Origin of the sequence: Cytobacillus stercorigallinarum, assembly GCF_014836495.1 — a bacterium.
Lineage (GTDB): Bacteria > Bacillota > Bacilli > Bacillales > Cytobacillaceae > Cytobacillus > Cytobacillus stercorigallinarum.
In genome coordinates, this window is the sequence record NZ_JACSQT010000002.1 from 634,388 (window position 1) to 676,052 (window position 41,665).

The 41,665-nt window shown below is 34.3% G+C and carries 41 protein-coding genes and 1 tRNA gene (1 of these 42 only partly in view); 20 read left to right on the forward strand and 22 right to left on the reverse strand.

Translation table 11 applies throughout. The features are described 5' to 3' along the window. Positions 1–446, forward strand: partial view of a YkyB family protein gene (locus H9655_RS07685; protein ID WP_191812560.1) — the 3' portion only. The gene continues 46 nt to the left of window position 1, outside the view; the window shows 446 of its 492 coding nt (coding positions 47–492); its start codon lies off the left edge, out of view; the stop codon is at positions 444–446. Positions 447–696: 250 nt separating this feature from the next. Here the strand turns inward: H9655_RS07685 and H9655_RS07690 are convergent, their stop codons facing one another. Then, a complete protein-coding gene (locus tag H9655_RS07690; RefSeq protein ID WP_191812561.1) occupies positions 697–1,590 on the reverse strand; it encodes a chemotaxis protein CheV in 894 nt (297 codons plus the stop codon). An 84-nt stretch (positions 1,591–1,674) separates the two neighbouring features. Continuing rightward, complete coding sequence (locus H9655_RS07695; RefSeq protein ID WP_191812563.1) at positions 1,675–2,997, reverse strand: MFS transporter; 1,323 nt, start codon at positions 2,995–2,997, stop codon at positions 1,675–1,677. A 301-nt stretch (positions 2,998–3,298) separates the two neighbouring features. On the opposite strand from H9655_RS07695, the gene H9655_RS07700 reads away from it, so the two are divergent. Beyond that, on the forward strand, positions 3,299–4,447 hold the full coding sequence (locus H9655_RS07700; protein WP_191812565.1) for an aminotransferase A: 1,149 nt from the start codon (positions 3,299–3,301) through the stop codon (positions 4,445–4,447). 52 nt (positions 4,448–4,499) lie between these two features. On the opposite strand, the gene H9655_RS07705 is transcribed toward H9655_RS07700, so the two are convergent. Continuing rightward, complete coding sequence (locus H9655_RS07705) at positions 4,500–5,375, reverse strand: NAD(P)-dependent oxidoreductase (RefSeq protein ID WP_191812567.1); 876 nt, start codon at positions 5,373–5,375, stop codon at positions 4,500–4,502. Positions 5,376–5,467: 92 nt separating this feature from the next. Continuing rightward, positions 5,468–5,917 carry a hypothetical protein gene (locus H9655_RS07710; protein WP_191812570.1) on the reverse strand — a complete coding sequence of 150 codons (450 nt, stop codon included), beginning with the start codon at positions 5,915–5,917 and terminating at the stop codon, positions 5,468–5,470. Positions 5,918–6,089: 172 nt separating this feature from the next. Here H9655_RS07710 and H9655_RS07715 point away from each other — a divergent pair, with 172 nt between their 5' ends. Beyond that, positions 6,090–7,157, forward strand: coding sequence for a YeeE/YedE family protein (locus tag H9655_RS07715; protein WP_191812572.1), 1,068 nt, complete (start codon positions 6,090–6,092; stop codon positions 7,155–7,157). Between the two features lie 12 nt (positions 7,158–7,169). Next, on the forward strand, positions 7,170–7,394 hold the full coding sequence (locus tag H9655_RS07720) for a sulfurtransferase TusA family protein (RefSeq protein ID WP_191812574.1): 225 nt from the start codon (positions 7,170–7,172) through the stop codon (positions 7,392–7,394). 295 nt (positions 7,395–7,689) lie between these two features. Here the strand turns inward: H9655_RS07720 and ptsP are convergent, their stop codons facing one another. The 3 genes from ptsP to H9655_RS07735 all read right to left on the reverse strand — a co-directional run bounded on the left by ptsP (position 7,690) and on the right by H9655_RS07735 (position 9,980). Next, positions 7,690–9,408: a phosphoenolpyruvate--protein phosphotransferase gene (ptsP, locus tag H9655_RS07725; RefSeq protein ID WP_225230476.1), complete on the reverse strand. Its 1,719-nt coding sequence runs from the start codon at positions 9,406–9,408 to the stop codon at positions 7,690–7,692. After that, positions 9,408–9,674, reverse strand: coding sequence for a phosphocarrier protein HPr (locus H9655_RS07730; RefSeq protein WP_191812576.1), 267 nt, complete (start codon positions 9,672–9,674; stop codon positions 9,408–9,410). Before H9655_RS07730 ends, ptsP begins: the two co-directional genes overlap by 1 nt. A 111-nt stretch (positions 9,675–9,785) precedes the next feature. After that, positions 9,786–9,980 (reverse strand): hypothetical protein, encoded by a 195-nt coding sequence (locus tag H9655_RS07735; RefSeq protein ID WP_191812578.1) that lies wholly within the window; start codon positions 9,978–9,980, stop codon positions 9,786–9,788. Positions 9,981–10,229: 249 nt separating this feature from the next. On the opposite strand from H9655_RS07735, the gene H9655_RS07740 reads away from it, so the two are divergent. The 3 genes from H9655_RS07740 to H9655_RS07750 all read left to right on the forward strand — a co-directional run bounded on the left by H9655_RS07740 (position 10,230) and on the right by H9655_RS07750 (position 12,166). Further along, a complete protein-coding gene (locus H9655_RS07740) occupies positions 10,230–10,412 on the forward strand; it encodes a YkvS family protein (protein ID WP_095369711.1) in 183 nt (60 codons plus the stop codon). A gap of 341 nt (positions 10,413–10,753) precedes the next feature. Further along, a complete protein-coding gene (locus tag H9655_RS07745; protein ID WP_191812580.1) occupies positions 10,754–11,365 on the forward strand; it encodes a CPBP family intramembrane glutamic endopeptidase in 612 nt (203 codons plus the stop codon). Positions 11,366–11,515: 150 nt separating this feature from the next. Next, positions 11,516–12,166, forward strand: coding sequence for a hypothetical protein (locus H9655_RS07750; protein ID WP_191812581.1), 651 nt, complete (start codon positions 11,516–11,518; stop codon positions 12,164–12,166). 17 nt (positions 12,167–12,183) lie between these two features. Here the strand turns inward: H9655_RS07750 and H9655_RS07755 are convergent, their stop codons facing one another. Beyond that, positions 12,184–13,227, reverse strand: coding sequence for a YkvI family membrane protein (locus tag H9655_RS07755; protein WP_225230477.1), 1,044 nt, complete (start codon positions 13,225–13,227; stop codon positions 12,184–12,186). Between the two features lie 185 nt (positions 13,228–13,412). Between H9655_RS07755 and H9655_RS07760 the strand changes: the two genes are divergently transcribed. Then, positions 13,413–15,557 (forward strand): ATP-dependent Clp protease ATP-binding subunit, encoded by a 2,145-nt coding sequence (locus H9655_RS07760; RefSeq protein WP_191812583.1) that lies wholly within the window; start codon positions 13,413–13,415, stop codon positions 15,555–15,557. 65 nt (positions 15,558–15,622) lie between these two features. On the opposite strand, the gene H9655_RS07765 is transcribed toward H9655_RS07760, so the two are convergent. Then, a complete protein-coding gene (locus H9655_RS07765; RefSeq protein WP_191812586.1) occupies positions 15,623–17,317 on the reverse strand; it encodes a M3 family oligoendopeptidase in 1,695 nt (564 codons plus the stop codon). A 228-nt stretch (positions 17,318–17,545) separates the two neighbouring features. After that, positions 17,546–17,980, reverse strand: a complete 435-nt coding sequence (locus tag H9655_RS07770) for a MarR family winged helix-turn-helix transcriptional regulator (RefSeq protein ID WP_191812588.1) — start codon at positions 17,978–17,980, stop codon at positions 17,546–17,548. Positions 17,981–18,117: 137 nt separating this feature from the next. Between H9655_RS07770 and H9655_RS07775 the strand changes: the two genes are divergently transcribed. The 3 genes from H9655_RS07775 (at position 18,118) to H9655_RS07785 (ending at position 22,051) form a co-directional block, all read left to right on the forward strand. Next, positions 18,118–19,614: an ATP-binding protein gene (locus H9655_RS07775; protein ID WP_191812590.1), complete on the forward strand. Its 1,497-nt coding sequence runs from the start codon at positions 18,118–18,120 to the stop codon at positions 19,612–19,614. Between the two features lie 327 nt (positions 19,615–19,941). Continuing rightward, positions 19,942–21,165 (forward strand): MFS transporter, encoded by a 1,224-nt coding sequence (locus tag H9655_RS07780; protein ID WP_191812591.1) that lies wholly within the window; start codon positions 19,942–19,944, stop codon positions 21,163–21,165. Positions 21,166–21,316: 151 nt separating this feature from the next. Further along, positions 21,317–22,051, forward strand: coding sequence for a ZIP family metal transporter (locus H9655_RS07785; protein ID WP_191812593.1), 735 nt, complete (start codon positions 21,317–21,319; stop codon positions 22,049–22,051). Positions 22,052–22,053: 2 nt separating this feature from the next. Here the strand turns inward: H9655_RS07785 and H9655_RS07790 are convergent, their stop codons facing one another. After that, on the reverse strand, positions 22,054–22,290 hold the full coding sequence (locus tag H9655_RS07790) for an aspartyl-phosphate phosphatase Spo0E family protein (protein WP_225230478.1): 237 nt from the start codon (positions 22,288–22,290) through the stop codon (positions 22,054–22,056). A 255-nt stretch (positions 22,291–22,545) separates the two neighbouring features. On the opposite strand from H9655_RS07790, the gene H9655_RS07795 reads away from it, so the two are divergent. Then, on the forward strand, positions 22,546–23,334 hold the full coding sequence (locus H9655_RS07795; protein ID WP_191812595.1) for a carbon-nitrogen family hydrolase: 789 nt from the start codon (positions 22,546–22,548) through the stop codon (positions 23,332–23,334). Positions 23,335–23,500: 166 nt separating this feature from the next. Here H9655_RS07795 and H9655_RS07800 read toward each other — a convergent pair whose 3' ends face one another. The 3 genes from H9655_RS07800 to H9655_RS07810 all read right to left on the reverse strand — a co-directional run bounded on the left by H9655_RS07800 (position 23,501) and on the right by H9655_RS07810 (position 27,560). Beyond that, a complete protein-coding gene (locus tag H9655_RS07800; protein ID WP_191812597.1) occupies positions 23,501–24,082 on the reverse strand; it encodes a DUF2087 domain-containing protein in 582 nt (193 codons plus the stop codon). A 120-nt stretch (positions 24,083–24,202) separates the two neighbouring features. Further along, a complete protein-coding gene (locus H9655_RS07805; protein WP_191812600.1) occupies positions 24,203–25,654 on the reverse strand; it encodes a PAS domain-containing sensor histidine kinase in 1,452 nt (483 codons plus the stop codon). A 127-nt stretch (positions 25,655–25,781) separates the two neighbouring features. Continuing rightward, positions 25,782–27,560: a methyl-accepting chemotaxis protein gene (locus tag H9655_RS07810; protein WP_191812602.1), complete on the reverse strand. Its 1,779-nt coding sequence runs from the start codon at positions 27,558–27,560 to the stop codon at positions 25,782–25,784. Between the two features lie 275 nt (positions 27,561–27,835). Between H9655_RS07810 and H9655_RS07815 the strand changes: the two genes are divergently transcribed. The 5 genes from H9655_RS07815 to H9655_RS07835 all read left to right on the forward strand — a co-directional run bounded on the left by H9655_RS07815 (position 27,836) and on the right by H9655_RS07835 (position 30,680). After that, the gene (locus H9655_RS07815; RefSeq protein WP_191812605.1) at positions 27,836–28,879 is read left to right on the forward strand and encodes an acyltransferase family protein; all 1,044 of its coding nucleotides are present in this window, start codon (positions 27,836–27,838) and stop codon (positions 28,877–28,879) included. Positions 28,880–29,064: 185 nt separating this feature from the next. Continuing rightward, positions 29,065–29,138, forward strand: a tRNA-Arg gene (locus H9655_RS07820). Between the two features lie 310 nt (positions 29,139–29,448). Next, positions 29,449–30,000, forward strand: coding sequence for a DUF3231 family protein (locus H9655_RS07825; protein WP_191812607.1), 552 nt, complete (start codon positions 29,449–29,451; stop codon positions 29,998–30,000). Between the two features lie 251 nt (positions 30,001–30,251). After that, on the forward strand, positions 30,252–30,446 hold the full coding sequence (locus tag H9655_RS07830) for a hypothetical protein (protein WP_191812609.1): 195 nt from the start codon (positions 30,252–30,254) through the stop codon (positions 30,444–30,446). A 69-nt stretch (positions 30,447–30,515) separates the two neighbouring features. Next, positions 30,516–30,680, forward strand: a complete 165-nt coding sequence (locus tag H9655_RS07835; RefSeq protein ID WP_191812611.1) for a hypothetical protein — start codon at positions 30,516–30,518, stop codon at positions 30,678–30,680. A gap of 73 nt (positions 30,681–30,753) precedes the next feature. On the opposite strand, the gene H9655_RS07840 is transcribed toward H9655_RS07835, so the two are convergent. Then, positions 30,754–30,948, reverse strand: a complete 195-nt coding sequence (locus tag H9655_RS07840) for a hypothetical protein (protein ID WP_191812612.1) — start codon at positions 30,946–30,948, stop codon at positions 30,754–30,756. Positions 30,949–31,179: 231 nt separating this feature from the next. Here H9655_RS07840 and H9655_RS07845 point away from each other — a divergent pair, with 231 nt between their 5' ends. Beyond that, positions 31,180–32,910 carry a B12-binding domain-containing radical SAM protein gene (locus H9655_RS07845; protein ID WP_191812614.1) on the forward strand — a complete coding sequence of 577 codons (1,731 nt, stop codon included), beginning with the start codon at positions 31,180–31,182 and terminating at the stop codon, positions 32,908–32,910. Positions 32,911–32,962: 52 nt separating this feature from the next. Here H9655_RS07845 and H9655_RS07850 read toward each other — a convergent pair whose 3' ends face one another. Together H9655_RS07850 and H9655_RS07855 are read right to left on the reverse strand one after the other, a co-directional pair. Further along, positions 32,963–33,100 carry a hypothetical protein gene (locus H9655_RS07850; protein WP_191812616.1) on the reverse strand — a complete coding sequence of 46 codons (138 nt, stop codon included), beginning with the start codon at positions 33,098–33,100 and terminating at the stop codon, positions 32,963–32,965. Then, positions 33,101–33,259, reverse strand: coding sequence for a hypothetical protein (locus tag H9655_RS07855; protein ID WP_191812708.1), 159 nt, complete (start codon positions 33,257–33,259; stop codon positions 33,101–33,103). A gap of 144 nt (positions 33,260–33,403) precedes the next feature. On the opposite strand from H9655_RS07855, the gene H9655_RS07860 reads away from it, so the two are divergent. After that, positions 33,404–33,742: a DUF3905 domain-containing protein gene (locus tag H9655_RS07860; RefSeq protein WP_191812618.1), complete on the forward strand. Its 339-nt coding sequence runs from the start codon at positions 33,404–33,406 to the stop codon at positions 33,740–33,742. A 43-nt stretch (positions 33,743–33,785) separates the two neighbouring features. Here H9655_RS07860 and H9655_RS07865 read toward each other — a convergent pair whose 3' ends face one another. Next, positions 33,786–35,150, reverse strand: coding sequence for a TrkH family potassium uptake protein (locus H9655_RS07865; RefSeq protein ID WP_191812620.1), 1,365 nt, complete (start codon positions 35,148–35,150; stop codon positions 33,786–33,788). A 198-nt stretch (positions 35,151–35,348) separates the two neighbouring features. Here H9655_RS07865 and H9655_RS07870 point away from each other — a divergent pair, with 198 nt between their 5' ends. Continuing rightward, the gene (locus H9655_RS07870; protein ID WP_095369732.1) at positions 35,349–35,546 is read left to right on the forward strand and encodes an alpha/beta-type small acid-soluble spore protein; all 198 of its coding nucleotides are present in this window, start codon (positions 35,349–35,351) and stop codon (positions 35,544–35,546) included. A 57-nt stretch (positions 35,547–35,603) separates the two neighbouring features. On the opposite strand, the gene H9655_RS07875 is transcribed toward H9655_RS07870, so the two are convergent. The 4 genes from H9655_RS07875 to H9655_RS07890 form a co-directional block, all read right to left on the reverse strand. Beyond that, the gene (locus tag H9655_RS07875) at positions 35,604–36,776 is read right to left on the reverse strand and encodes an anti-sigma factor domain-containing protein (RefSeq protein ID WP_191812622.1); all 1,173 of its coding nucleotides are present in this window, start codon (positions 36,774–36,776) and stop codon (positions 35,604–35,606) included. After that, a complete protein-coding gene (sigI, locus tag H9655_RS07880) occupies positions 36,773–37,528 on the reverse strand; it encodes an RNA polymerase sigma-I factor (RefSeq protein ID WP_191812624.1) in 756 nt (251 codons plus the stop codon). The genes H9655_RS07875 and sigI overlap by 4 nt, the downstream gene beginning before the upstream one ends. 369 nt (positions 37,529–37,897) lie before the next feature. Continuing rightward, a complete protein-coding gene (nhaC, locus tag H9655_RS07885) occupies positions 37,898–39,277 on the reverse strand; it encodes a Na+/H+ antiporter NhaC (protein ID WP_191812626.1) in 1,380 nt (459 codons plus the stop codon). A gap of 500 nt (positions 39,278–39,777) precedes the next feature. Next, the gene (locus H9655_RS07890) at positions 39,778–41,358 is read right to left on the reverse strand and encodes a peptide chain release factor 3 (RefSeq protein WP_225230479.1); all 1,581 of its coding nucleotides are present in this window, start codon (positions 41,356–41,358) and stop codon (positions 39,778–39,780) included. Positions 41,359–41,665: the final 307 nt, after the last annotated feature.

Genomic DNA, 41,665 nt, shown 5'->3' on the forward strand with positions numbered 1-41,665 from the left:
CTCAGTTAAAACCAACGGTAGAAAACCTCTCACAAGCAATCTTCACCGTTAACCGTCACGCCAAAACGGCTCCAAATCCGAAGTTTTTATATAAAGTGAAACATGATTCGCTACAAAAGCTTCTTAAGGAAGGTAAAGCAAAAAAGATTGGCCTACATTATTCACGAAACCCAAAAAATAGCCAACAACAATCAGACGTATTAATTAAATGTGGTGCCTACACCTTTCACTTACCACCTTCAAAAATGGATTTTACAGAATTGCCCCATTTAGGAAACCTGGACTCGTCAGTAAGAAATCCACGCTCCTCTATTTCTTTAAGCCAAGCCAAAAAGCTACTCATGACTTATACCGGTTTGAAAGAAGGTCATCATCATCCAAATAATCGTAAATCAAATAAATATGAAAAGCCTGTATTTAAAAAACTAGGGGAATCATACTTCTAAAATAGTACCTTACCTTTTTAAATGAAAAAGAAATGACTGAGCATTAGTTTATTCAAGCTTAAAAAGCAAAACAATAACAAAAACCCGAACCAATTTGAACTCCCCCGTAATTAGTCAGATTTCAACCTGTCTACCTATTGGAGAGCACATCAAAGTTCGGGTTTTATACTTGGGTAAATACTATTCTCCCAGTTTTTTGTGATGGATTCTGAGAACATGAAATGAATAACGTGCTGCTCTGATATTTTATTTACAATAACTCTAAGATGACATTTACAAGATTTTGTATATCCGGCTTACTTACTTGTGCATCAGCTCCGACCTTCTTTCCTTGATGTAAAAGGTCGTCAGTGATAAGCGATGAAAAAATAACTACGGGTGTGGATTGCCGTTTACTATCTTGCTTTATATATTTTGTAAGAAAGTGACCATTCATTAATGGCATTTCTATATCTGTAATGACAAGATCCACTTTATTTTCCTCAGATGCTAAATAGTTATAACATTCTTCTCCATTTTCAAAGAAAAGTAGCTCCTGAAATCCAGCCTTATTTAATGTTTCTTTTAATATACTGCGTAACATTGGGGAATCTTCAGCAATAACAATGCTCGCCTTCTGTTTATCTCCTGCTATATCCGCTTTTAAATCATCTTTAGAAAAACCAATATTTGGATTGATATTCGTCAGGATTTTTTCAAAATCAAGCATGAGAATCATATTTTCTGATTGTTTAACTACACCAAGTGTATAACTATCCTCATTATTATAAATATCATCTGGTTTTTCAATTTTATCCCATGACAGACGATGAATCTGCCTGATTTCATCTACATGAAAAATCACCTTTTGTTTATTAAACTCTACAATGAGAAAACTACTGTCATCTTTAACGATATTTGTATACAATTCTTGATTGGAAACCAATGCATTTCTCAAGCTTATAACGGGCAAAACTTCACCCCTTAGTTGCGTAATCCCTAAAATAAATGGATGGGCATGTGGAATAGGCGTAATCGCCAAAGGTGCAACAATTTCTTTGACCTTATAAACGTTCATTCCATAATGTTGATGATTTACCTTGAATTCGATTATTTCTAGTTCATTCATGCCACTTTCTACAACTGACTGTCTTTCTGAAATCATATCAACGTCTTCCTCTCAATCTTTTTCTTACTCTAAGCTTATATCGGCAAAAACCAATAAGTATAGATAAGAAGAAGTACATTTTTAGTTCTCTTCAGGCTTAATCCTATTTAAAAAGAATAATCCAATTAGCGTTAAGACGATTAAAGAGCCCATTCCAAACCTACTAGCTATACTACCGTAAGAAGCAAGCAGATACGTAATCGTTCCGAAAATAAACGGTCCAATAATAGATGAAACTTTGCCTGAAAACGCAAATAATCCAAAAAACTGGCCTCTTTTATCTTCTGGTGTAAGTTCGACAATATAAGTTCTTGATGTTACCCACATGGAGCCAAGAGCGATTCCAAACATACTACCAGCAATCCAGAACATCCATTCATTAAAAGCAAAAGTACCAATAATTAAAGCAATTAATAAGAGCAGACTTACATATTTAATTGCCCGATAAGCACCAACTGATTTGGTAATATAACCAAAAATAAAAGAACCAATAATACTTGATACAGTTGATACTAAATACAGTAGAATAAATTCACCTGCAGAAAAGCCAACAATGGTGCTCGCATAAGGCGCCATCATTGCAATTGTTGTTGCTAAGGCATCATTTAAGAAAAAGTAAGCAAGCATAAATGTGAAAATAACACGATGTGACTTTATTTCTTTAAAAGTTTTATAAATCTCTTTATACCCTGACAAGAAAGAAGCTTTGTTTTCAACCTGAACCTTTTTCGGTTTATCTTTTATAAAAAAGAATAATGGTAATGAAAATAATAAAAATAAAATGGCAGTTGGTATAAAAGCCTTATGGAAATCACTGTTTCCAACATATAAATATACAGTTAACCCCAATAATGTACCTAAATATCCGATCGCAACACCAAATCCAGATATGAGAGGAACATCTTCTTTTTTTCCTAAATCAGCTATCATCGTGTCATAAAAAACAAGACTCGAATGAAAGAAAAACTTCGCTATAATAAATGAGACTATTACGAGAGCCAGGTATAAAGGAATACCCATGATGGTACTAGTCAAATTCACCTCTGCAAATATGCCCATTAGGATAGTAAAGCTTACTGATAACAAAGTAAAAATAACGATATATCTTTTCTTTCTACCCGTTCGGTCAATGAGGACCCCAAACAATGGACTAAAAATCACTAATAAAAAACTGGCGATTGAATTGGCATAGGCAATAAAAGTATTCGCTAATTGTTCTTGCACTTCATTATTACCAATGATTTCCTGCATATAAAATGGCCAAAAAATGGTATTAATATTGGATGAAAAAATCGTATTCGCAAAATCATATAATGCCCATGAAATGATGGGTAAGGTTAAATATGCCTTCCACGATTGATTTCCTTTTTTCTTTTTTAATCCTCTTTCTATTTCCACTCTCATTCTCCCCTCTACATTTGCATTTTGAGATTCGGCAATTTTTTTCTTCCATCATACCATTTTTTAGAATTTATTTTAGCAATTTTTTGCAAAAGCCTTATTTATTAGCAATAAAAAGATTGTAAAAAATGCGACATAATAAAAAGGTTTATCCATGGGTAAAACTTTTGTACAATAAAAAGATAAAACCATGAATTCTCAAAAAGTCATTTAGTCATCTTTTTTCGTAAATGGTTGATCTAACTAAAGTACATATAAATATCATTGAAACGTTCTTCATTATTTTTAATTTGAGGTGAATCCATTGGAACATTTAGTTAATCCAAAAGTTAAATCCATTGAAATTTCGGGTATTAGAAAATTCTTTAATATGGTCTCAGATACAAAAGATATGATTTCTTTAACGATCGGACAACCTGATTTTTCTACACCCACACATGTAAAAGAAGCAGCTAAATCAGCGATTGATGAAGATTATACATCGTATACACATAATGCGGGTGATTTGAAATTAAGAGCAGCAGCAACTGATTTTGTCAAAGAAAAATATCAGCTGAATTATGATCCGTCAACTGAAGTAATTGTGACTTCAGGAGCTAGTGAAGCAATAGATATTACTCTAAGAACGATCTTAGATGAAAATTGCGAGGTTATACTTCCTGGTCCGGTATATCCCGGCTATGAGCCGATTATTCGCCTCTGCGGGGCAACTCCCGTTCATGCAGATATAACAAAAAATCAATTTAAAATGACCGCTAGCCTCATTCTTCCTCTTATCAATGAAAACACGAGAGCAATTATTTTACCTTACCCATCAAATCCAACTGGTGTCAGTTTATCTAAAGGTGAAATTGAAGAGATTGCTCATCTAGTTAGAGGAAAGGATATATTTATTATTGCCGATGAAATTTATAGTGAGTTAAGCTTTGATTCTCAACATTTCTCCATTGGATCGATATTAAAAGAACAAACCATTGTCATTAACGGATTATCAAAATCACACGCCATGACCGGATGGCGAATTGGACTATTATTTGCGCCAGAAAAAATAGCTAAGCATATCTTAAAAGTTCACCAATATAATGTCACTTGCGCCTCATCTATCTCGCAGATGGCTGCGCTACAAGCATTAACAAAAGGGATAGACGACGCTCTTCCAATGAAAGAAGAATACAAGAAAAGAAGGGATTACGTTTTTCAGCGACTAACAGAGATGAATCTTGAGGTGGTTAAACCGAACGGAGCGTTTTACTTTTTCGTTAAAATCCCATTGAAAAAAGTATCCTCATTTGATTTTTGTTTACAATTAGTGAAGCATTCAGGTGTCGCTGTCGTGCCAGGCAGTGCTTTCTCCTCTTACGGAGAAGGTTATTTTAGATTATCTTATGCTTATTCAATGGCTACATTGGAAGAAGGCTTAAATCGATTAGCTTCTTTTCTAGAAATACAATAAAAAAAGCTTTGTCGGCCTCTTCCTGCCGGCAAAGCTTTCTTTTTACAAAGTATTATCTTTCCCAATATTTATATAATGCCTGTGTTCCACTTTCCCCTTCTCCGTCTGTAGCTAATTTCTCATACATTTCTTTCGCTAAGCTTAGGCCAGGTGTTTCCATGCCCATTTTTTCCGCTTCATCTAAGGCAATGGTCATGTCTTTAATAAAGTGTTTTATATAAAAACCTGGAGAAAAATCACCAGAAATCATTCGTGGAACAAGATTAGAAAGTGACCAGCTTCCCGCTGCCCCACTAGTGATACTTCTCAAAACGTTCTCGCTATTTAATCCTGCCTTTTCAGCATAAATAATCGCTTCACAAACACCGATCATATTCGAGGCTATCGCTATTTGATTGGCCATTTTCGTATGTTGTCCCGCTCCAGCCACTCCTTGATAGACAATGTTTTCCCCCGTATATTGAAGTATAGGGAATATCGACTGATAGGCAGCTTCATCACCACCTACCATAATAGAAAGGGTGCCATTTTTAGCACCTATATCTCCACCTGAAACAGGCGCATCAATTGCATACATCTCTTTTTGTTTCGCCTTTTCTGCAATTTCTTTCGCAAGAGTAGGAGTTGACGTGGTCATATCGATTAAATAAGTATGTGGATTTGCATTTTCGATTAAACCATCTTCACCTAGATAGATGGATTTCACATCATCTGGATAACCTACCATAGTAATAACAATGTTTGCTTGTTTGGCTAATTCTTTAGGTGAATCAATCCAAGTAGCACCTTGAGATATTAAAGGAGCTGCTTTTTCTTTTGTGCGTGAAAAGAGAAGGACTGTATATCCTGCTTTAATCAAATGGAGCGCCATACTTTTCCCCATCACTCCTGTACCAATAAAACCAATCTTCGTCTCTTCTTTATTCATTCTCTCTCTCCTTCAAAATAAATATATTGATTATTCTATCATTTATATTTACTATTTGAAAGATATCGCTTTAAGAGTAGCGGTGTTACTCATCAAAGTTGTGAAGAAAAATGAGTTAAATAACCTTTCGCCACACTCTGCTCATTATTGATTATTTCGATAGAAACAGCTTGATTCTCAATCATATTTTCAATGTCAAAAACATGCAAATCTCTTTGCAATGGAATGGGTTCCATATAGATGAAGAGATCTTTCTTCCCTTCAGGTTCAATTACTTCTACTGCCTGTCCGTTTTCATTCCCATAAAAGATTTCATCTGCCCCTAAAGCTAAGGCTAATTCTTTATGATGGATATTGACTTTAATCATGTAAGATTCTTCTTCTAATAAAACTTTATCGTTTAATTGAAATCTAAATTGTAATTCATTTGTTTTTGTCAATAAAGCATCTGCGTGATGATTAATAATTGATTGCTGATCATTACTCGTACACCCACAAAGAAAAAAGACAAGGCATACGATAAATATTCGACGACTCACCATTTTTCTACTCCCCTTTCAGACACCATAAATCCAGTTATCGCCAAACTTAACAGTAATTATTCATATCTCAATTTTCAATTACTTATAAAACCCTTGACAATATTTCTGTCTATCATTTATCATCATAAATCGTAAAGGCTTATAAGTTTACTCGGAATTAGAGGGGATAAATATGATACAAATGTTAATAACTGGATTAATTTGCGGTGCGCTATTAGGCTTTGTTATGCAACGAGGGCGCTTCTGTTTAACAGGGGGCTTCCGTGATATGTTCATCGCAAAAGATAATCGTATGTTTTACGCCTTACTCATTGCCATTTGTGTGCAAAGTGTTGGCGTGTTTACACTTATTCAATTAGGAATCATTGATTTTACTGCAGGTAATTTTGCTTGGTTAGGTGTCATATTTGGTTCTTTTGTATTTGGTATTGGCATCGTATTAGCCGGCGGTTGTGCGACTGGTACTTGGTATCGAGCGGGAGAGGGTTTACTAGGTAGTTGGATTGCACTGTTCGCTTATATGTTAATGGCTGCGGTTATGAAAACGGGTGTACTCGCGCCTGTAAATACAGAAATAAGTTCAATTACTTTACCAGAGAACTCAATTGCTGCTACATTTGGTGTAAGCAACTGGATATTCATCGTCGCTTTATTACTTATAACTGGCGGTCTTGTTTATCGAGAGCTTAGAAAGCCTAAAATTGCGATACCATCTTTAAAACCTAAACGTACTGGTCTTAATCATTTATTGTTTGAAAAAAGATGGCATCCATTTGTCACTGCCATCCTTGTAGGGCTAATCGCTCTCCTTGCATGGCCACTAAGCGCTGCTACAGGTAGAATGTCTGGTTTAGGCATTACAACTCCATCTGCAAACATTCTACAATATTTAGTGATTGGTGATGCTGCATTTATTAACTGGGGAGTGTTTCTTGTATTAGGAATCTTCCTTGGATCATTTATCGCAGCCAAAGGCAGCAAGGAATTTCGTTTTAGAATGCCTGATAAAAAAACAGGTATAAACAGTTTTATTGGTGGATTATTGATGGGGTTTGGCGCTAGCCTTGCCGGTGGTTGTTCAATAGGTAATGGACTAGTAATGACATCAATGATGACATGGCAAGGCTGGATCGGTCTCTTATTTATTATTTTAGGTACCTGGACCGCTGCCTACTTTGTCTATGTTAGACCACAAAAAAGACGTGCTTCTCAAAGTACGCCATCACAACAAGCTATATAGGAGGAAACAAATATGCAAAAAACATTAGAAGTAATGGGTCAAGTTTGCCCATTTCCATTAGTAGAAGCAAAATCAGCCATTGAAACGATTCAATCAGGAGATGAACTGATTATTCAATTTGATTGTACACAAGCAACTGAAAGTCTCCCACGCTGGGCTGCAGAAGCAGGTCATAAAGTAACCAACTTTGAACAACTTGGAGATGCAGCTTGGTCAATCACAATTCAAAAGAAATAAATAAAATCGTTATAAGTTTTTAGCAATACTTTTGAAACCGAACAATTACTTTGTTCGGTTTTTTATATACCCTATACTCTTATTGAACGAGATAGAAAATTGACCTCACGTAAACACCCTCATACACCAGACAATAAGTCGCCTGTTCCTCCTAAATATCTGAGTTTAGAACAAAAAGAAAAGCTAGCCAATCGGCTAGCTAATAAGGGGAAAATGAGAATGATTTAGCTGACTTAAGGTTTTCTTAAGTGCATATTTAAAAATTACCCACATCAGTCAGTACATAAACCATTTTTTATAACTTTTTATAGAAAAAATTTTCAAGTGCCTCTTCAATTTCAACAGCATTCGGCAAATTAAGGAGCATATCTATTTTTTTCTCAATTTCTGACTTATTTAATTTACGTATATGTGCTCTTGTCTTAATAATGGCTGCTGAGTGTACAGAGAACTCATCTAAGCCCATTCCCACTAATAACGGGATTGCCACCTCATTACCCGCCATATCACCGCAAATACTGACTGATTTCCCTTCTTTATGGGCAGCATCAATGACATTTTTGATGAGTCGTAAAATTGCTGGGTGGTAAGGTTGATATAAATACGACACTTGCTCATTCGATCGATCGGCAGCCAATGTATATTGAATAAGATCATTCGTACCAATACTAATAAAATCTACTTCTTTTGCAAATGCCTCAATCATTAGTGCAGTAGCTGGAATTTCGACCATCATACCAAGCTCGATATGACCAATCTCTACTCCTTCTTCTTTTAGTTTCTCACATTCTTCTTTGAACATAAGTTTCCCTTGTCTAAACTCTTCAATAACAGCAACCATGGGAAACATAATCTTTAATGTTCCAAACGCACTGGCTCTTATTAATGCGCGTAACTGTGTCCGTAAAATGGATTGTTCACCTAAGCAGAAGCGTATTCCCCGTAGACCTAAAAAAGGGTTCATTTCTTTTGATAATTTTAAATATGGCAGTTCTTTATCGCCACCAATATCAATTGTTCGAACAACTACAGGTTTGCCCTCCAACGATTCTAGAACCGATTTATAAACTTGAAATTGTTCTTCCTCAGTCGGTAATTGCTTTTTTTCCATAAAAAGAAACTCTGTTCTAAATAAGCCGATTCCTTCTCCCCCGTGCTCGATTACTCCTTTTGCTTCCTCCATGCTACCGATGTTTCCAACAACAGAGAAATATTGCTTATCGAGTGAAATCGTTTTTTCTTTTGCTAACCAAGATAGCTCGGACAAATCTCTTAAAGTCTGTTCCTGTTTCTTTTCATATTCTTCAATCAATTCAGGCGTTGGATTAATATGAACGATACCAGTATAGCCATCGACTACAAGTACATCTCCGTTCTCGATATCTCCTAAGGCCGTTTTTGTACCCACGACAGAGGGAATATTAAGCGATTGGGCAATAAACGCAGCGTGAGAGGTTTTACCCCCCACATTTGTCACTGCCCCTCTCACTTTGCTGGGATTCAAAAGTGCTGCGTCTGATGGTGATAAATCTTCGGATACAATAATTACATTTTCCGCCACCATAGCTGGGTTTAAAACAGGTATTCCTAAAAGATGTGCCTGCAATCGATTGGCAACATCTTTAATGTCTGCTGCTCTTTCTTTTAAATACTCGTTTTCAGTTTGTAATAATAAATGAATATAGTGATCGGTTATTTCTTTCACAGCAAATTCTGCATTATACTGTTTCTTTATTATCCGATCAACCACTGGTTCAATTAATTCCGGATCCCTCAAAACAAGAAGATGTGCATCAAAAATTGTCGCATTTTCAATTCCTGCCTCGGTACTCGCATGCTCTTTAATTTGCTTTAATTCATCAACGGTTTTTTCGAGTGCTTCAAAAAAAGAGTTAACTTCTTTTGTACTATTTTCAACCTTTTCACACTCGATCTTCACATCAATTGGCTCAAAGCGAAAAGCTTTTGCAATAGCAATTCCTTCTGATGCAGGTATCCCTTGTAAGAAAGCCATTATTCCGCAAGACCTTCTTCTTTAAGCATTGTCGCAAGTTGATCAATGGCCGCTTCTTCATCATTACCATCAACAATTATCGTAATTTCCGCACCTTTGCCTGCTGCTAATGCCATTACACCCATAATCGATTTCAGATTTACTTTTCTCTCTTTATACTCTAATTGAATATCGGAAGTAAACCTGCTCGCTGTTTGTACCAATTGTGTAGCTGGTCTAGCATGAATCCCTGTTGGTGAAGTTACTATAAATTTTTTCTCTATCATTTTCATCGATCTCCTTTTTCATCACTCTTATATGTAATATAGATATCCATTAGAATAACATATTTTTTAGGATTCTTTTACTATATCACATGTATAAAAAACAAACCTTTTTTAACTTCTAGGTTCAGTTAAATATTGATAAATAACATCTCCCCCTCTTTGGGCAATTCCTCTAATATATTTAAAATCATCCCTATTAACAATGACTGAGCGAAACGTTAAAAAATCTTCTTTTTTTACATAGTACTCCGTGATCTCTTTATCCTTTAATTTGTTTATGATTTCTTCTATAGTTGATGCATCCATATTATTCACCTCTGCTTCCTTCCATTTTATAAAAAAAATGCATGCTTTTAAAGAGTATTAATCAGATTTAAGTGATACCTATTAACACAAGGTGACAACTATAGAGTACGGCAAAATAGGAAAATAAAGACCGGTCATCCATCAAGGTTTAGATTTTTCGTATTATTAATGTATATTCCTTTACGAATAATCAGTTTTAGTGCAAAATGGTTATTAACAAAAAATATGGAAAGAAAAGGAGCAATGTATGTGAAAAAAGCTGAAGTTGGAAACATAATTGAATTTAGAGATGGCTTGAGGGGCATCGTCGAAAAAGTAAATGAGAACTCCGTCATCGTTGACTTGAGCTATATGGAAAACTACAGAGATTTAGAATTAGAACACCGGACAGTAGTAAATCATAAAAATTATAAAATTGTCCAAGAAAATTAATAAGAAATAACCATATTTTTTTAAAACATTAAAGATAACTATAGATTGATCGACATTTCATTAAAAAGAAAAGTCCGAACAAAGTGAATTCTTTCATAAGAATTCAGATTTGTTTGGATTTTTTCATTTCTGCTACTCCTACACCAAAGAAAATCGCGATGGATAGACCACATTACATTAGACGGAATCGCTTTTTCTCTCTCTCTACTCTACATGGTCACCTTTTCTTTCCATTTGACATATATTCGTCATAAATAAAATCCTCTAATGATATAATCATATTTTTTTTACTGCTTTTTTGATAGAATAATGATTGGCTTGCATGAAAGGGGTTATATGAAATGCGTAAGAATTCACCTGACATTCGCTTAGTTGTCGGGATCGTCCTTGCACATGTACTAATGTATTTCACATTTGAGGACAAATCAATCTTCTGGTATATCTTTAGTGCCACCATGTTATTTCTTATTAGTTTTGCCATTATAAGTATAGAACTAGATCATCAACAATCCTTTACCCAAAACTTATTATGGGGTACATTATCAGGGGTTTTTCTATATGGCATTTTTTGGCTAGGTTATACAGTATTGAGTTTTATCGGCGTCTCGATTACAGAACCTGTCGAAAAGCTCTATAGTTATTATGGAGCAAAGAATATTTGGCAGTATTTGTTATTAATATTCCTTTTCGCTCCCGGTGAAGAAATTTTCTGGCGTGGATTTGTACAAAAGAGGGTAATGAACTATATAAATGGTTTTCTTGCTGTTGGCATCGCCTCTATTCTTTTTGCTTCAGTACAGTTTTATTCAGGCTCATGGGCATTGCCACTAGCAGCATTAGTAGCAGGATTATATTGGGGAACCATTTACCTTTGGAAAAGAAGCATTGTTTTACTGATCACTTCACATATTATATTTTCCTTGCTCCTTTTTGTATTCAGTCCTTTAGTATAACCAGATAGATTTTGTGAAAATGGTCGCAAGCATATATTTTCTATGCTTAGCTGTTAGCTCTCTATCAATATTATTAGAGGAAATTTGTAACAAATATGCAGCATTTCTCGTCTAATGCATTGATTACGTAACTTAGGGAGGAAATTTGTTTTGAAGAACCTATTAAAATGCTTAACTGTTCCATTAGCTATCTTTCTTTTAGCAGCATGCGGGACATCAGAAACAGACAATGGTAATGGCGAAAATAATAATAGTAATCCACCAAATGAAGAAGTAGAAGAAAATAAAGATCAAAACGAAAACAAAGACGATAGCCAAAAAGAAGAAAATAAAATTCGCGTCATGGAGGAAAATTTATCATATGAAATAGACGGTGAAACAAAAGAAGAAACAGCTTTTCTTAAAGAAAGTGACAATCAAGCATTTTCTTTACATGTTTTACCCGATTTCACCTTAACCGCAGAGGAACCAAATAAAGATATCCTTCATTTAAATGATCAAGCTGAGGTGTTTATGCGCATTGAGGTACTTCCTGAAGAAGTGGACATGAAACAACTTGAGGAGAATACAATCATCCAACTTCAATCTGTTAACGAAGAAGTAGAGCATCCTTCCCTTCCACAAGATGACTTTTTCAAAGATGCTGTTATGATCGAAGCTTCATCTGAAACCGATACAGTAACGGCATTTATTATCCACAATGATTCAGCGCAAGTAAAACTTACTTTATTCAATAAGAATGAAGATACTAATTATAAAGATGCTTTTATAGAAATGGCCAAAACCATTCAAACAAAATAATAAAAAAAGAGACTGTCCTAGCTGTCAGTCTCTTTTTTCATCCATAATAAGATGATAAAGGTTAAACTAATATAGCCAAATAAAGGGTACAAATAGGAAAGCAGTTCTCCATATTCAATGAATGAACCGAAATAGCAGATAGTAAAAATCCCAATCACTGTTACCACCGTAGGAATATTAAAATATTGCCGAATTTGCCTTTCCACTCCAAAAACGTTTCCAATCACAGAAGTGAAAATTTCACCATAAATAACAAATACGAATATCCAATATATTGAAGAAGCAAGTGACTTCATAATCGCAGCCATAGGAATTTCATAACTTTCTAAATTAGGTACATTGACCAATGATAAATGACTAGAAACTAAAATCAATGTCAATGCAATCCCACCAAAATATCCTCCCCATTTAATCGTATGTATATCTTTAATATCCGAAGCAACTGGAACGAGCACAGCTTGCGCTAACATTAAATTAAACGCGGCATACGTAAATGGAGATACAACTGATTTCCAACCGTCCTCAGCAAAAGGAATATATAAAATATTTTCTAAAAAGAACGGCTGTTGAATAGAGAAAAACAACAAGATGAAACTGAAACTGATCATCATAGGAACGACAACAACATTTACTGCAAATAATCCTTTTATACCTACAAGCATGGTTATAATTGATAAGGCAATGGTAAAGACTACACCGGTCGATTTAGATAATCCTAGTTGTTCTTCAAACACAGCACCTGCACCTGAAAGCATAACGGCACAGACACCTAATAACATGATGAGCATTAATCCATTGATCAATAAACCAAAATGCTTCCCGAACAAATGTGTATTTAACTCTTGATAAGATTTTGCATTTATTTTTGCAGCAATAATCATTAGTTTTGATCCTAAAAACACAAATATATATCCACTCATTAAAATACCAATTAAACCAATAAATCCAAATCGCGAAAAGAATTCGACGATTTCCCTACCAGTTGCAAACCCTGCACCAACAACAGTCCCTACATAGACTGCTGCGATTTGAAAGGAAGCTCCCCAATTAATTTTCGTCAAGTCGATCTCCTCCTTCTTCACAATATATGTAAAGAAGGACAAACAAAGACGAGCTTTTTCTTACTGAATCCCATTTTTCTAATTTTAATAAAAAACTTCATCAAAATACTTGAAAGTCAAAGAAGGTCAAAGTATACTGTATTCATAAGGTCAAAGTTAGTCAAAGTCAAAAGGAGGATTTTTTAATGAAATGTCAAGCATGCAAACAAAATGAAGCGAATGTCAATATGAGATATGCGATTAACGGTAAAGAGACAACGATTCGTCTTTGTCAAAGCTGTTACGAGAACGACAAACAATCTCTTCCTGCCTTTGGTCCAACGATGAATGGTTTCTCTGGTTTTATCCCATTCGATGATCTTTTTAAACAATTGACAAATGGGCAAAATGCTCATCATCAAAGTCAACCGCAAGCGAATGAATCATCTCAAAGAAAACATGGTAGTAATGGTGGGTTCATTGATCAATTCGCTAAAAACTTAACCCAAATGGCAAGAGCGGGTCTCATTGATCCAGTGATTGGTCGAGATAAAGAGATTTCACGAGTAATTGAAATACTAAATAGACGAAGCAAAAACAATCCGGTATTAATCGGTGAACCCGGTGTTGGGAAAACAGCTATCGCAGAAGGATTTGCACTAAAAATAGTTAATAGTAACGTACCAAAGAAATTACTCAATAAAGAGGTTTATTTGTTAGATGTTGCCTCCCTTGTTTCGAATACAGGAATTAGAGGTCAATTTGAAGAAAGAATGAAACAACTAATAAATGAAGTACAGACACGAAAAAACATAATCCTATTTATTGATGAAATCCATTTATTAGTTGGTGCGGGTTCAGCTGAAGGATCAATGGATGCTAGCAATATTTTAAAACCTGCACTAGCACGTGGTGAGATGCAATTAATTGGGGCAACCACTCTTTCTGAATATAGAAAAATAGAAAAAGATGCAGCGTTAGAAAGACGATTCCAACCTGTTCACGTCAAAGAACCAAGTTTGGAGGAAGCAAGACATATCCTTGAAGGGTTAAAAGACAATTATGAAAGCTTCCATGATGTTATTTATACAGACGAAGCCCTCACAGCTTGTGTAGAACTATCGTCTAGATATATTCAAGACCGCTTCTTACCAGATAAAGCAATCGACCTTATGGATGAAGCTGGGTCAAAATTAAATTTAACATTGGGTGTTTCATCTGATGAAGATATTGAATTGCGTTTAAAAGAAATAGCAAAGCAAAAAGAACAGTTACTTAAAGAAGAAAGATATGAAGAAGCAGCTAAATTAAGAGATAAAGAAACAGAATTGGAAAAGGCTCTTGGTTCAAACACTAGAAAAAGAGCAAAAGTAGAGGTCGAACATATCCAAAAAATTATTGAGGATAAAACCGGCATACCAATCGGAAAATTAATGACAGATGAACAAGCTAAGATGAAACATCTACAAGAAAACCTAAACAATAAAGTGATTGGCCAAGAAGTCGCAGTCGAAAAAGTAGCAAAAGCTATTAGAAGAAGCCGTGCTGGCCTTAAATCTAAACATCGTCCTATCGGATCGTTCTTATTTGTCGGACCAACAGGTGTTGGTAAAACAGAATTAACGAAAACATTATCTGAAGAATTATTCGGTACAAAAGAATCTATGATACGACTAGATATGAGTGAATATATGGAAAAACATAGTGTAGCGAAAATTATAGGTTCTCCCCCAGGTTATGTTGGCCATGAAGAGGCAGGACAGTTAACGGAGAAAGTACGTAGAAACCCTTATAGCATTATCCTATTAGATGAGATTGAAAAAGCACATCCCGATGTGCAGCATCTTTTTCTACAAATACTTGAAGATGGCCGCTTAACAGATAGCCAAGGTAGGACGGTACACTTTAACGAAACCGTTATTATTATGACAAGTAATGCCGGTGTTCAAACAAAAGAAGTCCAAGTTGGCTTTGCAACGGAAAATAACGCTTGGAATGAAGCAAGTATACTCGACTCTCTAGGACAATTTTTTAAACCTGAATTTTTAAACCGAGTTGACAATATTGTAGAATTTAAATCGTTAACAAAAGAGCATCTTCTCACTATCACTGATTTACTATTAAAAGAATTGAATGCCGTATTAGCTCAATCTAATATCCACTTAAATGTGACAGATGAGGTAAAAGCTAAATTGGCTCAATTAGGTTATCATCCTGCATTCGGCGCCCGCCCTCTCAGAAGGGTCATTCAGGAACAATTAGAAGATAAGATTGCAGACAAAATTATTGATGAGGAAGAACAAAGTGAATTATCCGCAGTTTTAGAAGAAGGAAATATTGTAATTCAATAAAAAGGAAGATAATTTCATCAAAAAAGGAGAGGTTTCTTGCCTCTCCTTTTTTTGCACCTCATTTTTTAAAGCTTTTTATCATCAACTTGATTTAGCCACTGCTCGATTGAATCGACAACGGATTCAACACAACCATCTTCAAAAGGAGAAATTAAATTTGCTTCAGATACTAATCCTGTAAATGGTTGGCTACCGCCGAGTTTACATAAATGAAGATAATCTTTCCAGGCTTGTTCATGATTCTCCTGTGATTTTTGCCAAAATTGAAAGGCGCAAATTTGTGCTAACGTATAGTCTATATAATAAAATGGAGAGTTATAAATATGGCCTTGTCTTTGCCAATAACCGCCTCTCTCTAGATAATCATTGTCTTCATAATCTTTGTAAGGCATATATTTTCTCTCAATATTTCTCCATGCTGCTTTTCTTTCCGCTGGAGAAGCTTGATAGTTTTCATACACCCAATGTTGAAACTCATCAACAGCTACACCATAAGGTAAGAAGATTAGGGCACTGCTCAAATGGGCAAAGCGGTATTTGTCTCCATCTTCTTTAAAGAACGTATCCATCCATGGCCAAGTAAAAAACTCCATACTCATCGAATGTATCTCTGCCGCTTCATGTGTTGGCCATACATATTCGGGAATCTCAAAGTCTTTACTTGAGTAAACTTGAAAAGCGTGACCTGCTTCATGTGTTAAAACATCAATATCCCCTGAAGTCCCATTAAAATTAGAAAAGATAAATGGTGCTTGATAATCCTCAATAAACGTGCAATAGCCTCCACTTTCTTTCCCTTTCTTCGCAAGTAAGTCCATTAATTCATTTTCAATCATGAATTCAAAAAATTCGCCAGTCTCTGGTGAAAGTTCTTGATACATCTTCTGCCCCATGTTAATAATCCAATCAGATGATCCTTTAGGCATTGGGTTTCCAGAAAGGAAATTAAACGGTTCATCATAGTACTTTAATGAATCCACGCCAATTCTTACACGCTGTCTTTCTTTTAATTTAGCAACCATCGGAACGATAAACTCTTCCACCTGTTTTCTAAACTTTGCAACCATATCGGCATCATAATCAATTCTAAACATTCGATAATATCCGAGTTCAACGAAGTTTTCATACCCTAATTGATGTGCAATCTCTGTTCTTATTTTAACGAGGTCATCATATATTTGGTCTAGTTTATGTTCATTATCTGCCAAAAATTGAAACTTAGCCGCACTCGCTTCTTTTCTCAATTGACGGTCTTTCGATTCTAAGTATGGATCTAACTGTGCTAATGTTAATTCTTTCCCATCAAAATTTATTTTTGCTGAAGCGATCAACTTATTGTAATCACTTGTAAGTTTATTTTCCTTTTGTAATAACGGCACAATTACCGGCTTGAATGTTTTTAATTCACTATCTGCTAAGGCAAATAGCTGTTTACCAAATTTGCTTTCAAGGTCTTCACGAAACTTAGATTGCACCAGAGCTTCGTAAAACTGTGTACTAAGACCATCAATCTCTGGTCCTATTTCATCTGTATATTCTTGTTCTTGTTGATAATATTCGTCATTCGTATCAATTGAATGCCTAATCATTACTAAGTTTAACATCGTAAACAGCTTATTTCGTATACGATTAATTTTTTTCATCGCTTCTATTTGTTCCTCGGCTGTTTTTGCTTGTTTAAATGCGAGTAGTGCCGCATCAAACTGAACTTTTGCTTTGTCCAGTTGTGGCCTTTTGTATTCATATTCAGGAAATTTCATCCCCATACACCTCCAAGTAATAATCGTTAATTTGTATGTATTTTTCATGATGAACGAAAATTTGAGCAAGTTAACTCTTTCTATAATATATTATAAAATCCTGCATATTTCTTATTAAAAAATACACAGGACTTAAGTAACAACACATAATTAAATTAATTTACCTTTATTTCTCTATAGTTCACGCCTCATGAATAAAACAAAAAAACGATTCTGTATGAACCGTTTTTATCGATTGCTAATAGATAACCCAAGTTTTTTTATTAATTCAATAGCTGTCTCTTTTTCTTCTGCATTTAATTCACTCATTAATTCATGAATATACTCTTCATGACCTGGAAATACGCTTTCAATAAAGGCCTTACCTTCTTCGGATATTTCTGCATAAGTCACTCTTCGATCATTCGGGCATGCCACCCTTCGCAAATACCCTTTACTTTCTAACTTATCAACTACATACGTAATACTTCCACTAGCAAGCAAAATTTTACCACCTATTTGCTGTAAAGGTTGATTACCTTTATGATATAGTAATTCTAGTACAGCAAATTCAGTCGGATTTAATCCATAGGTTTGAATTTTACGATTAACAATTTCATTAATCGCTCTATTCGCTCTTGAAAGTACAATATATAGTTTGAGTGATTGGCTAGATTCAGTCATGTCTCCAATCCTCCTAAAATAATTTAAAATAGAGATTTTTGAATTCAAACTAATTATAAGTAACGAAAAGCATACTGTCAATTTCTATATATTTACTAATAAATATCATTGAGGCTATTTTATGGAGAAGAAAAAGAATGAAACGAAAGAATAATTATTTCCTGTATATCATTATCGTTATTATACCTTCTATTCTCGGGATGCTTTCTATTTATCATTATGTAGGCGACCGTGAGGAAACAGAAAGATTAGGTGACGCAAAGTGGATTGCAACCATCCATCAAAAGAACTGGGATCAATTCATTTCTGAAACAGTGACCACTTTAGATATTTTAGCATTATCAATTGACGCACAAAATGATATGGAAACCATTCGAGAAGTAGTGAGACGCACACAATTAACTGACATGAGATATGGCAGCATGTTTCTCTTGGACGCAAAGGGTTCTTTCGAAACAGGGACTTCAGAATTATTAAAAAATCATGACTTTACTAACGATCGATATATCCAAGAAATTATGCGCACGAATGATTTAATTATATCTGAAGAAGTGGAGACATTAACACCTGAACAACAAGTCATCGGGATTGCCAACCCTATTCTTGATGTTAATTTCCAGCTAGAAAAAATAGTAGGTGCACATTTAAGAGTAGATTATATGCAAAATATTATGCAAATTCTTACCCCTGATGCATCCATCTCCATTACGAATTCAAGTGGAAAGCAAATAATGAATATGAATGGCGGTATAGGCAAAAATGATCAAGTATATACTGTGCCAATTGATCGCCTGCCTTGGAATATTGAAGTAAGTATTTCTGATGTCGATAGCGGCAGTATACTTAGGCATACAGCAATCTTCTTCTTACCCCTTTTTATATTGCTTCATATTTTCTTTTTCTTTATAAAATATTTCATGTTAAAAAAACATGCCAAAAACGCTGAGAAGGAAAATGAAATACAGAAACTAGAGCTAGTCGGAAATTTAGCTGCAAGTACAGCCCATGAAATTAGGAATCCACTTACTGGTGTGAAAGGCTTGATCCAATTATTATCAGAGAAACATAAACATGAAGAAGATCAGTATTATTTCTCAATTATAAATAATGAAATCAGTCGTATAAATGAAATCGTTAGTGAGTTCCTTATTCTTGGGAAGCCAACTATTGAAAAAAAGGAATATATTTATGTACAAGATATTATACGTGAACTAGAGCCACTTATTAAATCTGAGGCCAACTTAGCCAATATTCACTATGAAGATTCTTTACCAGAAGAACCCATAGGAATATATTGCAACAAAGATCAAATGAAGCAAGTGTTTTTAAATATCGCCAAAAATGCGCTTGAGTCAATGAGTAGTAATGGGTATCTGTCTATTTCTCTAACAACAAGCTCTCACCATTGTTATCTCACCATTAAAGATACTGGAGTAGGTATACCCAAGAAAGAGATGGACAGAATCTTTGAACCTTTTTATACTTCTAAAGATTATGGTACAGGCCTAGGCCTCGTTGTATGCAAAAGGATTGTCGAAGCAAATAAAGGAAAAATCACAATCGAAAGTAGTGCTTCTAACGGTACTGTAGTGACAATCATTTTACCGTTAGCGTCTGATTCCATCAATTCATAGACATATGAATCATGAGGGAAGCTTATAAAATATTTGCTTCCCTTACAAGTTGGATATGTTTCCTTCTGCTGGAAAGGCTAATAAATAGTTTGTTTCATTTTCCACTAATTATTTTTATCGCATTTGATTGGAATAAATTCCAACATATAAAATCGATGCTATAAGAAATAAAATAGAATGAAGAATAGTTAATTTCTAATACTTCTAATGTTCGGGTTCCTTTTTGAATATTCCATTTTTTAAAAAGAAAGACTTGATTTTTGTTCGTTTAACTCCAATAATTATTTCGTATATTGAATTATTCTTACATAAAAGGAGCCTTTCTCTATGAGCCAAGCTGTTTCTCTTAAAGCCCTCCCTAAACAAGGAAATACTAGTTATCGTATTTTATTTATTATTGGGCTTTGTCATTTATTAAATGACGCCATTCAGGCAATCATTCCCGCGATGTTCCCTATTTTAGAAAGATCAATGGGACTAAGTTTCACCCAATTAGGGATGATTGCTTTCGCATTAAATATTGTTTCCTCTGTTCTTCAACCTGTTATTGGCAACATGACAGACAAAAAGCCCATGCCTTTTGCCTTGCCCATTGGTTTAACTATTACGTTATTTGGCATCGTCGGATTGGCTTTTGCCCCTAAGTATGAATGGATTATCATTTCCGTCATATTTATAGGATTAGGATCTGCTATTTTTCACCCTGAAGGCTCAAGAGTTGCTTACATGGCCGCTGGTCCAAGAAGAGGTTTAGCCCAATCGATTTATCAAGTTGGTGGGAATAGTGGTCAATCGCTAGCCCCATTAATTACCGCGTTGGTACTCGTGCCTTTTGGGCAAAAAGGCGCTTTATGGTTTACTATTGCTGCTTTTTTAGCCGTATGTTTTCTCGCTTATATTGCCATTTGGTATGCAAAAAACCTAAGATTGCAAGAAACTAATAAAAAGGCAAAGAAAAAGGTGGCTGCACATAAACCACTTACTAAACCAGTAAAAATAGCATTAGCCATTGTTCTCATTCTTATTTTTGCCCGATCTTGGTATGTTTCAGGCATGACAAACTTTTATGCTTTTTATGCAATAGAGAATTATGCTTTTTCAATTAGCGGAGCACAAACAATGCTATTTGTATTTTTATCAGCAGGTGCTATCGGTACCTTCTTCGGAGGACCTTTAGCAGATAAATTTGGACGTAAGACTGTTATATTTCTATCTTTAGCGCTTTCTTTACCATTCTCCATACTTATTCCATTTGTGCCAGCTAGTGTTGCCTTTGTTTTTTTGGCACTCACAGGATTTATTTTGATGCTTAGTTTTTCTGTAACAGTTGTCTATGCTCAAGAATTAGTACCTGGTAAAATTGGAATGATGTCAGGCTTGACAGTTGGATTTGCATTTGGAATGGGCGCAATTGGGTCGATTGCATTAGGTTATTTAAGTGACTGGATTGGTATTAACCAAACGATGATTTTCACTGGATTACTTCCTTTAATCGGATTCCTTAGCCTTTTATTACCATCAGATCAAAAAATTGCTGAATGGAATGAATGATTAATGGATGTTAATTTTCTTATTTGACACGATAGAAGAGGTCATATTTTTTAAATGACCTCTTTCCTTGATTATGCATATACTAGGCTAATTAATTACCTGCATCTTATTATTTTAATTTAGGGCTGATTCTAAAGGGGTGAGTTATAAAATGACAGAAGTACTATATGGAACAATTCTTTCAGCAATGTCCACAGGACTTGGTGCATTAATCATTTTGTTTATTGGTCAATCGATGACACATAAATGGCGTGATATTTTACTGGCATTTACTGCAGGTATAATGATGGCTGCTTCTACAATGAGTCTTATTCCAGAGGCATTAAATGCAGGAGGGTTTTTACCATTAGTCGTAGGTATTTTTCTAGGGGTTTTAACTTTAACAGTACTAGAAAAAAACATTCCACATATTGACATCGCTCATAACAAAAAAGGGATTGAATTTGATGAAAAAGCGATGTTAATTGTTGCCGCAATTACACTTCATAACATTCCGGAAGGACTTTCTGTTGGTGTTAGTTATGCGTCTGAAAACGGAGGAGACACTGGTAATTTAATCGCATTTGCCATTGGGTTGCAAAATGCACCTGAAGGATTCTTAGTTGCTTTATTTTTGGTCAACCAAAAAATCAGTAGATTCAAAGCATTTATTGTTGCCACGTTGACAGGAACAATTGAAATTTTCACGGGCTTATTAGGTTTTTACTTAACGTCTTATGTTGCTTCACTTGTCCCTTATGGACTCGCATTTGCCGCAGGAGCCATGCTATTTATTATTTACAAGGAATTAATACCAGAGAGCCATGGAGATGGTCATGAAAGAACATCTACCTATTCTTTTATCATTGGTTTACTTTTCATGATCTTGTTAATTGAGCTTTTTTAATTTCATACAGCTTTATTTTTTATATTTACATGGTATTGTGTAATATTTAATTTATATTCTCGGGTCCTACGGGGCTCGGAGTTTATTTTTGCCTTCTGATATTCATATATAAGCATGTCTAGTTCCTGACTATGCTGAATAGTTATTTTATCATTAATACCTACTTTCCTTGCACACTTCATCATAATTTCTCTTTTTATTTGAATCTTGTCCAATAATTCCCTTTGATTTAACTTCAACTTTTCTCCTCCTAAAATTGTCCTGCATTCGATTATTTTTTTGTCTACTTGAGAAATTATTACAAGAATTTTTATAAAAGTAAATAGATTCGCAAAATAAGACAATCTTTTTTTATATCAACATGATTCGACACTTTTCAAGAATCGTTTGCATGGCTTTTCGACAAATAGATAAAATGATTAAGCAGTAGTAAACTTTTTAAAAATCGTATATATTTAAAGTATAAATAAGATTGAAATAAGGGAGTTTTAACGATGAATTTACATATTGCTTGTATACAGATAGATATACAATTTGGGCATCCTGAAGAAAACTATAAGCATGTAGAAATGAAGGTAAAGGAAGCGTGTAAAATTCAACCATACCCAGATATTATTGTCCTACCAGAAATGTGGACAACTGGATATGATCTTGAAAATTTGTCTTCTACTGCTGATGTAAAAGGGGAAAAAACCATTGCCTTCCTAAAAAACTTAGCGAAAGAATATCATGTCCATATTGTAGGCGGATCAGTTGCTACTCAGCGTGAAGATGATTATTTTAATACGATGATTTCAATTGATAAAAATGGAGATTTGCTACAAGAATATCATAAAATGCACTTATTTAAATTAATGGATGAACATAAATTTTTATCTGCTGGAGAAGAAAAAGGTAGCTTTAATATTAATGGAGAGAAAGTAGCCGGTGTGATTTGTTACGATATTCGATTCCCAGAATGGTTTCGAGCACATACATTAAACGGGGCCAAAGCGATTTTTGTTGTAGCAGAATGGCCGAAACCAAGAGTCGATCATTGGCAAACCTTATTAAGGGCAAGAGCGATTGAAAACCAATGTTATGTGATTGCCTGTAACCGCGTTGGGCAGGATCCTAACAATAGATTCGCTGGACATTCGATGATTATTGACCCTTGGGGGAAAGTTCTCGCAAACGGTAAAGAAGATGAGGAAATCGTTACGGCGACGATTGACCTTTCGGAAGTTGATCGTGTCAGAAAAACTATCCCTGTTTTCGAAGATCGCAAACCTGAATTTTACTAAGAAACTTACGGCTAGATAAACTTACGAGCAAATACCTTATACCGGTCAGCATTTGCTCGTTTATTTTTAGCCCAAACTCAAGATCAAAAGCCCCCTACTTTTCATAATAATGGTCAATCGGCAATCACAACAATGATTTTGTTGTCTAGAGTAACCTTGCTATTATTTATTCTATTTTCGCCCACATTTCTGGAGGATTTACTTCATATATCCCATTCTCACGATACATGTATTGATTCGTAATAAATTCCCTTCTAATCGTGGCAAAGTCATCATGAAAATTTTTAATATATTCATTTATCTCTTTCTCCTCATATTTCACCCCTTTTTTCAACCCTTTTACCATGTGTTCAAAAATGATAAGCTTTTTCTTTCTTTGTGCAGGAATAGATTTTAATTTTCCATCAGTTTGAATAAAAGCGTCTAGAACTTTCTTTCTATAAGCGTAATCTTGCTCCATTTCTTCTAACTCCTCCTTTTGGCTAATGATTTTCTCTAATGTAACAGCTTGATGAAGAATAATCTTTTCATTTAAATAATAATAGACTGTATTTTTTTCTCTTCTTGTATAAACCAAATTAATATCTCTTAATTTATGAAGGTGATGGGTAATCGTTGGTGGTGTTAAACCTAACTTTCCTGCTATTGCTTGTCCGTGTAATGGACCTTTTGATAACAAATATACAATTCTTATTCTCGTTGGATCGCCCATCGTTTTATGAAAAGCAACAAGGCGGTTTAATTGCATAATCCTTCACTCCTTTTCTTAACAACAATATGAATATATACATTTTAACATATATCTAATTAGATATATATCTAATTTTATAACATAAAATACATTCTCCCTACCAATATTTTCAAAAAATTAGTTGTTCATAGGAAGAATAATATGAAAAGTTGTCCCTACACCTTCACTACTTTCCACTTCAACTGCTCCATTATGTTCATCAACTATTTTATATGAAACCATTAATCCAAGACCATTCCCTCTTTCTTTCGTAGTATAAAATGGCTGTCCAAGCTTTTCTAACTTATCCTGCGAAATACCTCCACCTTCATCCTGGATCGAAATTCTTACCGTTTGATCATCAAGACGTTTAATGGTAATTGTGATATATCCACCATCTGGCATCACTTCAATTGCATTCTTTATAATATTGATAAAAACTTTTTTCAGTTGGTTTCCTTCGCACATAATTTTTGGTAAACCATATTCATAATAAGTACGGAATTGGATATTATTCAGAAGTGCCTGAGCATTTAATAACTTAACCGTTTCGCGCATAATGTTGATCATGTCATTCTCCATATACCTCACGGCCTGTGGTTTTGCTAAAAAAAGAAATTCATTAATAATAGAATCGATTCTTGCGAGTTCCGTAGAAATAATATTAAAATACATTTCATGATCAGATTCCTTTTTTAATGAGTTCTCAAGCAATTGAATAAATCCTTTTACTGCAGTCATTGGATTACGCACCTCATGTGCAATACCCGCAGCAAGTTGACCCAATACGTTCAGTGTATCGGACTTCCTTAATCTTTCTTCCATTTCGACTTTATCCGTTATATCCTTAAATGTAGAAATTGTAAATTCTGAAAATAAATTATAATTAACTAAATACTCAAATAATTTATTTTCATTTTCGCTACCTCGTAGTTGTATCCTTCCCTCATAAGAACCGTTCATTGTAATTTGTTTGATGATCTCTCTCATCTCATTTAAATTCCCTGAGAATCTAGCAACCATATGTTTTAACGACTTTCCAATTAATTCTTCGCGCGTTGCCCCTAAAATTTTTTCTCCAGAAGGGTTAACGTCTTGTACCACTCCCTCGTTATCCCATAAAATAATCCCTTCAAGTGTACCTTCGAATACTCTTCTAAACTTCAATTCACTTTTCCTTAATTCTTGTTCCATTTGATTTCGCTCACTCACATTGCGAAAAATCCCCATATGAAAACCTGTAAAGGATTGTAGTTTCATTGTAAATTCTAAAATCTTGGATTGTCCGTTAGGCATAAAGAATAGGATTTCATCTCGTATTGCCCCTCTTTTATATAATACATTTAAGATTTCCTTGTACTTTTTATCTTTATCGACAACAAAATCTTCAATCTTACATTTTGTAATATCATTATATGAAGTTTCAAATATGCGACACGCTGATTCATTCGCATGTACAATATTCCCACCATCCTCCCATAGGATGATTCCATCTATGGCTTCCATAAAGAGCTCTGAATAGATTCCTTCATCATTTGAGAGCTTTTCTAACAACTTTTGTCTTTCAAAAGAACTATTCGATGTTGGCAAAAGACCTTACCCCCTAAAACAAATTATTCTACCACCGAGGTTATTCTACAAAAATCGTCATAATCCTTTTTATTCATAATAAAAAAACAAGTACTTGCTTAATTCAGCAGAATACTTGTTTTTACCATTATAATTTAAATTTTTCTATAAGTTTATTTAATGTATTGGCCATTTCAGCTAACTTTTGTACATATTGCTGAATGTTTTCCATTGAATCATTTGTATGTGTAACCGAGTTACTCGTCTCTTCCACTGCAGCTGCTGATTGTTGCGAAACAGCAGCAATGTTTTCTATAGATTCACTCATCACTACTGAATTTTCTAGCATTTCTACCATACTTGACGAAATATATTCGATATCTCCATGAATAGCAGTAGTGGCAGTTGATATACTGTGGAACGTATTGGCTGTTTGATGAATTTTATTACTTCCGATCTCTACTTGCTCATAGCCAGCTTGTAACGATTTTACTACTCCAACCGACTCTGATTGAATTTTATTTACAATTGAAGTAATATCACTGATTGAATAGGAGACTTTTTCGGCAAGTTTTCTTACTTCCTCAGCAACAACAGCAAAGCCCTTGCCATGCTCCCCTGCCCTCGCAGCCTCAATTGCCGCATTTAATGCTAACAAATTCGTTTGGTTAGCGATATCATGGATAACAGATATCAACTTAGTTACTTGTTTCGTTTCTTGATCTAACCCTTTCACTCGATGCATCGAATCATTAATAATTTCATCTATTCTATTCATTTGCTCTTTTGAATTTTCCATTAATTCATTTCCTGCTAATGTCATATCTTTTACATTTGAGGCTGCTTCGCGCATAGAAACACTTTTCGATTCTGCATTCTCCACTTTATATAAGTAATCTTCCATTATTTTTGATAAATCCGCACTTGCACTTGCTTGCTCTTCTGCTCCTCCCGATAGTTCCTCCATTGTCGCCGAGATTTCTTGGCTAGCTGCTGCGACTTCCGAAGAAACTGTACCAAGGTGAACACTTCTCTCATTTAAACTTTGTGAAACTGTAAGCATTTCTTGAATCATTTGTCGCAACTGGTGTTTCATTTGGTTAAAGGCGTCTGCGATTTCTGTAATTTCATCCTGATTATTCGAATGAATATCACTAGCTTTTAAATTCCCTTTTGTTATTTCCTTTGAAGCTGTCACAACCTTTGTAAGGCGATAGGCTAATTGTTTATTCACTATTCTATGACTAAAAAATCCGAAAATTGCTGATAGTACTAATGAAAGTACCAAAATAACAAGGGATACAATCATCATCCAACTTGCTTGGTTAATGGCAGATTCCTGCTCTGCTTTTACTATAGATATTAATTCATCTAATGTATTCATTGTCTGTTCGATGTAATTGTCTACCTGCAACTTGCCTAAACGGTATTCGCGTACATGTTGCAACTTCACATTTGGTGCGATTTCATCGTAAAATAATTGATTCACTTCTTTATCATATTCATTGATTTTACTAAACATCTCTTCTGCTTTTTCTGACTGGATCATCTGTTGTATATCTTGTTGCTTATTCTTTATTTCTGTTTCTAATTCTTCATATGTATTTAAATGTTTTGGATTAGAATCAATAATATAATTCCCAATCGTTCCGCCTTTTAAGTAGAAATCTGTACCTATATCAGCGATTTCTAGTGCTCTTTCACTTGCCTTCTCTGCTTCATTGAGTTTAAAGGTACTGTATACAAGCATAAAAAAAGACAAAATCGTAGATAGCGTGAATACGCCTAAAGTTAGCCACAAAGCGACCCCATACTTTTGACCGATTTTTAACTTTCTCCATTTATCTGACTTGGATACCTTTAATAACATCACATTTAAAAAGGGGATACTACTTTGTTTTAATCGCCATTTTTTCAGTATTTTCAATATAATTCCTCCTTTAAATAATGTATCCTTTTACAAAATAATGATTCCATTATACTAGATTCTGCTAACATTATAATCGATAAAAGGGGGATATTGAAGGGGTATTTTAACTATAATTAGTTATATATACCTATATGTTTTAATGCCATATTACCTTTACATGTCCATGTATTGGATTTTTATCCACTCGTTCACATGTTTAAATTGATTTATTTTCTTCAATAATGGGTATATAATAAGGGATGTTTTAGGGGGTCTTTAATAAAGGAGGATTTATGGGACAGCGTGATTACTTTTTTGATAACGCAAAGTTTATTCTTATTTTCTTTGTCGTATTCGGACATTTGATTCGCTCTTTTATTGAAGATAGTGAAACAATTTATACGCTTTACAAAGTTATTTATACATTTCATATGCCTGCATTTATATTAGTTTCAGGCTTTTTTGCAAAAGGTTATTATCAAAAGGGATATATTCAAAAAATAGCTAAAAAATTGATTTTGCCATACCTTATTTTCCAACTAATCTATTCGGTCTTTTATTATTTCTTACATCAAGGTGCTGCCTTTAACGTGGATCCACTAAATCCACATTGGTCGTTATGGTTCTTAATTTCTTTATTTTTCTGGCATCTATTGTTATTGATATTTGCCAAATTCAAACCAAGTGTAGCCATTATACTCTCTTTTGCGATTGGGTTAGCTGTAGGATATGCTGATTGGGTATCAAACTATTTAAGTTTATCTAGAACGTTTGTGTTTTTCCCATTCTTCTTACTTGGTTATTTAATGAAAAAAGAACATTTCCAAGTCTTATTTAGACCATCGGTTCGCCTCGGTGCGGTTGGTATTTTTGTCGCTGTTTTTGTTTTATTCTACTTTAATCCAAACATCAACTATGAATGGTTACTTGGGTCAAAGCCATATTCCGTTGTTGATGATGCATCTATTTCATCTATGTTAATTAGATTAGGTTTCTATTTACTTAGTTTGATGATGATGGCATGTTTCTTTGCTTTTGTGCCTAACAGACATTACTCATTTACAAAGCTAGGTAAAAACACATTATATGTATATCTTCTTCACGGATTTTTCGTACGAATATTTAGAGAAAGTGAAGTGCAAGATTTCTTCAACGATCCGAGAAGTTTTCTCTTGTTAGCAGGACTTGCCTTAGTGCTTACTTTACTGTTATCAAGCAAATGGGTCACCGCGGTTACTCAACCACTGATTGAGTTAAGCACCGCACGGTTTAAACAACTAAAAAGACAAATTAGAACGATCTTTCGATATTATCGAAGAAAATACCGAATTGATTAGATAGATAAGGTAAGGCAGTAGTTACATTGTTATGTAACTACTGCCTTTTAAATATACACATCATTAAACACTCTTTTCCCTTTATATAAACCATAAGAATTATTAAAAATTTTCAAGCGCTTTATTATTGACCATTCATTTATATAGGTATATAATTTTATATTGTCAAAGAAAAAACGATATATGTCCCAGTAGCTCAGCAGGATAGAGCAACAGCCTCCTAAGCTGTAGGTCGTAGGTTCGATTCCTATCTGGGACGCTCATAATAACAGGTCGATCACTCTTGATATTAAGAGATTATCGACCTGTTATTTTTGTTTTGATTGGTTCTGTTAAAACCATTTGAGGACATAAAAAACACAAGTAATCATCCAGCCTTTTATACTTGAATTGTCGAGAAACAAGTATAGATTGGAGATACGTGAACGTTTTGTTTGACCGTATACTACAATTTACAAAGATCCTGCCTAATCAACTGTAGTACATTAGATATTCTAATGACGCACATAGTTATTTAACTTCTGGAGATAATTTATATTAAATAACTAAAGAATACGGAGGGATGATAGTTGCCTAACGCGTTTCAAGCAGTTATAAATTACATAAAATCAACCTCAGTAGAAGAAGACCCTAAACAAAATCCCCATATAGGAGAAGCAATGGGCTGTTGGTTATACTACACTTCAATTGCTGAAGAAATTCCTGCATTAGAAACTTGTTTAAATACCACTACTGATAATGAGTTAATAGAATTATTGACCGAATCGAAAAGATTAGCTGAACACCAAAAATTAACTTTAGAAAAGTTTATGATAAAAGAAGGTATCCCACTTTCAAATACAGCTCAATCGAAACCTAACTCAGATCCCAATAACATTCCATTGGGTGTTAAATCAACAAATGATGAAATTGCAAATTTAATTAGTATTAAAGTAGCTTCAAATATTATGATGTGTTCAACTAACATGACTCAATCAATTAGAAACGATATTGGACTTATGTGGGCTAGATTTTATGCAGAAAAAATGATATTTAGTATGAATCTTAAAAACACCATGCATAAAAGAGGGTGGCTAAAAATCCCTCCTTATTTTCATCCTCCCGGAGCACCTAGATCTTAATCTAGGTGCTTATTTTGTTTATGGTTAACTATGTACTCCCTTGTTTAACACAACTTTAAGAGTTCTTACTTCATTATTTTTGTTCATTTAATCAAACAAATTCACCCTTTGAAAGAATCCTCTTTTCACTATATTTCATGTCGCTTATTCTTTTTAAATATCCATATTTTATCATTTCACAAAAAACACGAAATAGATTATGATTACATTATCACGTATTAGTACCAGGTATAAAAAGGAGTTAATCGTTTATGACGTTTCCAACAGTTGTAAGTAAACAAGATCATTTAATTCATATTGTTAAAAATCAAAGAAAAACGGAATGTGGTATTACTTATCACCATTTTACGATCGTTAATCGTTCAGATTTAAAACGGATAAAGTTTATTAGGGAAGATTCCATCACTTGTGCCACGTGTTTACAACATTACCTTAACCAAAAATAATTAATTTTTTCATTTATGAATGGTGCCAAATTAACTAGTGCAACCTAACTAACATGGAGGTGCCTTTTAATGAGCGATATTGAAAAGTCAAAAAAAATTGGCCAGAAACAATATGAAATGGACCCAATGGATCAAGGTTTAAACCTTTTCTCCATGATGGTCAATCAGGCTACTGGTATTGATAAAGGAAATGATGGGATTATTGAAGAAGAGGAAAACAATAGTAAAGAATAAAAAAATGGCTATAGATAATATACTTTGATTCGTATATGTCTATAGCCATTTTTTTATATTAACTATAACAATCCTACCCATGTAATGATGCTCTCCTTGTGCGTGAAGTGACCTTCTGTTTCTTCAAGAAATAGATGAGCTTTTCTTGATGATGCATGGACTTCGAAAATAGTTGGTGAAATAACCATTCAGGAATATCACCATCTAAAAAATAATTTATGCCAACAAACCAAAAGCGGTGCCACTGTATAATCGCTGCGATTAACATTTTATCACTCCTCCTTTGATAGATTAATCATAACTTACCAATTTAAAGACAATATGAAGTCAGTGTTAAAACTTATTAATTTTTGACTTTAGGATTTTAATAAAGATTATGATAAAATAGAATGTATTGCCCAAGAAAACTGTCAAATGAAACGCTAGTTAAAAATAAAGGAGCTGTTGGACATTTAATGCTTCCACTGCTTCTCTGAAAGCGTTATAAAAGGAGAAGAAAATGAAAGTCATTGCGTCAACACTTAACGCTAAATATATTCATACTAACCTTGCCATACGGTACTTAAAAGCATTTGCTGAACCTGATTTCAACGTTGAACTTGCTGAATATACAATTAAAGACCCAGTTATGAATATAGTTACTGATTTAATTAATAAACAACCAGATGTCATAGGTTTCAGCTGTTATATATGGAATATTGAAGAAACCATTAAAGTCATTCGTATGATCAAAAAAATAAATGCTAATGTAATAATCATACTCGGTGGACCAGAAGTGACATATGATGTCCCTGAATGGTTAGAGAATGTTTCAGAAATTGATTTTATCGCTGTAGGTGAAGGAGAAGAAACTTTTAAACAGCTACTTCAACAAATAGATGGAGAAAAGGATTGGCGTAAAGTAAACGGTATTGCTTATCTTGAAGATGGTAAATTGCATGTTAATCCACAAAATAACAAACTTAACCTTCGCGAACTTCCCTCTCCTTTTCGCTTTGAAGAAGATAAGAGGGAGCTTGGTAAAAGGGTTACATATATAGAAACGAGTAGAGGCTGCCCTTTCAGTTGTCAATTCTGTCTTTCTTCCATTGAAGTTGGTGTACGATATTTTGATCGTGAAAAGGTGAAAGAAGATATTCGTTATTTAATGCGAAACGGTGCGAAAACGATTAAATTTGTTGATCGTACATTCAATATTAGTCGCAGCTACGCATTAGAAATGTTTCAATTTCTTATTGATGAACATATGCCTGGTGTTGTTTTTCAATTCGAAATCACAGCTGATATTATGAGGCCAGAAGTCATTCAATTTCTAAACGATCACGCACCTGCCGGTTTATTCCGGTTTGAAATTGGCGTACAATCAACCAATGATTATACAAACGAATTGGTAAAGCGAAAACAAAACTTTCAGAAGTTGACTCGAACAGTGACAATGGTAAAAGAAGGTGGCAAAATTGATCAACATCTTGATTTAATTGCTGGTTTGCCTGAAGAGGATTATGCATCATTCAAGAAAACCTTCAATGATGTATTTGCCCTGCGTCCAGAAGAATTACAACTAGGATTTTTAAAAATGTTGAGGGGAACAGGGTTACGACAAAGTGCAGCTAATCATCAATATATTTATATGGATCAATCACCTTATGAAATCCTTGGGAACAATGTCTTATCATTCCAAGATATTATCCGCATCAAACAAGTAGAAGATGTGTTAGAGAAATATTGGAATGACCATCGGATGGATCATACGATTGAATACTTAGTTACAAACATTTTCCCTACTCCTTTTGATTTTTTCCAAGAATTCGGAAGTTATTGGGAAGGGATGGGATGGTCACGAATTGGCCACCAATTAGAGGATTTATTCCATCGATTATTTGCTTTCCTAGAGGATACAAAGGTAAAAAATTTAGCAGTCATTGAAGGATTAATGAAATATGATTACCTTTCTAATCAAAAATATAAGCCAAGAAAGCCTTGGTGGCCATCCTCTATTGATAAAAAAGAACGATCTTTGCTTTATCAACAGTTCCTGAAAGATCCAAGTTCAGTCAGCAAAGACTTTGCTTTACTACATTTAAATGAAAAAGAACTATATAAACATTCCATTGTAGAGAAGCTTCCCTTTAATCTTGAGAAATATATCCAGACCGGTTTCATTGAGATGAATGAATCTGTTATGGTTGTATATTATGCCAAAGAACAGGCAGCTGTGTTTGCATCATAGAGGATTAATACAAGCCAGAAAAGAGTAAAACTTTTCTGGCTTGTACTTTTATCTATCTCTTATTTAACTTGCCTTTCTTACTTGTAACATCATATATCTTTGAAGCGTTCATATCGCCAAACTCCATCCCAAACTCTACATTAACCTGTGGAGGCTGTTTCTGTTTCCGCTCACTTTTCAACTGTTTCATTTAGCTTCTCCCTTTTCTTCCTTGCTTTGAATTGCGATTCGCACCTTTATTTACATCTTCACCACTAGTAAATTCAGTTGAAAATTCAACATCTTCCTGATTTGCTTTTGGGGTCTTACTATATTTTTCAACAGCACGATGGCTAGCTTTTCTCTTCATTATCCTGCCTCCTCCTTCGTAATTCGTAAGAACAAACATATTTTCCACCTAATTTCGTTTCATTATGCTTACCTTTTATTTCTTCATGTTCAATATAATAAACGACTCAACAGAAGAGAAAGATAAAAAGAGGAGTGATGCTAAGTGAAAAGAAAAAACAAGCAAGAGCGAAGCAAATTGGAAAGCTTACCACATCAAATTTCTTCACCTGACTTTCGAAAAAGTCATAAAGAGCTGCAGCCACCTTTTGTAAACGAATTTGGTGTAACAATTGGCGATAGTTATTATACATCTGAGCAGTCTCCTCTTGAGAATTGGAGTGATGAAGTAGATCCAGCAGTGATGGCTGGAGATAGATGGGTTCATCCAACAAACGATATTGGTTTTAATACGCCTGAGAATCGCGCACTTATAGAAGAAAAAGAAGTACCTGATGCTCCCTTCTCTCATCCAACAAAAGATGTAGGGTATAAAGCAGATTAGAAAACCAAGCTTTTTATTAAGCTTGGTTTTCGTATCCATCTAATTATCCAATGATAATTCTCTCTTTTGGATAATGATAATGTGGCTTTTCTTCTTTACCACCTATAATATATAAAAATGAAGTTAAGCCTATTCTACCGACAAACATCAGAATCATTATGACAATTTTTCCAGTATGACTTAAATCAGCTGTTATCCCCATCGAAAGGCCAGTCGTTCCAAAAGCAGAGCATACTTCGAATATTATTGAAATTAGCGATAAATGCGTATTTGTTATGCTAATCAATACAACCGCTATAAAGCATAAAAGAGTGGCTAAAATTGTAATAACCAATGATTTCAATATATCATCTTGGTGAACTTCTCTGCGGAAGATTTTCACATGTTTATTTCCTTTGGCAAAATTCCAGATAAATAAAATATTTAACGCAAAAGTGGTTGTCCGTATGCCTCCCCCAACAGAGCTTGGTGAAGCACCAATAAACATCATAATACTCATAATCAATAGGGTTGGCAATGTAAATTCACTAACATCCATTGTTGCTAACCCACCACTTCTTGTCGTTGCTGACTGAAATAGTGCGTAAAAGAAACTTTCATGCCATGAAAGTCCTTTAAAAAAATGCTGAAACTCCATTACTAAAATAATAATTGTTCCAAAAACGAGTAAAAAAGCGTATGTAACAGTTGTTACTTTAGTAAATAAAGAAAAACGATACGGGAGCGAGTTTTCCCATTTACGTTTTAATAGAAAAGCTTTTACTTCAATTAAAACAGGAAAACCAATTGCCCCTAAAGAGATTAGTACGATCGTAATAAATTGCACAAAATAATCATGTGCATATGGAATCATTGATGAACCTGTTATATCTAGACCGCCATTTGTTGTCGCACTTACAGAAGCAAATAATCCGTGGAGAAAAGCTTCCTCCCACGAAGGATAATACTTTAAAAAATGAAAGCCGAGGATAAGAATTCCTATTACTTCGATAAGAATCATTAATTTAATTATTTCTTTCACTAGTTGTACAAGTCCAGATAGCGCATACTGATTGTGATCAACCATGATTAGTTTTCTACTCTTCAAGCCAATTTTCTTACCTAATAACATCCAAAAGAATGTACCTAATGCCATAATACCAATTCCACCGAATTGCATGATAATCATAATCACAAAATAGCCAAAAACACTATAGGTTTGTGATAAATCAACAACGGTTAATCCCGTTACGCTAACAGCTGTCACAGCAGTAAATACAGTATCTATAAAGCTAACTTCTACACCTTTTTGATTAACACCTGGCAAATAGAGAAGTCCTACAGAAATAGTAATCGATAAGAAATAGTAGGCCGTAATTATTTGTGCTGGCGAACGCCTATTTATCCAGTCTTTAAGATCTTTTAACAAACGTTTTTCACCTCAACTAAACTCAATTAAACTCTATAATAATATAATCTCCCTCTGTTTTGAAAGCTAATTATTTTTTCTTTGCCAAAACAAGGATACAAACAGCTAATTTACCACTCATGAAATGAACACAATTCATCATAATACAAATACAGTGATATCATTTACTGTAAAATTATCGTTAGGAGATGTGAGATCATGCCAAAGAATAGTAATAAACTTTTAGTACCGGGAATTGAACAATATTTAGATCAAGTTAAATATGAAATCGCTCAAGAATTTGGTGTACAGTTGGGTTCGGATACTGTTTCCAGATCTAACGGTTCAGTCGGAGGAGAAATTACCAAAAGATTAGTTCAACAAGCTCAAGCAGAACTTTCTGGAAAACAAAAATAACATGGCAAAAGTCCGAGGATCAACTCGGACTTTTTATTATACCCATAAATTTTGCAATTATGGTGATTCGTAATTATATTTTTTTCTCTCATTATTTTCATCTCTCACTTCATCATTGCGCTTTCCTGGATGATGCCTGTCATGCCATTCATCGTCATCACGACCTCGATTATTATCTTTGTCGTTGTCATTCTTCTTATCATCATCTTTTTTATGATAGTCTTTTTTATCATGTTTATTTTGATGTTTTTCTTTTAAGTTAAGATCATCCATATCTTTGTTCTTTTTAGACGGTGGGCCTTTATGTTCTTCATCAGTATATCTTTTACGATACACTTTTTCTTCAATCTCTTCTTCTTCATGATTTATTATTTTCGATTCATTTGCCACTTTACTTGCATTAGTAGCCTCTTTATCATCAGATGCTTGCTTTATTTCCTTTTCTTCTATGGACGTGTGCTTTTCCATTTCTTTTTTATCTTCTTGTTCATCACTTTCTTCTTTAGTAACTTCGGACATTTTCTGTTCTTCAGACTCATCTATATCCGATTTTGGGGCATTATCATATTCGGTGCTTTCATTCGACTCTTTGTACGCACCTAGAGTAAGCCCTTTTTCTTGCGCTAACTGTCTTTCTGTTTTAGATCCTTCAATCAAATTCAAACTTACTTCTTCTTCATTCACTTTTTTTGTAACAAAGTCAGTATGTTTCCTTAAGCTCTCTTCAAAATATTGATCTGACATGATAACTGTCGCGAACGTTAATTCTTTTCCTTTTTTCATATAACCTTGACTCTTAATGATCGCGAGAATATCTGAAAATATGATATCAAACTGCTTATTTTCCCAACCTGATATCTCTTCAACGATTTTTTTTCCATCTGCATTATAACCCTTTAATTGTACAACTTCGAATTGTTCATTTACTGCTAATTCAATACTTGGATTAATATCAATGGTCATATAAGCAGAGATCATTTGTTCAGATTGATTAGGCCAAAAAGACATACCTAAAAAGGAAAGAACAAAAACAGCAGCAAGCATAATCATTTTTACATATTTCGGTTTTTTAACATATTTTACCCTCGGATTTTTCTTCACTGGCTCAAACTCAATCTCTTGGCCTATTTCATATATTGCTTCAAATTTATGGCTTAAATAAAATTCTCCTTCATTTGTTAAAAGTGTTAAGAAACGTTCATCAATGGCAACAATCACTCCTCTTTTCACGTTTCTAACACCCCTTTCAAATAATCCTTTAAATAGACATAGTCATTACATAAAACCAATGTCATTGCGATAATGTATTTACGATTTCTTTCAATTGTTTTTCTACTTACTTTTATTCTTGATTCCATATGCTTGATTGGTAATTTTTTGGTCGAGTACAGCATGTCTTTCAACATCACATCATTGGCAATCAAATGAGCAATTTCAATTGCTGTCTTTCTTGCATCCGCATGTTTTGGCGAGTATTTAACAATCTCTTTAAAACTAATACCAAAATATAATAACTCATTTGTGAACTTTATTATTTCCTCTTTCCTTGCCTGTTGATCTTGTATTTCTAAGTAGCCTCTTATCGATATTTCTGATTCTATTAACGCACTTGCTTGTTCATTTGAACCATCCTCATACTGATGGTTTGCATCTATACTAAGGGTTTGATGTTTCGATTGCTGTCTAATAAAATCGATCACTCTTCGTTTAATAACAACCTCTGCAAAAGAAACGAAACTCGTTCCTTTTGCTCGATTATAATTATTAATGGCATCATTAAAAGCGATTAGACCTACACTAAATTCATCATCGGAATCATATATAAACCTCCTGCAGACTAAAGAAACAGACTTAGCTATAAAAGGTTTAAATTTATCTATAAACACATCTCTTAAATATCGATCACCATTTTGAATCGCATAAACTTCTTCTTCAATGGTTTTATTTTGAGTCTTCAAGCCTCTAAACAGTGATTTAATCATGCACTCACCTCTTTATTCACCCAAATTATAACACAGGAAATTCAGATGAATCGTGCATGAAGACTAGCTTCAATCTTTATTAGTCTATCAATACAAATATACGGGTAAAATTAGAAAATTATAGGGGTAAAGAATATTTTTAAACCACATTCACTACAATATAATGACAAAAGTTGTGCAACTTTCATACTTGTGCAATATAAATAGAAAAATGTTATCAAAAATTAAAATATGATGAAATATTACCGATAATTTACAATCATTTCATTCATAACCATAAAGTGGGTTAGATAGGATTTGATGACTGCACAAAAAAAAGTCATTCTCCTCTTCAGTTACCAATCTGAAAGAAAAAATGACTCCAATGTATTACTGCTTCTTCATTGTCCAACCTGTCCAACCATATAAAATAGTCATTAAAGGACTTATTAAGCAAAATAAGGCAAATGGCAAGTAGGTTAAAGTACTAACGTCTAGCACTGTCGTTAGAAAAATTCCGCAAACACTCCACGGTACAAGTGGATTAACCACTGTTCCAGCGTCTTCTAAAACCCTGGATAAATATCGAGGATGCAAGTTCGCTTTACTAAAAGAATCTTTATAAGCGTTACCTGTTAATAGAATTGATAAATACTGCTCACCAACAATAAAGTTAATACCCACTGCAGTGGAAGCAGTTGCTGAAATTAATAGTCCACGATTAGATAAGTAATCAGTAATACCTCGTATAAGTGCCGCTAATATCCCTAGTTTAATAAATAACCCACCCATTGCTAAAGCCAAGAGGACAAGTGAAATAGAGAAAAACATACTTTCCATTCCACCTCTAGTTAATAATGAGTCGATATCCTCAATCCCACTATTTGAAGTAAAACCACTAAATAATATAGTAATCAACTTTGCTATATTCATTTCATTTTGCACAAAGAAGGAAACAATAATTGCTGTAACAATTGACGATGCTAATGTGATTAAAGCAGGTATTTTCTTTATCGCTAGTACAATTAAGACAAGAAAAGGAATGATTGAATACCACTGCACCAAACCTAACTGCAATAAACCAGTTTGCATGTCATTTATTCTTTCTAAGCTTGCTTCTTCCATCCCCTTTGGTGAGATTAAGAAGAAAATAATAAAGGATAAGATAAATACCGGAATCGTTGTCATACTCATTGTTTTAATATGATCAAATAAGTCCACACCAACAGTCATGGATGCCAAATTAGTTGTATCTGACAGTGGAGACATTTTATCTCCAAAAAAAGCTCCTGAGATAATAGCACCTGCTGTAATGGCTGGATTTAAATCCAATGCTGCACTCAATCCCATAAAAGCTACACCAATCGTTGCCGCTGTAGTTAATGAGCTACCAATACTCATACCAATAATTGAGGTAACAACGAAACAAATCGCATAAAAATAATTCGGTCCAACTATTTCTAAAGAATAATAAATAAATGTTGGGATTGTGCCACTAGCCATCCAGCTACTTATTAACATACCTATAAAAAAGAATAGGAATGCAGCACCTAACCCAGATTTTGTTCCATCCATTATACCTTGCTCTATTTGTTTAAACTCGACTCCTTTAACTAGTCCATAGACAATTAAAAAAATCATCGAAAGTATAATAGGGATATGTGGTGGTGCCTCAATGGCAATCATGCAATAACTTATGCCACTAAGGAGAATGATGGTTATAAATAACGCTTCCCATGTCTTTACTTTGATGACTGGTTCTTGTTGCATAATACTAACCTCCAATATTTCTAAAAGCGTCAAAAAGAGCTCATTACTCCCTTACTTAGGGACGAATGAGCTCCGCGGTACCACCCTAATTGACAAGTCAACCTCACTTGTCCACTTCATCTATTTTTAACCTTTATAGGTAGCTGTAATTCGGAAAACTTATGACCTGAATTTTCACCACCCATTCAGTCTCTTTGGCTGTTCATAAGTCACCTACTGACACTACCGGTTAATTTATATAAAATCTAATAATACTATTTTGCTTGAACGCTTTTATGCACTAAAGTATTTTTGTAACGTATTTATACTATAATCTGTATTTCATTTACTGTCAATCATTATTTTCATATAAATAACTTGTACTTGTATGGATAACAACTGTGGCTCAAATTCTTTCTTTTTGAAAAGCAATATTTTTTTTGAGCATGACAGTTGTTTGCCTAAAATTTTGGAATAAATTAAAAACACGCACAAAAAATTGTGCGTGCCTGTAATGATAATTATTGTTGCTGCTGATCCATCGGATTATATAATGGTACATCTGGATTTTTATCTTGGAACCATCTAAGGGCAAATTCATTTTCAAATAGAAACACTTGATGTTCATACCGATCCTTAACAAGTAAACTGCGAGAGCTAGAAAGGTTATCATAATGTTCCTCACCTTCAACCCATCTTGCAATTTTAGAGCCTAACCTTTCCATTAATACTTCGGTGTTATATTCATTTTTCATTCGATGTTCAAATACTTCAAATTGTAATTGTCCAACCGCTCCAAGCAAGTACTCATCTGTTTTTACTGTTTTAAAGAGCTGAATAGCCCCCTCTTGCACTAACTGTTGAATCCCTTTATGAAAATGCTTTTGCTTCATCACGTTTTTTGCTGTGACTCGAACGAACAATTCCGGGGTGAACTGAGGGAGTCTTTCAAACTGGAAACCATTTTTATCACTTGTTAATGTGTCACCAATCTGATATGTTCCTGGATCATAAATACCAATGATATCGCCACTAACAGCTTCGTTAACAGTGCTACGGTCATCTGCCATAAATTGTGTTGATTGTGCTAATTTGACTTGTTTACCTAGGCGAGGAATATTCACACTCATTCCTCGTTCAAATTTCCCTGAACAAATTCTTAGAAAAGCGATTCTATCCCTATGTGCAGGATTCATATTCGCTTGAATTTTAAAGATAAACCCTGAGAAATCTTCTGTTAAAGGATTGATTTCTCCGATAGTCGATTCTCGAGGTTGAGGAGTAGGTGCAAACTGTAAATAAGATTCCAAAAACGTTTGCACACCAAAATTAGTCAAGGCACTGCCAAAGAACACAGGTGTTAGGTCACCCGAAGCAATGCGATCACGAGAAAATTCATTTCCTGCTTCATTCAATAACATGATTTCTTCGAGCGTTTGTTCATAAAGTCCTGATTGTTTTAAAGAATGATCTCCGTTAATTTCGCCTTCATCATTCAATTCAAGGAAACGATCCTCTTCATCAACACGAAATTGTTCAATGCGATTATTAAAACGATCATAAATACCTAAAAACTCTTTCCCCATTCCTATAGGCCAATTCATCGGATATGATTCAATGCCCATCACTTCTTCTAATTCAGCTAACAGTTCTAATGGCATCTTACCTTGTCGGTCCAATTTATTAATAAATGTAAAAATAGGGATACCTCTCATACGGCAAACTTTGAAAAGTTTTAAGGTCTGATCCTCAATTCCCTTTGCTGAATCAATAATCATAACTGCACTATCAACTGCTGTTAATGTACGATAAGTATCTTCACTGAAATCTTGGTGTCCTGGAGTATCTAAGATATTAATTTTAGCTTTATTATACTCAAACTGCATGACACTAGAAGTAACCGAAATACCACGTTGTTTTTCTATTTCCATCCAGTCACTTGTTGCATACTTCCCTGTCTTTTTCCCTTTTACAGTCCCTGCATCACGAATAGCCCCTCCGAATAAAAGCAGCTTTTCTGTTAAGGTTGTTTTCCCAGCATCAGGGTGGGAAATAATTGCAAATGTTCGACGCGATAATACTTCGTCTTTAAATGTACTCATAATATAATTCCTCACTAACATGTATAAATTCTTATTTAGTCGCTACTGCGTACCCTCAATTTTATCCTTGTATATGAAACTTTGCAATGCTATTCAATATATGGCATTTTCTTTAAAAAGATAACCAATAGGTTTGCGCCTTTTATATTACATATATCAACCTATTGTCACCCACTATGAATGCAAGTTTTATTACGCACAAAAAAGCTGACATAGGATAGATGTCAGCCCAGACCGTAGACAAACCCCACCTTTGCATTAAAGTGAAGGTGGGGTTTTCTGTTATTTTAAAAGATTTTTCTTCTTT

Excerpts from the sequence above, each read along its gene's own strand:
- H9655_RS07690 (WP_191812561.1), bottom strand. The coding sequence starts at position 1,590 with ATGATTTCAGAAAGACAGTCAGTTGTAGAAAGTGGCATGAATGAACTA.
- H9655_RS07695 (WP_191812563.1), bottom strand. The coding sequence starts at position 2,997 with ATGAGAGTGGAAATAGAAAGAGGATTAAAAAAGAAAAAAGGAAATCAA.
- H9655_RS07705 (WP_191812567.1), bottom strand. The coding sequence starts at position 5,375 with ATGAATAAAGAAGAGACGAAGATTGGTTTTATTGGTACAGGAGTGATG.
- H9655_RS07710 (WP_191812570.1), bottom strand. The coding sequence starts at position 5,917 with ATGGTGAGTCGTCGAATATTTATCGTATGCCTTGTCTTTTTTCTTTGT.
- H9655_RS07715 (WP_191812572.1), top strand. The coding sequence starts at position 6,090 with ATGATACAAATGTTAATAACTGGATTAATTTGCGGTGCGCTATTAGGC.
- H9655_RS07720 (WP_191812574.1), top strand. The coding sequence starts at position 7,170 with ATGCAAAAAACATTAGAAGTAATGGGTCAAGTTTGCCCATTTCCATTA.
- ptsP (WP_225230476.1), bottom strand. The coding sequence starts at position 9,408 with ATGGCTTTCTTACAAGGGATACCTGCATCAGAAGGAATTGCTATTGCA.
- H9655_RS07730 (WP_191812576.1), bottom strand. The coding sequence starts at position 9,674 with ATGATAGAGAAAAAATTTATAGTAACTTCACCAACAGGGATTCATGCT.
- H9655_RS07735 (WP_191812578.1), bottom strand. The coding sequence starts at position 9,980 with ATGGATGCATCAACTATAGAAGAAATCATAAACAAATTAAAGGATAAA.
- H9655_RS07745 (WP_191812580.1), top strand. The coding sequence starts at position 10,754 with ATGCGTAAGAATTCACCTGACATTCGCTTAGTTGTCGGGATCGTCCTT.
- H9655_RS07760 (WP_191812583.1), top strand. The coding sequence starts at position 13,413 with ATGAAATGTCAAGCATGCAAACAAAATGAAGCGAATGTCAATATGAGA.
- H9655_RS07765 (WP_191812586.1), bottom strand. The coding sequence starts at position 17,317 with ATGAAATTTCCTGAATATGAATACAAAAGGCCACAACTGGACAAAGCA.
- H9655_RS07770 (WP_191812588.1), bottom strand. The coding sequence starts at position 17,980 with ATGACTGAATCTAGCCAATCACTCAAACTATATATTGTACTTTCAAGA.
- H9655_RS07775 (WP_191812590.1), top strand. The coding sequence starts at position 18,118 with ATGAAACGAAAGAATAATTATTTCCTGTATATCATTATCGTTATTATA.
- H9655_RS07780 (WP_191812591.1), top strand. The coding sequence starts at position 19,942 with ATGAGCCAAGCTGTTTCTCTTAAAGCCCTCCCTAAACAAGGAAATACT.
- H9655_RS07785 (WP_191812593.1), top strand. The coding sequence starts at position 21,317 with ATGACAGAAGTACTATATGGAACAATTCTTTCAGCAATGTCCACAGGA.
- H9655_RS07795 (WP_191812595.1), top strand. The coding sequence starts at position 22,546 with ATGAATTTACATATTGCTTGTATACAGATAGATATACAATTTGGGCAT.
- H9655_RS07800 (WP_191812597.1), bottom strand. The coding sequence starts at position 24,082 with ATGCAATTAAACCGCCTTGTTGCTTTTCATAAAACGATGGGCGATCCA.
- H9655_RS07815 (WP_191812605.1), top strand. The coding sequence starts at position 27,836 with ATGGGACAGCGTGATTACTTTTTTGATAACGCAAAGTTTATTCTTATT.
- H9655_RS07830 (WP_191812609.1), top strand. The coding sequence starts at position 30,252 with ATGACGTTTCCAACAGTTGTAAGTAAACAAGATCATTTAATTCATATT.
- H9655_RS07835 (WP_191812611.1), top strand. The coding sequence starts at position 30,516 with ATGAGCGATATTGAAAAGTCAAAAAAAATTGGCCAGAAACAATATGAA.
- H9655_RS07840 (WP_191812612.1), bottom strand. The coding sequence starts at position 30,948 with ATGTTAATCGCAGCGATTATACAGTGGCACCGCTTTTGGTTTGTTGGC.
- H9655_RS07845 (WP_191812614.1), top strand. The coding sequence starts at position 31,180 with ATGAAAGTCATTGCGTCAACACTTAACGCTAAATATATTCATACTAAC.
- H9655_RS07850 (WP_191812616.1), bottom strand. The coding sequence starts at position 33,100 with ATGAAACAGTTGAAAAGTGAGCGGAAACAGAAACAGCCTCCACAGGTT.
- H9655_RS07855 (WP_191812708.1), bottom strand. The coding sequence starts at position 33,259 with ATGAAGAGAAAAGCTAGCCATCGTGCTGTTGAAAAATATAGTAAGACC.
- H9655_RS07870 (WP_095369732.1), top strand. The coding sequence starts at position 35,349 with ATGCCAAAGAATAGTAATAAACTTTTAGTACCGGGAATTGAACAATAT.
- sigI (WP_191812624.1), bottom strand. The coding sequence starts at position 37,528 with ATGATTAAATCACTGTTTAGAGGCTTGAAGACTCAAAATAAAACCATT.
- nhaC (WP_191812626.1), bottom strand. The coding sequence starts at position 39,277 with ATGCAACAAGAACCAGTCATCAAAGTAAAGACATGGGAAGCGTTATTT.
- H9655_RS07890 (WP_225230479.1), bottom strand. The coding sequence starts at position 41,358 with ATGAGTACATTTAAAGACGAAGTATTATCGCGTCGAACATTTGCAATT.